Origin of the sequence: Streptomyces laurentii (assembly GCF_040635425.1) — a bacterium.
GTDB lineage: Bacteria > Actinomycetota > Actinomycetes > Streptomycetales > Streptomycetaceae > Streptomyces > Streptomyces laurentii.
The window spans coordinates 1-55,445 of sequence record NZ_JBEYHT010000043.1; the positions used below are offsets into that span (position 1 = coordinate 1).

The window sequence follows — 55,445 nt, forward strand, 5'->3', positions numbered from 1 at the left end:
ATCCCCGTACGCCGCGAGGGCCGCGTCCTCGGCGTCATCGCCCGCGCGCTCGCCCGCGCGCTCGCCCGCGCGCTCGCCCGCGCGCTCGCCCGCGCGCTCGCCCGCGCGCTCGCCCGCGCGCGGACGGATCCGGGCCGTACCACCATCACGTGCACACCCGTGCCGTACAGCGCGTCCCCCAGCCCCTGCGTGAAAGCGTCCAGACCGGCCTTCGAGGAGCCGTAGACGAAGTCGGCCCGCCGGGCCCGCTCGCCGGCCACCGACGACAGCACCACCAGCGAACCGTGCCCCTGCGCCTGCAGCGCCTGCGCGCAGACAAGCCCGGCCGAGACGGCACCCGTGTAGTTGGTCTGCGCGACCCGGACGGCGGCCAGGGGGTCGGACTCGTCGCGCGCCTGGTCGCCGGGGACGCCGAAGGCCAGCAGCACCAGGTCGATGTCGCCCTCGGTGAACACCTTGCCGAGCCGCTCCGCGTGCGACTCGGGGTCCAGGGCGTCGAACGGCACCACGCGCACGTCCGCGCCGAGCGCGCGCAGCGAGTCGGCGGCCTCGGCGAGGGCGGGGGAGGGGCGGCCCGCCAGCCACACCGTACGGGCGCGGCGCGCGATCAGCCGGCGGGCGGTGGCGAGGCCGATCGCGGAGGTGCCGCCGAGGACGAGCAGGGACTGGGGTGCGCCGAAGGCGTCCTTCATGGCGTTCACGCTCCTGGAAGAGAGGGGTACGGGGGCCGGAGCCCGGTCAGAGGCCGAGGCGGCGGGCGAGGTCGGAGACGAAGACCGCGCCCGGGTCGAGCGCGGCGCGCAGCTCCCGGAACTCGCCGAGTCCCGGGTACATCGCCGCCACGAGCCCGGGCCGCAGGCGCGCGTCCTCCGCGAGCCGGACCCGGCCGCCGGCCGCGGCGATCTCCTCGTCCAGCTCGTCGAGGAAGCGGCCGAGGCCGCCGGACGAGGCCGGCAGGTCGACGGCGAACCCCCAGCCGGGACCGGCCGGCGGGAACGACAGCAGACCCGGGCCCGCCTCGCCGAACCGTTTCAGTACGCCGGGACCCGCGGCGCGGCCGCGTGCCGCGATCCGTCCCACCACCCGGCGCAGGGCCTCCTCCTGCCCGTCCCCGACGGCGACCTCGTACCGCACGAAGCCGCCGCGCCGCTTGTGCTCGCGCAGGAGCCCGTCACGCGGGTGGAGGAACGCGGCGAGCGGCAGCGGCCGGCCCGTCCCCGGACGCCCGGCGCGCGAGCGGAGCCCGTCGAGCAGAGCGGCGACGCCGGCGCTGCCCGGCAGCCCGCCGGGCAGCCCGCCCGGCCGGCGGGCGAGCGGCGTGCGGCGGACGCGCGGGGGCAGCGCGTCGTACGGGGCGTGGTCGGCCCGGACGAGGACGGCGCGGCCGGTCGCGGCACCGCGCGCGAGGAGGTCGACCCGGGCGACCGTGTGGCGGTGCCGGTGGCAGGGGGCCATGAACCGGGCCAGCAGGTCGTCGAAGCCGGTGGCGCGCTCGGTGTCCACGCGCATGAGGGCCGTCTCGACGGGCAGCAGCCGCAGCGTGACGGAGAGGATCGCGCCCGTCAGTCCCAGACCGCCGGTGGTCGCGTCGAACAGCGGCATGCCGGGGACGGCCGTGTGCACCTGCCCGTCGGCGGTGAGCAGGTCGAGCGAGACGACGTGCCGGGAGAAGGAGCCGGCGGCGGGGTGGTTCGCGCCGTGGACGTCGGTGGCGACGGCCCCGCCGACCGTGACGTGGCGGGTGGCCGGGGCGACCGGCACGCACCAGCCGAGCGGCAGCAGCGCCTGCGTCAGCCGGTGCAGGCCGACGCCCGCGTCGCAGACGACGAGCCCGGCGACGGCGTCGACGGCCCGGATACGGGTGAGCCCGGTCAGATCGAGGACGGTGCCGCCCGCGTTCTGGGCGGCGTCCCCGTGGGCGCGGCCGAGACCGCGGGCGATCGCCCCGCGCGCGCCGTGGCCGTACGACAGGACCGCGGCGACGGCCTCCTCGGGCGTACGGGGGCGCAGCACGTAGGCGAGGCTGGGGGCGGTGCGGCCCCAGCCGCTGAGGATGTCGAAGCCGGCGCGGATGCCGGTGCCGGTGCCGGTGCCGATGTCACGGCCGGCGTCCGGGACGGGGGCGGGGGAGAGGGCTGCGGCGGTGTCGGCTGCCATGAGGGCGACCGTAAGCCGGGAGTGTCGCATATGCCGTGATTGGCGGGCGGTTCGTCGAAATGGGTGATGAGGCGACGGTCGGACAAGATGGCCGCGAGTTACTTAAGTAACTGCTTGACTTTTCGGGGTGGCGGGTCTTCACTTAAGGACATGCTTAACCATGAAGAGCGACTGGACGCGGTGTTCCGGGCCCTGGGGGACCCGACACGACGCGCGCTGGTCGAGCGACTGGTGCGGGGGCCCGCCTCGGTGAGCGAGCTCGCCGCGCCGCTGCCCATGTCGCTCGCCGCCGTCGTCCAGCACATCCAGGTGCTGGAAGCCGCCGGGATCGTCCGCTCGGAGAAGACCGGCCGGGTCCGCACCTGCCGGATCGAACCGGAGGCCCTCCGGTTCGCGGAGGGCTGGCTCGGGAGTCAGCGCACCGCCTGGGAGACCAGGCTCGACCGCCTCGGCGACCTCCTCGCCGAGCCCGACTCGTCGGAAGGGACCACGTCATGACCGGCACGACCGGCACGACCGTCACGCACACCACGTTCACCCTGGAGCGCACGTACGCCGCGGACCCGGCGCGCGTGTTCGCCGCCTGGGCCGACCCGGCCGCGAAGGCCCGCTGGTTCGGGACCGGGGGCGCCCACGCACTCGACTTCCGGGCCGGCGGGCGGGAGGTCGCCCGCGGCCGGACGCCGGGCGGCGAGGACCTGGCGTTCTCCTCCACCTACCACGACATCGTCTCGGACCGGCGGCTCGTCTACTCCTCGACGCTGACCATCGGCGGCACCCTCGCCACGATCTCGACGACCACGGTCGAGCTGACGGCCGAGGACCAGGGCACCCGGCTCACCCTGACCGAGCAGGCGGCCTTCCTGGACGGCCGCGAAGAACCGAAGTGGCGGGAAGAGGGCACGGGCGACTGGCTGGACCGGCTGGCCGAGGAAGTCGAGGAAGCCGAGGGAGCCGAGGAAGCCGAGGGAGCCGAGGTGTGAGAGGCCGTCATGCGCTCGGCGCCGCCACGGGCCGGGCGCCGGTCGCACTCCGGCCGTAGGCCGTGTCCGGCCCGTGGCGCGGCGGGCGGGATTTCCGGCCCGTGCGCACGCCCGCACCCGCCGCACGGCGGTCGACACGACGACCGACACGGCGGTCGACACGGCGACCGACACGACGTCAGGGCACCCGCCGACGCGGCGTCAGGCACGGTCGCCGCCACGGCACTCGCGCGGCGTCTGCGATTCTGGACCCCCGGACGGCGACGTTCCGGGCTCCGTTTCCCCGAGGAAGAGACACGCGCGCGATGGACTGGCTGACCAAGCTCCCCGTCGTCGGCCCCTGGGTCGTCCGGCTGATGCGGACCCATGCGTGGCGCGCGTACGAACGCCTCGACGCGGCCCACTGGAGCCGGCTCGCCGCCGCGATCACCTTCCTCAGCTTCCTGGCCCTCTTCCCGCTGATCACCGTCGCCGCCGCGATCGGCGCCGCGCTGCTCAGCCCGGACCGGCTGGCCACGATCGAGGACAAGATCGCCGACCAGGTGCCCGGCATCTCCGAACAGCTCGACATCGCCGGCCTCGTCGACAACGCCGGCACGGTCGGCCTCGTCGCCGGCGGCGTGCTGCTCTTCATGGGCATCGGCTGGATCGGGTCCATGCGCGACTGCCTGCGCGCCGTCTGGGGCCTGGACGGGGTCGACGAGGGCAACCCGTTCGTCCGCAAGGGCAAGGACACGATCGTGCTGCTCGGCCTCGGCGGGGTCATGCTCGGTTCGCTCGCCGCGTCCTGGCTCGGCTCCACCGCCGTCGGCTGGAGCGCCGGCCGGCTCGGGATCTCGCACCAGGGCGCGGGTGGCATATTCCTCGAATTCGCCGCGATCCTCGTCGCGGTCGTCGCCGACTTCCTGATCCTCACCTACGTGCTCACGCTGCTGCCCGGCGTCGAGCCGGGGCGCCGCGACCTGATCGTCGCGGCGCTGCTCGGCTCGGTCGGCTTCGAACTGCTCAAGCTGCTGCTCGGCGGCTACATGCGCGAGGTCGCCGCGAAGTCGATGTACGGGGCGTTCGGCGTGCCCGTCGCCCTGCTGCTGTGGATCAACTTCATGGCGAAACTGCTGCTGTTCTGCGCCGCCTGGACAGCCGCCGGCGAGAAGGGGGCCGAAGCCGCCGTCAGGGGTTCACGCTCTCGTCGGCCGGAGGAGCCGTCCGGGACCGACGGCCCTGACTCGCCGCCGGCCAGCGCCGGTTGACCAGGAACGCGCCGCCCGCGAGCAGCACGAGCACTCCGCCGACCACACCCAGCGCGATGCCCACGCCACCGTTGCCCGACTTCTCGGCGGCCGCCGCGTGCTTCGCGTTCCCCGGAGCGGCGCTGTCACCCGCGCCCGCGCCGGCGCCCGTGCTCGCGCCCCCGGTCGGGGTCGCCGACTTCGGCGGCACCAGCTCACCGACCGGCGTCACCTTCCCGTAGGCCGCGAAACCCCAGTCGAGCAGCCGCGCCGCCTCCTTGTAGACGGCGTGCTGCTCCTTCGACGACGGGTTCATGACGGTGACGAGCAGCACCCGGCCGTCGCGCTCCGCGACACCGGTGAACGTCGCCCCCGCGTGCGTGGTGTTGCCGTTCTTCACCCCGGCGATGCCCTGGTACGGCGCCACGCCCAGATCACCGGTGAGCAGCCGGTTGGTGTTCTGGATCTCGAACGTCCCGCGCTTCTTCTCGCCCTTCTTCTGCTCGCCCGGGAACTGCGCGCGGGCGGTGGCCGCGTACTTCCGGAAGTCCGGCTTCTGCATGCCGCTGCGGGCGATGAGGGTCAGGTCGTACGCGGACGACACCTGGCCCGGCTCGTCGTACCCGTCCGGGGACTTGACGTGGGTGTCCAGCGCCTGGAGCTCCTCGGCGTGCGCCTTCATGTCCAGGACGGTCTGCGGCACGCCCTTGTTCATGGCGGACAGCACGTGCACGGCGTCGTTCCCGGACCGCAGGAAGACACCCAGCCACAGGTCCTGGACGCTGTAGGTCTGGTTCTCCTTGATGCCGACCAGACTGGAGCCCGCGCCGACGCCGGCCAGGTCGGAGGGCTCGACGGTGTGGTTCTCCGTCGGGGCGAACTTCGGCAGCAGCGTGTCCGCGAACAGCATCTTCAGGGTCGACGCCGGGGCCAGCGGCCAGTGCGCGTTGTTCGAGGCCAGGACCTGCCCGTTCTCCGCGTCCGCGACGATCCACGACCGTCCGCTGAGCTCCTTCGGCAGCACCGGCGCCCCCGGCATCAGCCGCACCTGGACCCCGGGCCGGGACAGCGTCTCGCCGCCCACCTGCGACATCACCGCCGGCGGTTTGGGCTGCTGGGGCTGCTTGTCCTTGTCGTCCGCGTGCGCGGGCGCGACGGCGAGGAAAGGCAGCAGGGAGGTGGCGAAACCGACCGTCAAAGCGGCCTTCGCGGTCATCTTCGATACGGACACGATCGAGAACGTACATCTCCGGAACCGGGTTCCGAACCCAGCGGCCCGGTTCGTCCGGGCTCGTCCACTCGTATCCCTGGAGACTGTTGTCACGCGGTCATCTCGTTTCCTGCTGTCGCGGCGAAGAAGGCGGAGACCGGGGAAGCCGTCCGCACATACAAGGACGACAATCTGCCCGCCGGGGATCCGGAACGGGATCGATCAACCGGGGGAAAAACGGGCGACCCGCGGGTCAGCGGGGCGGCGGGCCGACGACGGGGCCAAGGAACCTGCCCAAGGGACGCCCCGACGATGCCCTTCGCGCTGTGGTGCGGGGCGAGGGTCTCCGTACGCCACGACAGCGCGGTCAGCGGGCCGGGCAGGATCCCCATGATCCCGCAGTCCTCGAAAACCAGGGGCCGGCGGCGGAATCGGTCACGTCACTTCTTCCTGAGCGCGAGGACGCCCCGGAGGCCGATCACGCCGACCGCCGTGCCCAGGAGGAACGAGGTGATCGCGAGGGCGAGGTGGATCCAGAAGTACGTCGTGGGCTTGTCCGCGGCGTCGAAGGCGAGGCCGCTGGCGTCGTGCCAGAGGTTCTTCACGAAGGTGGTCCAGATCATCCAGGACCAGACTCCGAAGGCGAGCAGGAACCAGGAGACGGGGCGGCTGAGCTTCATCGGGAGTCCTTCGGGGTGCGCGGGACGTTCCCTGCCAGTATCGGACCGGTCGGCCGGAGCCGAGCGGCGGGGTCTCGTGCCCGCCGCGCGCCGCTGCCACGGCGGGGCGCCGGCCGCGGGTCGTGGACGGAAGAAACAGAGGGGCGGAGCGGAACGTGATCGTGTTCCTGCTGGTATTGGTCGTGGTGCTGGGGCTGCTGGGAACAGTCCATTGGTATGTGTGGCGGCGTCTGGTGCGCGACCTGACACGGCCCCGCAGCGCCGCCCGCCGGGTCGGCACCGTCGTCCTGGTCGCGCTGCCGCTGACCTCGGTCGGCGCGCTGGCCTCCGGGCGCGGGGGCGCGCCGTTCGTCATGGAGCAGATCCTCGCCTGGCCCGGGTTCCTGTGGCTCGCGCTGCTGCTGTACGTGACGCTCGCACTGGTGGTGACCGAGCCGCTGCGGCCCCTGCTGCGCCGCGCGCTCGCCCGTAAGGCGGCGGGGACGGCCGAGGGCGCGGAGGCGGCTCAGGCTCCTGTCCCCGTCACCGTCCCGGCGGGCCCGGCCGAGGCCCCGACCCCGGTTTCGGCGCCGGTTTTGGCGCCGGCGGACGCCGAGTCGGTGACCGACGCCACGTCCCCCGCGCCCGTGACGCCCGCGCCCGCGACTCCCGCACCCGACCTCTCCCGCCGTCTCTTCGTCAACCGCGTCGTCTCCACCTCCGCCCTCGCCGTCGCCGCCGGGACCGTCGGCTACGGCACGTACGGCGTGCTGCGCGGCCCGCGCGTGAAGCGGGTGACGGTGCCGCTGGCGAAGCTGCCGCGCGCCGCGCACGGCTACCGCGTCGCCGTCGTCTCGGACATCCACCTCGGGCCGATCCTGGGCCGCGCCCACACCCAGCGGATCGTCGACACGATCAACGCCACCCAGCCCGACCTCGTCGCCGTCGTCGGCGACCTGGTCGACGGCAGCGTGGCGAACCTCGGCCCGGCCGCCGAGCCGCTCGCGCGGCTGACCGCCCGCGACGGCGCGTACTTCGTGACCGGTAACCACGAGTACTTCTCGGGTGCCGACGCGTGGGTCGACCACGTCCGCGAACTGGGCCTGCACCCGCTGCGCAACGACCGCGTCGAGATCGGCGCCGGGTTCGACCTCGCCGGGGTCGACGACGTCGCGGGCGAGAGCCACGGCCAGGGGCCCGACTTCGCGAAGGCACTCGGCGACCGGGACCGGGCCCGTACCGCCGTCCTCCTCGCGCACCAGCCGATCGTCATCGACGACGCCGTCCGGCACGGCGTCGACCTCCAGCTCTCCGGCCACACCCACGGCGGCCAGCTGTGGCCCGGCAACCTGATCGCCGAACTCGCCAACCCGACCGTCGCCGGGCTCGAACGGTACGGCGACACCCAGCTCTACGTGACGCGCGGCGCGGGCGCCTGGGGACCCCCGGTGCGGGTCGGCGCGCCGTCGGACATCACGGTCGTCGAGCTGGCTTCCCGGCAGGCGTGAGGAAACACCCGCACCAGGACCGTCGGGTCGCAACACCCCCGTACCGGGTGGCCCCAAATCAGCCGCCCTGTACGGCTGGAGACGTAATATCCCCCGCCGGAAACGTGACGCTCAGTCCTCAGAAATCCCCTATCCCTGGACATATGCGCGCGCTGTGAAAGTTTACTCTTTTACTTGTGAACACCGTGTGATGAGATGACGCCATCGCGACGGTCAGGACGCTGTCGCGGCAGCGGGGTGGGCACGAAAAAAGGAAGCACGTCTCATGCGGTCGACGGTCCGTCTGCGCGTATTGATCACTTGTGGAGTCCTGGTGGCCGCCGGGGTCGGAGGCTGGCAACTCCTGCCGTCCGAAGAGGTCAGGGCCGATCCGATCATCGTCGGCACGACCGACGAGGTCACCGGGCTGGACCCGGCCGGCGCCTACGACGTCGGCTCGTGGGCGATGTACAGCAACATCTACCAGTCGCTGCTGACCTTCAAGCCGGGCATCCCGACGCCGGTGCCGGACGCCGCCGAGTCCTGCCGGTTCAACGGCACCGGGCTCACCACGTACGAGTGCACACTCCGTGACGATCTCACCTTCTCCAGCGGCCGGAAGATCACCGGCGAGGACGTCCGCTTCTCCTTCGAGCGGATCCTCGCCATCAAGTCGGACGTCGGTCCCTCGTCGCTGTTCCCGACGCTGAAGAGCGTCGTCGCGCAGGGGCAGAAGGTCACGTTCCACCTCCGGAGCCGGGACGCCACCTTCCCGCTGAAGCTCGCCACCGGCGCCGGCTCGATCGTCGACCACAGCGTCTACCCGGCCACGTCCCTGCGCAAGGGCAACGTGGTGGACGGCTCCGGGCCGTACCTGCTCAAAGAGTTCCAGCCGGGCCGGGTGGCCAAGCTCGAACCCAACCCCAACTACCGGGGCGCCGTCACCCGGGCCGGCCACGCGGTCGAGGTGGACTACTTCAAGGCGTCCGACGAACTCGCCGCCGCCTGGAAGGCCGGGCAGGTCGACGTGACGCACCGGCAGATGCCGCCGGACTTCCTCAACAAGCTGGGCGAGGAGAGGGACGACGGCACGCGCATCACCGAGGCCGCCAGCGCCGAGACGCGCAACCTCTACTTCAACGTCCGCTCCGGCTCGGCCATGACGAAGAAGGCCGTCCGCCAGGCCGTCGCCGCGATCGTCGACCGCCCGGCCATCGCGACCGGCCCGTACAAGGGCACGGTCGAGCCGCTGTACTCGGTCATCCCGCAGGGCTTCCTCGGGCACAGCACCGCGTTCTACGACAACAACCCCGAGCCCGACGCCGACAAGGCCGCGCGGCTGCTGAGCAACGCCGGCATCCCCACCCCGGTGAGCTTCACCCTCGGCCACCGCAAGGACGCCACGTCGCTGGCCGAGGCCGCCGAGCTGAAGAAGCAGCTGGAGGACACCGGACTGTTCGAGGTCCGGACGGTGCCGGTGGTGTGGACGGAGTTCCAGAAGGAGTACGCGAAGGGCGCGTTCGACGCGTACACCGTCGGCTGGCTGCCCGACTTCCCCGACTCCGACAACTTCGCGGGCCCGCTCGTCGGCACCGGCAACACCATGCACAACGGCTTCTCCAGCGCGACCATCGACTCGCTCATCGCCGAGACCCAGCAGTACAGCGACCGCCAGAAGGCCGTCGCCGACTTCAAGGCCGTCCAGAGCGAGGTCGCGAAGGACGTGCCGCTGGTGCCGCTGTGGCAGAAGAAGGACTTCGTGCTGTCCACGGAGGAGGTCGCGGGCTCGCAGTACCTGACCGACGGCACCGGCATCTGGCGCCTGTGGGAACTCGGCTGGATCTGACGGTCCCCCGGCCGGAGCCGGCCGGCTCCGGCGGCTCCGGAGCCGTCCCCCGGCGCTTCGAGGCCCCGCCCCGTTCGGCCGCCCTTTCCGGCGGCCAGGCGGGGCTTCTACTTGGCCACGGTGTTCCGCACCTTCGGAACGACGAACTCGCGCATCACGTCGACGGCGTCCCGCACCAGCGGCCGGACGACCTTGAAACGGGACAGGCTGACGGCGCGGGCGACCATGGGCGTGACCTTGCGGGCGAAGGCCCGCGTACGCTCCGCGTCCTCCGACTGGTCGAAGACCCAGTACAGGACCACGCCCATGAGGAACAGCCACAGGAGGTCGGGCAGCAGCTCGCGCAGTTCGCGGTCCAGCTTCGGGCCCACCTGGGACCCTTCGAGCACGTCCCGGAAGATCTGGACGGCCTCCGCGCGCGCGGGGTGCGACTCGTCCGAGAAGGGGTTCAACGGGCTTCCCGGGTCGGCCGCCGTACCGAAGAACTGGCCCGCGAACTCGTGGTACGGACGCGCGCAGTCCACCCAGGTCATGACGGCGATCTCAAGGCGCTGCTCGAAGTCCTTGAGGCCTTCGAGACGCTCCTTCGTCAGGGCGGCGTGCACATGTGACATCCGGTCGTAGAAACCGGTGATCAGGGAAGCCTTCGAGTCGAAGTAGTAGTAGGCGTTGCCCACCGATACCCCGGCCTCCTGGGCGATGGCCCGCATGGTCGTCTTGTCGTAGCCGCGCTCCTGGAACAGGCGCATGGCCGTTTCGAGGATCAGTGCGCGGGTCTGCTCGCTCTTCGGCGCCTTGGCGGGCTTGGGGTCCCGCGCGGCGTCCGGATGCTCTTCCTTCGCTGCCCTCGCGTCGTTCACGGGGCCGAGCCTAGTCGGCCGCGCCCGGTGCCCCGCATCGCGCGTGGGGGCGACCGTCGCCGGCCCGCCGGACGTCAGGCGCCGGCGGGCGGTGCCGTCCACGGGCGGGGGGCCTGCGGCCGGGCGGCGGCCGGCGGGATCGTGCCGGACTCGACCGCGCCCCGGCGGCGGATCTTGTTGAGGACGTAGAAGTTGCCGAGGTGCATGACGCCGAGCACGAGCAGGACGACGCCGAGCTTGACCGAGAGGGCCTCCAGCATCTGCCGGACGTCGAACACGCCGTCGTCCTCGCGCAGGTACAGGGCGACGAAACCGAGGTTGACGAGGTAGAAGCCGACGACGAGCAGATGGTTCACGGCGTCCGCGAGCTTGTCGTTGCCGTGCAGGACGTCGGAGAGGAAGACCCGTCCGTTGCGGCTGAGGGTCCGGGCGACCCAGACGGTGAGCCCGATGCTGATGAGCAGGTAGACGGCATAGGTGATGACGGTGAGGTCCATGCCCTCACGCTCCTTTGAACGCGTTCAAAGCTGACGGGTATGACTGTAGACCCCTCATTGAACGTGTTCAATGCGAGATGGCGGGTGAAGAGGAAAGCGCTGGTGGAAGGAGAGTCGGTTCTTTAGGGTCGCGGGCATGACACTTGCTCACGACGTGGCCGGCGACGGCCCCTCCACCGTTCTGCTGCTCCATTCCGGCGTCTGCGACCGGCGCATGTGGGACGGTCAGTTCCACGCCCTCGCCGAGGCCGGGCACCGGGTGGTGCGGTGCGACCTGCGGGGTTTCGGCGAGACGCCGATCGACGCGGCCCACGTCCACGCCGACGACCTGCGCGACCTGCTCGACCACCTCGGCATCGAGCGCGCCGCCGTCGTCGGCTCCTCCTTCGGCGGGGCCGTGGCGGTGGAGTTCGCCGTCCGCCATCCCGGCCGCGTCAGCGCCCTCGCACTGCTCTGCGCCGCCGCCCACGACCACGAACCCGGCCCCGAACTGCGGGACTTCCTCACCCGCGAGCACGCCCTGCTCGTCGACGGCGACATCGCGGGCGCCACCGCGCTCAACGTCGACCTCTGGCTCGGCCCGGACGCCGACGACGCCGCCTGTGACCTGGTCCGGCGGATGCAGACCCGCGCCTTCGAACTCATGCTGCCCGCGCCCGACGAGTTCGCCCCCGCCGACGTCGAGGTCACCGAGAAGGACCTCGCCGCCCTCGACGTCCCCGTCCTCGTCGTCACCGGCGACCGGGACGTGCCCGACTTCGCCGCGATCGGCGACCGCTTCGCCCGCCTCTTCCCCGACGTCCGCCGCGTCACCCTCGACTGGGCCGGCCACCTGCCCGCGCTGGAGCGACCGGAGGAGACGGCCGGGCTGCTCCGCGACTTCCTCGCCGCCTGATCCCCCCCGTCCCCGCCCCCGCCCCCTCCCCCTCCCATCCTCACCCCCACTCCGATTCTTGGTTCGATCGGGCGGTGCCGGCTAGTCGCTCGTGAAGCGACGGACGCCCGGCATCAGGGCCGCTCCCACGCAGCAGCCCGCCACTGTCACCGCCGCGGCCGTCAGCGGCACTTCCGGTCCCCAGGCGGAGGCGGCCAGCGGCGCCAGCGCGTAGCCCACGGGCATCGCCGCGAACGACAGCAGCCAGTCGTACGAGGTGACCCGCGCCAGGGCGTGTTCCGGCACCGCGCGCTGCACCGCCGTCTCCCAGACCGGGGAGAGGAAGCCGAGCCCGGCCTGCGCCACCGCGTACGCGCCGATGATCACCGGCACGGGCGCTCCGCCCGCCAGGAGCAGCAGCGGCAGCGCGTACGTCGCGAGGCCGAGGTTGGCCGCGAGGACCGGGCGGCGGGGGCGAGCGCGGTCGGCGGCCAGTGAGCCGATCAGCAGTCCGATCGCCCCCGCCTGGAGGAACGCCACCCAGACCGGCTCGCCGCCCAGCCGGTCCATCGCCATGCCCGGACCGAGGGTCATCAGGACGGCGGCTGCGCCGTTCCACGCGCTGTGCCCGATCAGGCTGCTCCAGTACCAGTCACGCGTCCGGACCTCCTGCCACCCCTCCCGCAGATCGTCGAACACCGACGGCCGCTTCGCCGCCGCCGTCTTCTCCACCTCCTTGACGCGCACGGCGCACAGCAGCGCGGCGCTCGCGGCGAAGCTCGCCGCGTCCAGGACGAAGGCCCAGCCCGCTCCCACGGTGAGGATCAGCGTCCCGGCGAGCGCCGGGCCGCCGACCCGGCTCACGCTGAACGCCATCGCCATCGCCGCGTTGGCCCGTTGGAGGGACTGGGCCGGGACCGTGCCCTTGACCAGCGGCGCGGTGGTCGGCGTGGCGAAGGCGCCGGCCGCGCCCCCGGCGACCTCGACGGCCGCTATCACCGCGAGCGAGGGCGTACCGCTCAGCAGCTGGACGCCGACGACGAGCTGGGTGCCGCAGCGCACCAGGTCCATGGCCAGCGCGATGCCGCGGGCGTTGAAACGGTCTCCGGCGACACCTCCCAGGGGCAGCAGAAGCAGTTTGGGCACCATCGAGCAGGCCAGCACCAGCGCGAGCGCGCCGGCGGAGCCGGTCGCCTGCACGACGGCGAGGGCGAGGGCGGCGGGGATGACCGCGTCGCCGAGGAGGGACAGGGAACGCCCGGCGAAGAACAGCCGGAAGGAACGGGTGCGCAGGGGGTGGGGAACCGGTGGGCGACGAGTCGCGGTGACGGACATGGGGCGCAGAGTATTTCGGTGTCGAATAATTCGTCAACGAAATACTTGGCGTGTGAACGGGGGAGCCTTCGCCTCCGCCGACGTACGATCACCCCATGGCACCGACCGAGGAACCGCGCGACGCCGGGCGGGACTGGACCGACGACCACGTCGCCCGCTGGCAGCCCGTGCTGCCCGAACTCGATCCGGTCGTCGAGGGCGCGGTCACCCGGATGAAGAAGCTGTCCGTCCACTTCCGCCGGGTGCGCGAGCAGTCCCTCGTCGACTTCGAGCTGGAACGCCACGAGTTCGACACCCTCCACAAGCTCGCCGGCCGCGGCGGCACCGCCGCCCCCTCCGAACTCGCCCAGGACCTCGACCTCGCCCCCGCCTCGGTCACCGGCCGTCTCGACGCCCTGGAGAAGCGCGGCTTCGTCCGCCGCACCCCGTCCACCGCCGACCGCCGCCGCGTGGTCGTCGAACTCACCGCGACGGGCCGCGCGACCTGGCTCGGCGCGATGGACGTCCTCGGACACGAGGAGGAGCGCCTGCTCGGCGTCCTCAGCCCCAAGGAGCGCGTGAGCCTCAACGACATGCTCCGCCGTGTCATGAGCGCCGCCGAACGGGAGGCCGGCGCCCCCGACCCCTGGCACGGCTGACCCCTGGCACGGCTGACCCCTGGGACGGCTGCTCCCCGACCCGCCCCTGCCCCCGCGCGCCCCGGACCCAGCCCGCCGCGGCGGCGCACCGCCGGCCGGCTCAGGCCCCGCTGAAGGCGGCCTCGGCTATGCCCTTCACCCGTTTGACCTCCTCGTCGACGTCCTTGCCGGTCGGCAGCGTGGAGTACACGACGACCCGGTCCAGGCCGGGCGTCGCGAACACCCCGCTCGTATAGCCGTGGTTGGTGCCCGTCTTGCCCCACACGACCACGCCGTTGTCGAGCCGGACCGTCATCAGCCCGCCGTAACTGAAGCGCGCGTCGGCCAGGGGCGGTGTCGTGAACAGCAGCTTCCGCTCGGCCGGGCGCAGCAGCCCGTCCCGCATCAGCGCGGTCGCGAAGCGCCGCAGATCGCCGGCATTGGACACCAGCCCGCCCTCCGCCCAGGCCCAGTCGTCGGCCGGTAGCCGGGTGTGCCGCAGCCCGAGCGGCCGCACCACGCGGCGGTCCAGCTCCTCCGCGTACGGCCGGCCGGTCACCTCCTCGATGACGAGCCCGGCGATGAAGTAGTTGATGCCGTTGTACTGGACGGTGGCCCCGGGGGTCGTCGGCGTCCCGCAGGAGACCGCCGACTGCACGACCTCCACCGGGGTGCCGGGCCGGACGCAGGAGGGCTGCTGCAGCCCGCTGGTGTGGCTCAGCAACTGGGCCAGGCTGATCGGCTCGTACCCCTCGGGCAGCAGGTCCGGCAGCACCTCCTGGACGGTGTCGTCGAGCGACAGCCGTCCCTCGCCGACGAGCTGGAGCACGACGGCGGAGGTGAACAGCTTGGTGACGCTGCCTATCGCGAAGTCCTCCTCGACCGGCCCGCGCCACTCCCCGGCCGTCCCGCTCCACCGCCCGTCCCGCCCCGTCACCGAGACCATCGCGCCGCGTACGTAGGCGTCGGGCAGCCCGGCCAAGGCCCTGCGTAACGCTTCCGGATCCACCCGCCCGTGCCCAAGCGCCACCACCGTCGAAGAGGCGGGGGAGGGGGAGACGACGGGTGCCGCGGTCGCGGGCACCGCCGCACCCGCCATGGCCAGCGCGGCCAACGCCACCGCCCCCGTCGGCACCGTCCAACGAGCCGTGCGTGAGCGTGACTTCGTCCAGGAATTCGTCATGGTTCAAGGCTCCCGCGCGCCCGCCGGCGGGACCATCCGGGACGACCCTGGCCGACCCCCGGCCCGCCCCTGAGACACCCCCGAGGCCCGACCCCGAGGCCACCGACCTGTCCGTCCACAGCCCGGAACACCTCGCAGCGGTCGCCGCCCAGCTCAACGGCCGACCACGCAAAACGCTCGGCTGGGAAACCCCAGCCGAGCGCCTGCGTAAACTGCTCGCTGCCTGATCAACACGGCCACGTGTCGCGACGACTCCTGGAAACCGCCCCAGGCCGGCCGGCGGGGCCTCCCGCAAGCCGGACCAGGCGAGGCCAGGTCAGAAGCGGCGGGTGATCAGCGCGCGCTTGACTTCCTGGATCGCCTTCGTGACCTCGATGCCACGCGGGCAGGCGTCCGTGCAGTTGAACGTCGTGCGGCAGCGCCACACGCCGTCCTTGTCGTTCAGGATCTCCAGGCGCTGCTCGCCCGCCTCGTCACGCGAGTCGAAGATGAAGCGGTGCGCGTTGACGATCGCGGCCGGACCGAAGTACTGGCCGTCGTTCCAGAAGACCGGGCAGGACGACGTGCACGCGGCGCACAGGATGCACTTGGTGGTGTCGTCGAAGCGCTCGCGGTCCTCGGCGGACTGCAGGCGCTCGCGGGTCGGCTCGTTCCCCTTGGTGATGAGGAACGGCATGACGTCGCGGTACGCCTGGAAGAACGGCTCCATGTCGACCACGAGGTCCTTGAGCACCGTGAGGCCCTTGATGGGCTCGACGGTGATCGGCTTCTCGGGGTTGAGGTCCTTGATCAGCGTCTTGCAGGCGAGCCTGTTCTTGCCGTTGATCCGCATCGCGTCCGAGCCGCAGATGCCGTGCGCGCAGGAGCGGCGGAAGGTGAGCGTGCCGTCCAGGTCCCACTTGATCTTGTGGAGACCGTCGAGCACGCGCTCCTTCGGGTCCAGCTCGATCTGGAAGTCCTCCCAGACCGCCGCGTCCGAGATCTCGGGGTTGAAGCGGCGGACGCGGAAGGTGACCGTGATGTTGTGGGACGCGGCGGCTTCCTTCTCCACCTTGTCCAGTACGGGGGTAGCCATCAGTACTTACGCTCCATCGGCTGGTAGCGGGTCTGGACGACCGGCTTGTAGTCGAGACGAACGGTCTCGGAGCCGTCCTCGCCGACCTCGCGGTACGCCATGGTGTGGCGCATGAAGTTGACGTCGTCGCGCGTCGGGTAGTCCTCGCGGTAGTGACCGCCGCGGGACTCCTTGCGCGCCAGGGCCGAGACGGCCATGACCTCGGCCAGTTCGAGCAGGTTGCCCAGCTCGATGGCCTCCAGGAGGTCGGTGTTGAAGCGCTTGCCCTTGTCCTGGATGGACACGTTCTTGTAGCGCTCGCGCAGCTCCGCGACCTTCTCGACGGCCGCCTTGATGGTCTGCTCCGTACGGAACACCATCACGTTGGCGTCCATCGTCTCCTGCAGCTCGCGGCGCAGCTCGGCGACCCGCTCGGTGCCGGTGGAGTTGCGCAGGTTCTCGATCTGCGCGACGACCTGGGCCTCCGGGTTCTCCGGCAGCTCGACGTAGTCGGCCTTGTGGGAGTACTCGGCGGCGGCGATGCCCGCGCGACGGCCGAAGACGTTGATGTCGAGCAGCGAGTTGGTGCCGAGGCGGTTGGCGCCGTGCACCGACACGCAGGCGACCTCGCCGGCCGCGTACAGACCCGGGACGACGGTGGTGTTGTCCGACAGGACCTCACCCTCGACGTTGGTCGGGATGCCGCCCATGGCGTAGTGCGCGGTGGGCTGGATCGGGATCGGGTCCGTGTACGGCTCGATGCCGAGGTACGTACGGGCGAACTCGGTGATGTCCGGGAGCTTGGCGTCCAGCTGCTCCGGCGGGAGGTGCGTCAGGTCCAGGTAGACGTGGTCGCCCTCGGGACCGCAGCCGCGGCCCTCGCGGATCTCCGTGTAGATGGAGCGGGAGACGACGTCACGGGACGCGAGGTCCTTCATGACCGGCGCGTACTTCTCCATGAAGCGCTCGCCGTCCTTGTTGCGGAGGATGCCGCCCTCACCGCGGGCGCCCTCCGTGAGCAGGATGCCCATGCGCCAGATGCCCGTCGGGTGGAACTGGAAGAACTCCATGTCCTCCAGCGGCAGACCGCGGCGGTAGCAGGCGGCCTGGCCGTCACCGGTGAGGGTGTGCGCGTTGGACGTCACCTTGAAGAACTTGCCGGTGCCGCCGGACGCGTAGACCACGGACTTCGCCTGGAAGACGTGGATCTCGCCGGTGGCCAGCTCGTAGGCGACGACACCCGCGGACTTCTTGACGCCGTCGACCTCGGTGATCAGCTGGTCCAGGACGTAGAACTCGTTGAAGAACTCCACGCCCTCCTTGACGCAGTTCTGGTACAGCGTCTGGAGGATCATGTGACCGGTGCGGTCGGCGGCGTAGCACGCGCGGCGGACCGGGGCCTCGCCGTGGTTGCGGCTGTGGCCGCCGAAGCGACGCTGGTCGATCTCGCCCTTGGGGGTCCGGTTGAACGGCAGACCCATCTTCTCGAGGTCGAGAACGGCGTCGATGGCCTCCTTCGCGAGGATCTCGGCGGCGTCCTGGTCGACCAGGTAGTCACCACCCTTGATCGTGTCGAAGGTGTGCCACTCCCAGTTGTCCTCCTCCACGTTGGCCAGCGCGGCGGCCATGCCGCCCTGCGCGGCGCCCGTGTGGGAGCGGGTGGGGTAGAGCTTCGTCAGCACGGCGGTGCGGCTGCGCTTCGTCGCCTCGATGGCGGCGCGCATGCCGGCGCCGCCGGCGCCGACGATGACGGTGTCGTACTTGTGGAACTTCATGACGTGGATTACCTCAGCCCCGTGCCTAGCGGATGTTCGGGTCGAAGGTGAAGATCACCAGCGTGCCCAGAAGGATGGTGAACACCGTGGCGGTGTACAGCAGGCCCTTGAGCCACAGGCGCGTGTTGGCACGCTCCGCGTAGTCGTTGACGACCGTGCGGAGGCCGTTGGCGCCGTGCAGCATCGCCAGCCACAGCATCAGCAGGTCCCAGACCTGCCAGAACGGGGACGCCCAGCGGCCGGCCACGAAGGCGAAGCCGATCTTGGAGACGCCGCCGTCCAGGAAGAGCTGGATCAGCAGGTGGCCGAGGACGAGGACGACGAGGACCACGCCGGAGAGGCGCATGAAGAGCCACGCGGCCATCTCGAAGTTGCCACGGGTCGCGCGCGGGGTCTTGCCGGTGCGCTTGCGCGGGGGCTCGATGAACGGAGCCGGGTTGTCGACGTCGTAGTGCGCGGCGCCCTCGACGGGGCCGATCGCAGTGGAGGTCTCAGTGGACATGTCTGGCGTCAGCTCCCGAACAGTTCACGTGCGGCGTGGCCGAGGACGGGGTACAGCGAACCCGCCATCAGCACGACCCAGATGCCCACGACGGTCCAGAGCATCTGCTTCTGGTAGCGCGGGCCCTTGGACCAGAAGTCCACGGCGATGACGCGAAGGCCGTTGAGCGCGTGGAAGAGGATGGCGGCGACGAGGCCGTACTCAAGGAGTGCGACGATCGGCGTCTTGTACGTCGCCACGACGTCGTCGTAGGCCTCGGGAGAGACGCGGACGAGAGCGGTGTCCAGTACGTGGACGAACAGGAAGAAGAAGATGAGGACGCCGGTGACTCGGTGAGCCACCCAGGACCACATTCCTTCCCGGCCGCGGTACAGCGTTCCAGCCGGCACGGAAAAACCCTCCGGGAGCGGGGATCGGGGCCGGCCGGCTTTCTGTCGGTCTGGCCCGGCCGGGTACGGTCCACCGGCCCCGGTCATCGTAGCGACGACTCGTCGGTTCGCTCGCGCGGGGTCCATAGGTGTGATCAAACAGGCACGTTCGGCCTATCGTCACACCCCTATTCGTCGCATTCCGGGCGAACAGGGCTGGCATTAATCGAACATCTGATCCGGGCGCGGGTGAGTCGTCGCAGTTCATCGGCGGCGACGACCCGTTCCTCCTCCTTTTCGTTGCCGAGACGTGACCGGATGGCCGCCAGGACCCGGTCGAGTCGTTCGGCCGGGGCCACCCCGTCCAGGCTGATGACGAAGGCGTGGCCGAACCGGCCCTGGTACGCGGCGAGGCCGGCGTCCAGCGCGGTACGGGCCGCGGGCGGCGCGTCCGGCGGCGGGGCGGCCGTCTCGCGGGCGAGGGCCGCGTCGAGCTCGGCGCCCGACAGGTCGTAACCGGCCTCGTCGGCGGCGGCGAGGAGGGAGTCGACCGTGGGGTACGGGCGATGCGCGCTCACTCGTTCGGCCCAGCGGTGACTGCCGCAGCAGCCGAGCAGCAGCGTCGTGGCGGCGGTGGGCGGCGCCGCGTTGAAGCGGGCCAGCCCGCGGAGGTGCCGTCCGGTGCAGGGCTGGGCGGACACCACGGCGGGCGCCAGGATCCGGCAGGGGGCGGTGGGGGCGTGGCTGGTCAGGGGAACTCCGGAGGAGACGGGATCGGGAGTTGCGGCGCGGGTGACCGGGGCGGCCCTGAGAGGAAGACGGGAACGGGGCGCGGGAGGTTCACGCGGGCGCGGCGGTACGCGCGCGAGGCGCGGATGCTCCGGGGCGGCGCGGAAGGCGCGAGATGCGGGAGGTGCGGGGAGAGGGGATGGTGCGAAGGAAGTGCAAAGGGTGGTGGCCGAAGTGTGGGGTGTGAGGTCACGCTATCGGCGGGACGGGGGAGGCGTCCGACGGATGCGCGAATTTCATCAGGACGAGTGGGTTTCGCTGCCCGGGTAGACAGAAGAGCCGAGACGACATGGTTCGCGCCGTGAGGGAGGATTCCGGGTGATGCGGTACTCCATACGAGGGCCCCGCCGGGGCCCCGCACTGATGGCGGCAGCGGTGGCACTGGTCACCATGACCGCCTGTTCGAACAATTCCTCCTCCGGACCGCCGCCCACCGGCACCGGTCCGGCCCCCGCCACCGGGGCGCCCTCGACGGCGGCCCCGCCGAGCCCGACCCCCACGCCCACGCGCACGTATCCGCTGTCCACGACGCCCCGCGTCATCCCGGCCGTCGGCCGGTTCGAGGCAGCCCGCGGCCCCGGCTGGAAGCCCGGCCCCCGTGCCGGTGTGGTCGTCGCCGCCAAGGACGAGGCCGCCCTCGCCGACGAGGCCCGGCTGATCGCGGGCGAGCTGAACGTCCCGTACCGCGGCACCGCCGCCGCCCGCGCCGGCGACGTCAGCCTCGCGCTCGGCGGCTCCGGCTCGGCCGAGTCGTACACCCTGGCCGTCCGGGACGGCGGCGTCCGGATCACCGGGCCCGGCGAGGCCGGCGTCTTCTACGGCACCCGGACGCTCAAGCAGTCCGTCAGGTCCACCGGCGCGATACCCGAGGGCACGGTCACCGACACGCCCGCGAAGCCACAGCGCGGCCTGATGGTGGACATCGCCCGCAAGTACTTCTCCGCGGCCTGGATCGAGGCCCGGCTGCGCGAGATGGCCGACCTCAAGCTCAACCAGCTCGGCCTGCACTTCTCCGACGACCAGGGCTTCCGGATCGCCTCCGACAGCCACCCCGAGATCGTCTCCGCCCGGCATCTGAGCAAGGCGGAGGTGCGGCGGATCGTCGCCCTGGCGAACAGCCTGCACATCCAGGTCGTCCCCGAGATCGACTCGCCCGGACACCTCGGCGCGGTCATCGACGCGCACCCCGACCTCCAGCTGGTCAGCGCGGGCGGCCGGACGCCGCGCGGGGCCGTCGACATATCCAAGCCCGCCTCGGCGAAGATCGTCGATGAGCTGCTGCGCGAGTACATGGCGCTGTTCCCCGGCGCGTACTGGCACCTCGGCGGCGACGAGTACGTGGCCCTGATGTCGAGCAACCCCGAGGCCACCTACCCGCAGCTGGCCCGCGCCGCGGTCGCCCGCTTCGGCTCCGGCGCCCGGGTCAAGGACCTCACCACCGGGTGGCTCAACGACCGCGCGGCCACCGTCCGCCCGTCCGGCCGGGCCCTGCGCGCGTGGAACGACGGGTTCTTCACCGGAGGGATCGTGCCGGCCGCCAAGGACCTGACGGTCGCGTACTGGACCGGCAAGGAGATCGGCGCCCGGACCCCGTCCTCGTACCTGAGCGAGGGCCGCACGATGCTCAACTACAACGACGAGTACCTCTATTACGTACTCGGCCAGCCGAACACCTTCGTGTACCCCACCGGCCGCCGGATCTACGAGGAGTGGACCCCGCTCGTCCTGCGCGGCACCACGCCCGTGGCGGCCCGCTACGACGGGCAGATCCTCGGCGGCAGCTTCGCCGTCTGGTGCGACCTGGCCAACTCGCAGACCGAGGCCCAGGTGGCGGACGGGATCCGGATGCCGCTGGCGGCGACGGCGCAGAAGCTGTGGGACGCGCGGAAGCCGACGGCGAGCTGGGCGGAGTTCCAGGGGCTGGCGGTGCGGGTGCGGTAGCGAGGGGCGCGAGGGGGCGCGAGGGGGATCGCGGCCGGGGGCGGGAGGGCGGCTTCCGGGCGTGTTTTCCCATGGACGGGAGCCGTCCGCTTGGCGTACGTTCCGTCGTCTGCGCGCGCCGACCGGCCGCGCCGGCGCCTCTGGGGAGGGGCGCCCTACATCCCTGGGGGGATCCGCTTTCATGCTCCGTAATCCGAACGGGCTTGCCCGTGCTCTCATGATCCTGCTCGCGGCGAACATCGCCTGCGACATCCCGCTCGGCGTGATCGCGCTCCGCACCCTGGGCACCGACTACCGATACGAGGATGAATCCGGCAATCTGGCAATGATGGGCGCCGACTTGGCGACCTATCTCCTGACCATTCTGGTGTTCCTGGCGACCGTCGTCGTTTTCGTCGTCTGGTTCCATCGGGTGAGGCAGAACGCCGAGGTGTTCGCCCCCGATGGGCACGGCCGGGGCGCCGGCTGGGCGATCGGCGGCTGGTTTGTGCCGATCGCCTGCTTCTGGATTCCGCGGGTGACGGCCGTCGACATCTGGCGGGCCAGCCGCCCCGACCCGTCCGCCGGTGACGGCCCCGGCGAGCTGAGGCTCCTCAACTTCTGGTGGGGGTTCTGGATCGCGAGCAGGCTCACCCTCTGGACCTCCGAACGCCTGGCCATGAGGGCGGACACCCTCGACGACCTCCTGACGGCGACGTGGTGGGAGCTCGCCGGCACCGTGCTCGACGCCACCGCCGCGGTCCTCGCGATCCTCTTCGTGCGCCGGCTGACCTCTATGCAGGACGCGAAGGCCAATGGCATGATTCCGGCCGCGTAGTGACGAAAACGCGCCACCCGGCGCCGTAGGGAAACGCTGCGTCCGCAGGGTGGCGAGGAGCCGTCATGACGTCCGCGACGAGCACGACCACGAGCGCAAGCACGGCCGCAGGTCTGACGGAGCTGATCGACCGCGCCGACGCGCGCGGGCTCGCCGCCGCGGGACTCGCCTGCCTGGACAGGTGTCTGCCGCTGATCGCGTCCGCCGAGCGGGCCACCGAGGCGCTGCGGCCGGTGTGGGCCGCGGTCGCCCGCGGCGACGGCGGGGCCTGGGGTGCGGCGCTGGCCAAGGTACGGGCGGAGTTGAACGCTTCCGGCGACGCCGCCGACGGCGGGGCCGGGGCGGACGGGGCCGGGGCGCTGGTGCGCGCCATGCTGGCCAAGGCGCCCGCCGACTGGGCCGAGGGGCCGCTGCGGGCGTGGGCGGGGGAGTGCTCCGGTGCCGCGCTCGCCGTCCACGAGGGGTACGACGCGGCGGCGGGCGTGGGCCCGCTGCGCGCGGGCGAACTCCGGCGCCAGCAGGTCGTCCTGGAGTCGGCGGCGCACGGACCGACCGGTCTGCGCCGGGCGCGCGAACTGTCCGCCGAGGGCGGCCGGGTGCTGCGCGCCGTGGTCGCGCGCCGGGCGCGCACGGCGTGAACGGCGCGGCGTGAGCCGCACGACGTATGCCGCATGAGGCGGTACGGGTACGGGGCGCCGCCCCCTGCCCGTACCGCCTCGCGCGTTCCCGGCTCACGCGTTTCCGCTCAGGACTCCGCCGGCGGCTCCTCGATGTGCAGCGCGGCGACGGCCTCGCCGATCTGCTCCTCGGCCCGCGCCTTGTCGAGGCCGAGACCCGCGAGCGGGCCCTTGCCGTCCTCGAACTCCAGCAGGGCGAGCAGGATGTGCTCGGTGCCGACGTAGTTGTGGCCGAGGCGCAGGGCCTCGCGGAAGGTGAGTTCCAGGACCTTCTTGGCGTCCGCGTCGTACGGGATGAGCGCGGGCACCTCGGCGGCGGCGGGCGGGAGTGCCGGGGTGAGCGCCGCGCGGATCTGCTCCGGGGTGACGCCCTGGGTGCCGGTCCAGTGGATCGCGAGCCCGTCGGGCTCGGCGAGCAGGCCCAGGGCGAGGTGGGCCGGGACCATCTTGTCGTTGCCGGCGGCGGTGGCCTCGTTCTGGGCGGCCATCACGACGTTGCGGGCGCGGGGCGTGAAGCGGCTGAACCCGGCGTTCGGGTCCATCTTCGCGGCGTTGCCGGCCGTGTCGCCCTTGGGGACGAACCGCTTCTGGACGGCCTGCCGGGTGACGCCCATGCTCTTGCCGATGTCGGTCCAGGAGGCCCCGGCGCGGCGCGCCTGGTCGACGAAGTGGCCGATGAGGTGGTCGGCGATCTCGCCGAGGTGGTCGGCCGCGATGACCGCGTCGGAGAGCTGGTCGAGAGCGTCCCCGGGGTGGCTCTTCTTGATCGCGTCGATCAGGTCGTCCAGTCGCACGGGGTTGGTCATGCCGAGTGGATTCGTCATGGTGCAACCCTAGGTTGACAGCGGAGGGGTGTCAACCGTTGGTTGACACCCCTCCGGCGTGGCGCGCGGGCCCGGAATCCGGGCAGCCCGTTTAGTGACAAAGTGTCGGAATCCGCAGGGGCCCCGCGCCCGTACCATGAAGGCCCAACAGGCCATCCATGCCGAGGAGTTGATCCGAATGGGCGACGGCGACGTGGTACGGATCGGATCGAGGGCCAGCAAGCTGGCGCGGGCCCAGGTCGCGGAGTGGCTCGCGCCGATCGCCGCGCGGTTCCCCGAGGTGACGTTCAAGCGGCAGGTCATCCTCGAAGGCGGGGACAAGGACCGGGTCACCCCGACGCTGGCCGAGGTCGCCCGGACGGCCGGCGGCTCCGCCTTCTCCACCAACCAGGAGGCGGCCCTGGTCGCGGGCGAGGTCGACGTGATCGTCCACTCGCTCAAGGACCTCCCCACCTCCGTGTGCGAGGGCACGCTCCTGCTGACGACCCCCGGCCCGCGCGAGGACGTACGGGACGTGCTGTGCGGCGCGACGCTCGCCGGCCTCCCGCAGGGCGCGCGCGTCGGCACGGGCGCCCCGCGCCGGGTGGCCCAGCTCCTCGCGCTGCGGCCCGACCTGCGGGTGGTGCCGATCCGCGGCAACGTCCCCGGACGGCTGGCCCGGACCACCAAGGGCGAGCTGGACGCGGTGCTGCTGGCGGCGGCGGGCCTGAACCGGCTCGGCCTGCTGCCGGAGAAGCACGAGGTGCTCGACCCCGCCGTCTTCCTGCCGTCCCCCGGCCAGGGCGCGCTGGGGATCCAGGTCCGCGCCGGGTCCCCGGCCGCCGACCTCCTGGCCGCGACCGGCGACCCCGAGACCGACGCGTGCGTGCGCGCCGAACGTGCCCTGCTCGCCGAACTCCACGGCGGCTGCTCGGTGCCCGTCGGCGCCTGGGGCCGGATCGGCCCCGGCGGTCTGCTCCACCTGTCCGCGACGGTGACCTCCCTGGACGGCGCCCAGCAGGTCACGGCGGCCGGCGAGGGCCCGGCCGACGACCCGGCGAAGGTGGGCGCCATGGTCGCGGCCGAGCTCCTCGCCCACGGCGCGTCCGGCATCCTCCGCTCGATCCGGCACTCCTGATTTCCAGGCGTTCCGTCCCGAGACGATGCCGGGCCTTCTTGCGTCGTGCCCCCTTCCAGCCCGAGGCTGTCCGTGTCCATCACCGCGAGCGAAGCCCGCAAGGCCCTCTTCCCGCTGATCAAGAAGGTCAACGACGATCACGAGGCCATCGAGATCGTCTCCAAGCACGGCAACGCCGTGCTTGTCTCGGCCGAGGACTACGCGGCACTGCGTGAAGGCTCGTACCTGCTGCGCTCGCCCGCCAACGCGCGGCGGCTGCTCAAGGCCTACGAGAACGCTCTGGGGCACGTCAACGTGTCCGAGCGCACGCTGATCGATCCGGACGCGGTGGACCCTGCCGCGGGTGCCGCGTGAGGCTTGTCTTCGAGGATCAGGGCTGGGAGGACTACACCTCCTGGCTCAAGAACGACCGCAAGACACTCGCTCGGATCAACAAGCTCACCGAGGACGTCAAGCGCGACCCGTTCACAGGGATCGGCAAGCCTGAGCCTCTCAAGTACCACTTGCCCGGGGCGTGGTCGAGGCGGATCGACGATGAGCATCGCCTCGTCTACCTGGTCACGGGCCAGGAGATCGTGATCCTCGCCGCCCGCTACCGCTACTGATCGCCGAGTCGGCTCCGCCGGGACGGGATCACGTCCGCAGGGCCGGGCGACGCGGCCGGGCGAGGCGGCCGGGCGAGGCGGGAAAGGAAGACGACCGGGGCCGCCACCCCCCACAGGAGAGGCCCCGGTCGTCGACCGCGGAGCCGCAGGGCGGCTCCGTATTCCTTACAGCGCCGCCGGTGCGCTTTCTGTCACACCCCGCCCCGACCCGGTCGGGCGGAGGGAAAGTTGCGCGTTGTACAAAGATCCGTACCGCGTGGACGCGGTGCCCGGGAAAGACGTAGCGTGCTGCTGCGCCCGGGGGCGGCGTGGCGGTGACCACCAGCCGCGATGAGCGCGACGATGGACAGGTGTGGGGAGTGCTGGGGGACGAGGCGGAGCTGACGGCCGCAGTGCTCGCCGCGCAGAACGGCGACGAGCAAGCCTTCCGCGCCGTGTACCGCGCGGTCCATCCCCGGCTCCTCGGGTACGTGCGCACGCTCGTCGGCGAGGCCGACGCCGAGGACGTCACCTCCGAGAGCTGGCTGCAGATCGCCCGCGACCTCGACCGTTTCGCCGGCGACGCCGACCGGTTCCGCGGCTGGGCCGCCCGGATCGCCCGCAACCGGGCCCTGGACCACATCCGGATGCGCGGCCGGCGCCCCGCCATCGGCGGCGACGAGACCGAACTCACCGACACGCCCGCCGAGTCCGACACCGCGGACGAGGCACTGGAGGCCCTGGCCACCGGCCGCACCATGCATCTCATCGCCCAACTGCCCCAGGACCAGGCCGAGGCCGTGGTGCTGCGCGTCGTCGTCGGCCTGGACGCCAAGAGCGCCGCCGACACCCTCGGCAAACGCCCCGGCGCCGTCCGCACCGCCGCCCACCGCGGCCTGAAGAAACTCACCGAACTCCTCGGCGCGTCCGGCCCCGACGGCGACGCCGGCCCGCTCGACGGGGTGCCCGCGCAGCGCGCCGTGCGGGCCGGAGCTCCGACCCCCGGACGTGTGACGCAAACGCGCGCGCGGACGCAGAAGGACATGTGATGGCCGACGAGCGGTATGCATGGCTCGACCAGGAGGCCGCGGAGCGGCTGCTGCGCGGTGAGCCCGTCGACCCGGTCGACCGTCTCGACGACACCGCCCGCGACGAGGCCCGGCTGCTCGCGCGCGCCCTCGAATCGGCCCGTACGCCCCTCCCGCCCCTGACCGCCGTCGGCCCCGACGGCGAACTCCCCGGCGAGGCCGCCGCCCTGGCCGCCTTCCGCGCGTCCGCCGCCGGCCGGGCCGCCGGAACCGCCCGCGTCCCGGCCGCGTCCGCCGGGGCGGGCACGCAGGCCGACCTCGGCGCCGTCCGGCTCGCGCCCGTCGCCGGGAGCCGTCGCTGGGGACGGTCGCTGCGGTACGGGCTCGCCGCCGCGTTCGCCGCCGTCACGGTCGGCGGGGTCGCCGTCGCCGCCGGTACGGGCGTGCTGCCGCTGACCTCGCACCCGGCGGCCCGCGAGGTCACCGCCGTCGACACCCCCGGCCCGGGCAATTCCACGACGGCCGGCGGCATCGGCTCCGAACTGCCCGCGCTCCCCTCCGGCGGCCCCGGGCGGCCGTCCGGCACGCCCGGCGGCACCTCCGCCCCGGGCATCACCCCGGGTGCGTCCGACGGCGCTTCGGCCGGTGCCACCACCGGGCCCGGCAGGGGCACCGGGCCGGACCAGGACGAGGACGGGGAGGGCGCGGCCGGCCGTGCCCGGTCGTTCCGGGCCTGCCAGGACTACCGCGCGGGCACGCTCGCGCCGGCCGGCCGGCAGCGGCTCGCGAACCTGCTCCGGAACGGCGAGACCGTCAAGCGCTACTGCGACCGGCTGCTGTCCGGCGGCCCCGACCGCCCGTCGACGACGCCCTCCGCGGGACGTACGCCGTCCGGCGGCCGTACGTCCTCCGGGAACAACGGCGGCTCCGGCAACGGCAACGGGAACGACAACGACAACGGCACTGGGTCCGGGTCCGGTTCGGGCTCCGGCAACAACTCCGGGAACGGCGGCGGCTCCGGCTCCGGTTCGGGCGCCGACGGGGGCGACTCCGAGGGTGACGGGAACCAGGGCCGCGGCGACAAGAACCACGGCCGGTCCGCCGGGAACGGCCGGCCCGGTCAGCCCGGTCAGTCGGGCCAATCCATCCAGAGCGACAAGGGCGGCAAGGCCGGCAAGGGCAAGCAGGGAGCCCAGGGCGTCCCGGCGAACCAGGGCCGTCAGAACGCGTCGCGCGGCTCCGGTCACCCCCGCGCGTAGTGCGCCCGTAACCCGCCCGCCGCATGGCATATGCCGAGTGGTGTGACACTTTCCGGCCCCGTGGCGCAGTAGAGAGTGAGCCGACTGGTCATCGGCGAGCGCACAGAGCCGGGGTTCCCCCCGTACCTTCCGGCTCGGCGCACCTGGCGCGGGCGGGACACGTTCCCCCGGTCCCGCCCGCGCCCCTTCTCCTTCAGGTCCCTCGCGTCACCAGTGGACGACGACCTTGTCGCCGACCTTCACCTGGTCGAAGACGGAGGCGAGCTTCGACCGGTCGCGGACGTTGACGCAGCCGTGCGACGCCCCGTTGTAGCCGCGGGCCGCGAAGTCCGCCGAGTAGTGCACCGCCTGGCCGCCGCTGAAGAACATCGAGTACGGCATCGGCGAGTGGTAGATCGTCGACGTCCAGTCCCGGGCCTTCCACTCCACCTTGAAGATGCCCTCGCGGGTCGGGGTGTTCTCCGAACCGAAGCGCACGTCCATCGCCGACACGACCTTGCCGTCGATCATCCAGGCGAGCGTCCGGCTCTCCTTGCTGATGCACAGCACCCGCCCGGTCATACAGCGCGGATCGGGCTTGTCGAGGACGTTGGTGGTCGGCGGGCGCAGCTCGGCGGCGGTCGGCCGGTGCGTCGCCGCGACCAGCTTGTCCCAGGTCTTCTGGTCGACCGAGCCGGTCACGGACAGCCCGTGCCCGCGCTGGTACGAGCGGACCGCGGCCGTGGTGATCGACCCGTAGAAGCCGGTGGGCGCCCGGTCGAAGACGCCGGCCTGCCGCAGCCGCGCCTGGAGTTCGCGGACCCGCGCGTTCTCGGCGCCCTCGGCCATGAGGATCTTCACCGTGGGGGTGGGCCGGGGCGTGGGGGTGGCCGTGGGTGCCGGCGGCTTGCCGTCCGCCGTCGGCTTCGCGGACGGCGTGGCGGGCCCGGACGGCTGGGGAGGCTTGGCCGGCTTGTGTGACGGCGTGCCGGTGGACGGCGTCGACGGGGGCGTCGACGGGGCGGGTGCCGTGACCCGGTCGGCCGGGGTCGGCGCCGTACCCGTACCCGATCCGGCGCCCGGACCGTCGGCCGTGGGCGTGCAGCCCACCGCCAGGACGGCGGCCGCGGCGGCCAGGACCGCCGCGCGTATGACGGACGACGAACGCTTCATCGATGCCCCCCGGGGAAAACCGCGTGTACCTACGTGTGTACCCCAGGGATGCGTCCCCGCCGCGCGGCGGTTGCGCACGTGACCGAATCGAGACGGGCATGCTGTGAGGAAGGTCCCAGCGGGCTGCTCTCCTCCGTGCCGCACGCCCGGCACTACAGTCCGCAGCGAGGGGTCGGTACCCACGAGTAGCGGTTGAGTAGCCGCTGAGCAGCAGCGGTTGATCGGGAGGCACATCACATGGCGCGCGAGTCGGAGTCGGGACTGCCCATCGAGCCGGTCTACGGACCGGACGCCCTGGAGGGCTGGGATCCGGCCGAGAAGCTGGGCGAGCCGGGCGCGTACCCGTTCACCCGGGGTGTGTACCCGACGATGTACACCGGCCGGCCGTGGACCATGCGCCAGTACGCGGGCTTCGGCACCGCCGTGGAGTCCAACGCCCGCTACAAGCAGCTCATCGACAACGGCACCATGGGCCTGTCGGTCGCCTTCGACCTGCCGACCCAGATGGGCCACGACTCCGACGCGCCCCTCTCGCACGGCGAGGTCGGCAAGGTCGGCGTGGCGATCGACTCGGTCGACGACATGCGGGTGCTGTTCGACGGCATCCCGCTCGACAAGGTCTCGACGTCGATGACCATCAACGCCCCCGCCGCGCTGCTGCTCCTGATGTACCAGCTGGTCGCCGAGGAGCAGGGCGTCGAGGCCGGGAAGCTGACCGGCACGATCCAGAACGACGTGCTGAAGGAGTACATCGCCCGCGGCACGTACATCTTCCCGCCCAAGCCGTCGCTGCGGCTGATCGCGGACATCTTCAAGTACTGCAAGGCCGAGATCCCGAAGTGGAACACCATCTCGATCTCCGGCTACCACATGGCCGAGGCCGGCGCCTCGCCCGCGCAGGAGATCGCGTTCACGCTCGCCGACGGCATCGAGTACGTCCGGACGGCCGTCGCCGCCGGCATGGACGTGGACGACTTCGCGCCGCGCCTGTCGTTCTTCTTCGTGGCGCGGACGACGATCCTGGAGGAGGTCGCCAAGTTCCGCGCGGCGCGCCGGATCTGGGCGCGGGTGATGAAGGAGGAGTTCGGCGCGAAGAACCCCAAGTCGCTGATGCTGCGCTTCCACACCCAGACCGCCGGCGTGCAGCTCACCGCGCAGCAGCCCGAGGTCAACCTGGTGCGCGTCGCGGTGCAGGGCCTCGCGGCCGTCCTCGGCGGCACGCAGTCGCTGCACACCAACTCCTTCGACGAGGCCATCGCGCTGCCGACGGACAAGTCGGCGCGGCTCGCGCTGCGGACGCAGCAGGTCCTCGCGTACGAGACCGACGTCACCGCCACCGTCGACCCGTTCGCGGGCAGCTACGTGGTGGAGCGGATGACCGACGAGGTCGAGGCCGCGGCCGTCGCACTCATGGGCAAGGTCGAGGAGCTGGGCGGCGCGGTCGACGCGATCGAGCGCGGCTTCCAGAAGAGCGAGATCGAGCGCTCGGCGTACCGCGTCGCGCAGGAGACCGACTCCGGCGAGCGGGTCGTCGTCGGCGTCAACCGCTACACCATCGACGTCGAGGAGCCGTACGAGCCGCTGCGCGTCGACCCGGCGATCGAGGCGCAGCAGGCCGAGCGGCTCGCCACGCTGCGCGCCGGGCGCGACCAGGCGGCGGTGGACGCGGCGCTCGTCGAGCTGAAGAAGGCGGCGGAGGGCACGGACAACGTCCTGTACCCGATGAAGACGGCGCTGAAGGCGCGGGCCACGGTCGGCGAGGTGTGCGACGCGCTGCGCCAGGTGTGGGGCACGTACGTGCCGACGGACGCGTTCTGACGCCTTCCCGGCGTCGTCGGGCAGCCCCGTTCCAGGGGTCTCCGGAGCCGGGTTCCGGCCGGATTCCGGAGGCCCTCGGAGGGGCTGATTCCGGCTGGTGAAACCCGAGAGCGGAGCGTCGTACTGGTGTGCGACACTCCGCTCCATGCTGGGTGTCACCGATCTGCCGACCTATCTCGCGGGCCTCGCCGTCATCATTCTCCTGCCGGGCCCGAACTCGCTCTACGTGCTGTCCGTCGCCGCCCGAAAAGGCACCCGGACCGGCTACAAGGCCGCCGCCGGCGTCTTCACCGGCGACACGGTCCTGATGACCCTCGCCGCCCTCGGCGCGGCCTCGCTGCTCCAGACCACGCCCCTGCTCTTCCTCGTCGTGAAGTACGCGGGCGCGGGCTATCTGACGTGGATGGCGTACGGGATGCTGCGCTCCGCCCTCGCCATGTGGCGCTCGCGCGGTCAGGAGCTCGTACCGGACGAGCCCGGCGCGGCCCAGGCCGTCCAGGCGGCGCAGGCGACCGAGGCCGCGGAGCATCCGTACCGCCGGGCCCTGGTCATCAGCCTCTTCAACCCGAAGGCGATCCTCTTCCTGATCTCCTTCTTCGTGCAGTTCGTGGACTCCTCCTACGCCTATCCGGCGCTGTCCTTCCTGCTCCTGGGCAGCCTGCTGCAGCTCGGCAGCTTCCTCTACCTCACCACCCTCATCTTCAGCGGCACGCGGCTCGCCGCCGCCTTCCGCCGCCGCAAGCGGCTGTCCGCCGGGGCGACCTCGGCCGCCGGCGCGCTCTTCCTCGGCTTCGCCGTGAAGCTCTCGCTGAGCAGCGCGGCCTGAGGCCTTTCTTCCGGCCTGTTTGACCCTGACACCGTGTGAGGCGGTCCCGTAGGAGGCGTCATGTTCACCATCGGAGACTTCGCCCGGTACGGGCGGGTGTCGGTCCGCATGCTGCGTCACTACGACGCCATCGGACTGCTGCGCCCGGCCCGTGTCGACCCGTACAGCGGCTACCGCCACTACACGGCGGACCAGCTCGCCCGGCTCAACCGCGTCATCGCGCTCAAGGATCTCGGCTTCACCCTGGAACAGGTGGGGGCCATCCTCGACGACGAGATCGGCGCGGACGAGCTGCGCGGGATGCTGCGGCTGCGCCAGGCCGAACTGGAATCGGCCCTGGACGCGGCGCGGGCGCGGCTCGCCCAGGTCGGCGCGCGGCTCCGAGCCATCGAAAGCGAGGGACACATGTCCACGCAGGACGTCGTCGTCAAGCGGATCCCGGCCGTCCGGATCGCCGAGCTGAGCGGCACCGCCGCGAGCTTCGGCCCGAAGGACATCACGCCGGTCATCGGCCCGCTGTACGAGGAGCTGTGCGCCCGCCTGGAGCGCGCGGGCGTCACCGGGTTCGGCCCGGGCATCGCGTACTACGAGGACGCGGGCCAGGGTGACGGCTCGATCGTCGTGCACGCCGGGACGAGCGTCCCGGAGGGCACGGCCGCGGAGGGCGTGCGGGTGCACGTCCTGCCGGGCGTCGAGGAGGCCGCCACCATCGTCCACCGGGGCTCCATGGACGCCATCCTGCCGACCGAGCAGGCCCTGGCCGCCTGGATCGGCACCAACGGCTACCAGTCGGCCGGATACGCCCGCGAGCTCTACCTGGAGTGCCCCGAGGACCCGGCCGGCTGGGTCACCGAGATCCAGGAGCCGGTCACCCGCGCCTGACCGACGAGGCCGCCCGCAGCGCCCGCCGCCGCAGCTTCAGGGCGCGGCGGGCCAGCCGGCGCAGCCCCGGGTGGCGGGGGACGGGCAGCCCGCCGGGCAGGCCCAGCGAGGTCAGCCGGCGCAGCGTGACGTGGTGCCGGGCGGCGGCCGCGTGCGGGCCGGACAGATGCCGTACGGCCGCGTCCCGCAGGTCGGGCCGCAGCCGCGGCTGCATCACGAACCCGACCGTCGCCACCAGGTCCGCCAGCGCGTCCCCCGCCAGGGGGGCCGCTCCGGCGGGCTCCTCCAGGTCCGGGACGAGCGCGTCCGCGAGGACGAGCGGGATCCGGTTGCTGTTCTGGTACGGCGTGAGCCGGGCGAGCAGCGGCCGGGTGCCGACCCGGGCCGTGGCGAGCCCGTAGAAGGCGCTCGCCGTGAACAGCGCCGTCGAGAAGCAGCCCACCACGAGCGCGGGCCGCAGCTCCCGGTACAGCACCTCGGCGAGCACCGGCCGGTCCAGGACGGTCAGTTCGGCGCCCAGTGCCGCCGCCTCCCGGACGAGGGCCGCCGACCAGGCGTCGGGGGCGCTCGGGTGCGGCTTGAAGACGAGCCGGCGGTGGCCGCGGGCGACCGCGCCCCGCACCATCCGCAGATGCAGTTCGCCCTCCTCCTCGGGGGTGAGGAGGGAGAGCGCGGCCAGGTACTGGCCGAGCAGCAGCACCGGCCCGGCCTCCGCTTCCGCCTCCGCTTCGGCTGCCGATTCCGGGGCCGGTCCGGCCAGCTCCTCCACGACCTTCGTGAACGCCTCGGCCGGTACGGCCTCGGCGACCGCCCCGAACTCCGCGAGCAGCAGCGGCGTGAGCCCCGGCACCAGGTCGAGGTGCAGCAGCCGCCGCACCCGCTCGCCGACCAGCGGGTCGATCCGGTTGCGGGTGGGCCCGTAGCTCATCAGCCCGTCCGCGTACACGTCGATGGACGCCTCCGGCAGCAGCCGCGCGATCGTCAGCGCGGGCGCGACCTGGAGGGACTCCACGACGAGTTCGAGCTTCCTGCCCGGGCCGCCGTCCAGCTTCCACAGCTGCCGCAGATACCGCTGGAGCATCGGCAGGTCGTCCGCGCGGGGCGTCCAGCCGCCCGGGTGCAGCGGCTCGATCGCCTCGTTCCAGTCCAGGACCTCGTCGAAGCGGTCGCGCAGCCGCTCGAAGCCGGGCATCCGGTGCACCGGGGTGGTGGTCTCCGGCACGGCCGCGTTGGTGGAGACGAGGAGCAGCCGCCGCCCGGCCGGCGCGAAGCGGCCGCTGTCGAGGGCGGCGGCCAGCGTCGCGGCGCCGTACAGCGTGGACGCGTAGAAGATCTGGGTGGTGCTGCTGCTCATACGGCGTTCGTCTCCTGGTGGGCCGCGGTGTCGGAGGTGGCCGGGGCCGCGGCCCGCGTCCCGTCGGCGGTGGCGGTCTGCGGGCCCGGGGCCGTCCGGCGGCGCCGGAGGCGGCGCAGCGGGCCCGCGCGGTCCTCGCCCATCGCCGTCAGGGCGTCGGCGAGCACGTCCCGCGGCAGCCGGCGCAGGGCCGCCGCGCTCCGTATCCGCAATTCGCGGCCCACTCCCGGCTCGAATCGGTCGATGTTCCCGAGGTGATGGGAAATCACCGCGCAATAGGTGCGGACGGCTTTCGGGAGCAGCAGATCCGCTTCCGGATCGGCACTCGTCTCCTCGACGACCTGGTCGAAAGCGCGCAGGAAATCGAGTTGCCGGACATCCCCGATCTGGGTGAGCGACGTGGCGACTCCGCGCCGGTAGAAGATTCCGGGTTCACCGGTGACGGCGAAGGATTCCGCTTCCCGGTGCAGCCGCCAGATCCACGGCCGGTCCTCGGCCGTGCGCAGCCCGTCGGTGAAGCGCAGGAGCCCCCGGTCGAGCAGCCGCCGCCGGTAGATCCCGGCCCAGGCGTACGGATAGTCGACGGCGGTCGACCGGTCGGCCGGCAGGATCACGCCGCGCGGCGACAGCACCACGCCGCGCCGTCCCACCGGGACCCGGCGCAGCGACCGCTTGCGGCCGGTGACCTGGACGTGGTCGACCCGCAGGAAGTCGCAGTCCAGCGCGTCGAGATCGGCGACGAGCCGCGCGTAGTAGCCGGGGGACAGCCAGTCGTCCCCGTCGAGGAAGGTCAGATACGCGCCGCGGGCGGCGTCGAGTCCGGTGTTGCGCGCGGTGGCGAGGCCCTGGTTGCGGGCGTGCCGGAGCAGCCGCGCGCCGGGGATCTCGTGCTCGGCCCGGGCCAGGAGTTCGGTGGTCCCGTCCGTCGAACAGTCGTCGACGAGCAGGAACTCGAAGTCCTCGCGGGCGTTCGCGCGCAGGCTTCGCAGGGTGTCGGAGGCGTATGTCTGCACGTTGTGGAACGGCACGACGACGGAGAGCTTGACCACGCGGCCGACGCTAGGCGCCGACCCGGCATTCGCCCTGACCGGAAAGGGGACAAGCGGTGAACACGAAGCGGCGGGCCCCTTAACCGCCCTGGTTCACGGCCCCTTTCTGTCCGTTTCCCGCCCGGCGGCTGAGTGCTGTTCACCCTTTGTTGCAGCCGTGTTGGGCCGCGAATCCCGTATCCCTCCTAGCGTCCTCGACGTGTCCTCACGTACCGAACGAGCGGTGCGCGTCGCCGTTCTCGCCGATTCCGACACCCGGTGGAAATGGGGCGTGCTCACCGCACGCAGAATCACCCCGGAAATGCCGGGAAGCGGCGCCGACGCCGAAGCCCCCGGGACGACGGAAGCCGCCGAGCCCACCGGATTCGTCCTGCGCGGCCGTGCCACCCCCACCCCCCGCCAGCTCGCCGAGACCGCCGTGTCCCCGGTGACACCGCGCGAGGTGACCGGTGCGGAGTTCCTGCGCGAGGTACGCGACGCCGCCGCCCGCGGCGAGGGATACGACGTGATCGTGCTCGCCCTCGTCGGCGGCACCGTCCGCGCCCTGCTCCAGGGCATCGCCGAACTCGGCCTGGAGCGCCGGCCGGTGCTCGTCGCCGGCTATGTCGGCGTGGTCTACGAGAAGCTCGCCGACGGACTGCTGCTGCGCCACGGCGCGGACGTCGTGCTCGCCAACTCCCGTCACGACGCGGACCGTTTCCGCGCCGTGTACGAGGGAGTGGGCGCCGACCCGTCGAGCGTGGTCGAAGCCGCGCTGCCGTTCCTCGGCGGAGCCCCGTACACCCCCGAACCCGGCCGCGACACCCTGGTGTTCGCCGCCCAGCCGTCGGTGCCCGTCACCCGGGCCGAGCGCGCCTACGTGCTGCGCCGCCTGATCGAGCACGCGCAACGGCACCCGGACCGGGAGGTGTTGCTGAAGCTGCGCTCCAAGCCCGGCGAACACACCACGCACCTGGAGGAGTTCCCGTACCAGAAGCTGGTGCGCGACCTCGACACCCCGCCCAACTTCCGTCTCGTGTACGGGCACATGGGCGAGGTCCTGGACCGCACCGACCTGCTGGTCACCGTCTCCTCCACGGCCGCGCTCGAATCCCTGCACCGGCGTATCCCCACCGCGATCCTCACCGACCTCGGGGTGCGCGAGGCGCTCGGCAACCACCACTTCCTCGGCTCCGGGCTGCTCACCTCCTTCGACCGCCTCGACGGCAAGGAGGCGCCGGAGCCCGACGAGGACTGGCTGGCCCGGCAGGGCGTCGCCGCCGACGGCGGGTACGACCGCGCCTTCGACGCCGCCCGCGAGCGGGTCGCCGCGCTCCTCGCCGGACCCGCGCTGCCGCCCGTCGCCCCGTACTACACGGAGTCGAGCGCCGGCGGCTATCTGCCCGGCATCCTCGCCCGCCACCGCCTCGACGTCACCGCGTCCGCGCCCCGCGCGAGCGGTGTGCGCCGGGTCGTGCGCGAGGTCGCGCGCGGCGCCTACCGCCACGGCGTGCAGCGCGTGGCACCCGTCATCCGACGCCTGGGAGACCTGTGATGCCCGTACCGACCACGCCTGCCCAGGCGACGCCCGCGCCGGCCACGACGCCCACGCCGGCCACGACGCCCACGCCGGCCGCGACGCCCACGCCGGCCGCGACGCCCGCGGACGCACCGACGGCCCCGACCGTGCTCGCGGTCATCCCCGCCCGGGGCGGCTCCAAGGGCGTCCCCGGCAAGAACCTCGCCCGGGTGGCCGGGATCCCGCTGGTCGGCCGGGCCGTCCAGGCCTGCCTCGGCGCGCCCGCCGTCACCCATGTCGTCGTCTCCACCGACGACGCGGCCCTCGCCGACGCGGCCCGCGCCCACGGCGCCGAGGCCGTCCGGCGGCCCGACGCGCTCGCCGGCGACACCGCCACCAGCGAGTCCGCCGTGCTGCACGCCCTCGACACCTTCGAGGCCCTGCACGGCCGTACCGCCGACGTCGTCCTGCTCGTCCAGTGCACCAGCCCCTTCCTCATGGCGGAGGAAGTCGACGCGACGGCGGCGAAGGTGGCCTCCGGCGCCGCCGACACCGCCTTCACCGCCGCCCCGAGCCACGGCTTCCTCTGGAAGCAGGGACCCGAGGACCACGGGGCCGACGGGGCCGACGCGACCGGTGCCACCGGCGTCAACCACGACAAGGCCCACCGTCCGCGCCGCCAGGACCGCGAGCCCGAGTACCTGGAGACCGGCGCCGTCTACGCGATGGCCGCCGAGGGCTTCCGTACCCACCGGCACCGCTTCTTCGGCCGCACCGCGCTCGTCGTCACCGACCCCGCCCGGGTCCTGGAGATCGACGACCCGCACGACCTGGCCCGCGCCCGCGCCCTCGCGCCGCTCCTCGACACCCCGGCCACCCCGGCCCTCGCGGACGTCGACGCCGTCGTCCTCGACTTCGACGGCACCCAGACCGACGACCGCGTCCATATCGACGCCGACGGACGGGAGTTCGTCTCCGTGCACCGTGGCGACGGCCTCGGCATCGCCGCCCTGCGCCGCGCCGGGACACGGCTGCTGATCCTGTCCACCGAGCAGAACCCCGTCGTCGCCGCCCGCGCCCGCAAGCTCAGGATCCCCGTCCTGCACGGCGTGGACCGCAAGGACCTCGCCCTCAAGGCATGGTGCGACGAGCAGGGCGTCGACCCCGCGCGCGTGCTCTACGCCGGCAACGACGTCAACGACCTCCCCTGCTTCCACCTCGTCGGCTGGCCCGTCGCGGTGGGCAGCGCCCACGACTCCGTACGGGCCGCGGCCCGCGCGGTCACCGACACTCCCGGCGGCTTCGGCGCGATCCGCGAGATCGCCGCCTGGCTCCTCGGACCCGAGCTCAACACCCCCGCTTCGTCGGACGATTCGTAAGGAACCACGATCATGAGCAACACCCGCCTGCGCACCCTCGGCGCCAAGACCGCCGGCCCCGGCCACCCCGTCTACGTCACGGGCGAGATCGGCATCAACCACAACGGCGACCTGGACAACGCCCTCGCGCTCATCGACGTGGCCGCCGAAGCCGGCTGCGACGCCGTGAAGTTCCAGAAGCGCACCCCGGAGATCTGCACCCCGCGCGACCAGTGGGACATCGAGCGCGACACCCCCTGGGGCCGGATGACGTACATCGACTACCGCCACCGCGTCGAGTTCGGCGAGGACGAGTACCGCGCCATCGACGAGCACTGCGCGAAGCGCGGCATCGACTGGTTCGCCTCCCCGTGGGACACCGAGGCCGTCGCCTTCCTGGAGAAGTTCGACGTGCCCGCCCACAAGGTGGCCTCCGCCTCCCTCACCGACGACGAGCTGCTGCGCGAACTGCGCGCCACCGGCCGCACGGTGATCCTCTCCACCGGCATGTCCACCCCGAAGCAGATCCGGCACGCCGTCGAGGTCCTCGGCAGCGACAACATCCTGCTCTGCCACGCCACCTCGACCTACCCGGCCAAGGCCGAGGAGCTGAACCTGCGCGTCATCCAGACGCTCCAGGAGGCGTACCCGAACGTCCCGATCGGCTACTCCGGCCACGAGACCGGCCTGTCGACCACGCTCGCCGCCGTCGCCCTCGGCGCCACCTTCGTCGAGCGCCACATCACCCTCGACCGCGCCATGTGGGGCTCCGACCAGGCCGCCTCCGTCGAGCCGCAGGGCCTCGCGCGCCTCGTCCGCGACATCCGCGCCATCGAGACCGCGCTCGGCGACGGCGTGAAGAAGGTCTACGAGTCGGAGCTCGGCCCGATGAAGAAGCTCCGCCGGGTCCAGGGCGCCGTCGCCGCATGACCGGCCGGCTGGCGTTCGTCGAGAGCCCGGTCCAGCTCCTGAACGTCCTGGAGTGGGCCTACGCAGACGCCCTCGGGCGTCCCCGCCCCCTCGCCGTCGTCCCGCCGCAGCCCGCCCGCGGCGGGACCCCGGGTGCCGCGCCGGACGCGGCCCCGGGGGAGGCCCCCGGCGCGGCTCCGGGGGAGGCCTCGCGCGACAGCGAGACCCGCGGCACCGAGACCCGCGGCACCGAGACCCACGGCACCGAGACCCCGGAAGGGGCCCCGGACGGCGAGGCCCCCGCGCCCCGCGCGCCCTCGCTCGCGCACGCCGGCCTCCACGTCGTCGTCCTCGCGCCCACCGACCCCATGTCCCGCGGCCAGCTGCGCCGGATGGCCCAGCTGGCCCGGGACGAGGGCGTCACCGTGACCTGGCAGGACGCCCGCCAGGGCAAGGGCGCGGTGGTACGGACCCTGGGGGAGCTGGCCGGGCCGCTGCGCGCCGCGGACCGGGTCATCGTCGGAGACCCGTTCTCGCGCTACGTCCAGCTGCTGCTCACCCTCTACGGCCCCCGCCGGGTCACCGTCGTCGACGACGGCACCGCCACCATGGAGTACGCCGCGCAGCTCGCGCGCGGCGAGCGCCTGGTGCGCTGGCACCGGCGGGGCAACCTGGGGCCGCGCGAACTCGCGCTCGCCCCGGTGACCTCGCTCGCCCGCCGCAAGCTCGCGCCGAGCCGGCACCGCACGATAGAGATCTTCACCTCGCTGCCGGTCGAACCGCCGCCCGGCACCACCGTCACCGTCAACGACTTCGCCTGGACCCGGGCCGCGTTCGGGCCGCCCCGGCTCACCCGCGGCGCCGACCTGGTCGGCACCTCGCTGGTGGAGACGGGTGTGGTGGACCCCGACGAGTACCTGCGGGCCGTCACCGTCCTGGCCCGCACCCACGGCGCCACCCGCTACTTCGCGCACCGCCGCGAGGCCGCCGACAAGCTGCACCGCGTCGCGGCCGAGACCGGCCTCGAAGTGGTCCGCCCCGAGCTGCCGCTCGAACTCACGGCCCGCCGGGGGCCGGTCGGCCGCACCATCGTGAGCTTCCCGTCCACGGTCGTGCACACTCTGCCGCTCGCGCTCGCCGGTACGGGGGTGAAGGTCGCCGTCTGCGAGATAGCGCCGGAGTGGATCAGGGAGACCGCCTCGCCGCGGGCCCGGGGCTTCCTGGCCGGAGTGGTGGGCAGTGCCACCCGTACGGAGAGGCTCGAATTCGGGTAGGCATACCCAGGGAAGACGGTCTCCAAGCCCGGGAAGGCAAAATTCTTTCCCCTAAGGGGGCGAACTTTTCGCGATCAAGGGGTAGTTGATCTTCTTCGGGCATACCCTTTTCAAGGTGAACCAGTTGACGTCCCCTGAGCCCGACCCCGGTCCGGCGCCCGCGGCGCTGCCCGGGAAGCTGTCCGAACCCCTGCGTGCCGAACTGATCGAGTTTCGCCGGGACTTGCACATGCACCCCGAACTCGGCAAGCAGGAGTTCCGCACCACCGCCGTGCTCAAGGCCCGACTGGAGGCCGCCGGGCTGCGTCCGCGCGTACTCCCCGGCGGCACGGGGCTGGTGTGCGACATCGGCACGCGCGACGGGGACGCCGACGGGGGCGGGGACATCAGAGGGGACCTCGACGAGAAGGACGCCACGGACGGAGGGGCGGACGGCGACGCGACGCGGCGCCCCGTGCTGGCGATCCGCGCCGACATCGACGCGCTGCCCATCCCGGACACCAAGACCGTCCCGTACCGCTCCACCGAGCCCGGCCGCGCGCACGCCTGCGGCCACGACGTCCACACCACCGCCGCGCTGGGCGCCGGCCTGGTCCTCGCCGCACTCGACCGCCAGGGCCGGCTGCCCGCGCCGGTCCGGCTGATCTTCCAGCCCGCCGAGGAGGTGCTGCCCGGCGGCGCCACCGACGTCGTCGAGGCCGGCGTGCTCGACGGGGTCGGCCGGATCATCGCCGTGCACTGCGACCCGAAGGTCGACGCCGGCCGGATCGGGCTGCGGCACGGCCCCATCACCTCCGCGTGCGACCGTCTGGAGGTCACCCTGTCCGGTGCCGGCGGGCACACCGCCCGCCCGCACCTGACCACCGACCTGGTCACCGCCGCCGCCCGGATCGCGGTCGACGTGCCGGCCGTCCTCTCCCGGCGGATCGACGCGCGCTCCGGACTCTCGGTCACCTGGGGCCGGATCGAGTCCGGCCACGCGCCGAACGTCATCCCGCAGCACGCCGAACTGTCCGGCACCGTGCGCTGCCTCGACCTGCCGGCCTGGCGCGAGGCCCCCGACCTGGTCCACGCCGCCATCGACGAGGTCGCCGCACTGCACCGGGCCAAGTCGACCGTCGACTACGTGCGCGGCGTCCCCCCGGTCGTCAACGACCCGGCCGTCGCCGATCTGCTCCGCGAGGCGATGACGGCCCGGCTCGGCGCCGACGCGGTCGAGGACACCGAGCAGTCGCTCGGCGGCGAGGACTTCTCCTGGTACCTGGAGCACGTCCCCGGCGCCATGGCCCGGCTCGGCGTCCGCGCCCCCGACGAGACCCGGGTGCGCGATCTGCACGCCGGCGACTTCGACGTCGACGAGTACGCCATCACGGTGGGTGTGGAATTGTTCACGGCCGCCGCCCTTCTGGACGCGCGCGCATAGCCCCCGTTCACCGATGTGTATACGGATATTTCCGGCCATGACCGCCACCGGACGGATACCGTCCGGGGGTGGGGCGGGCCCTTCGCGGGCCCGCGGCACCGCCTCGTACCAGCGATGATGTCGGACCGTACCGGAATGGGTGCCCTGCGTGGCGTTCTGGCTGGTTCGCGTCGATCCGATAACGACTCATGAACGGGTCTTTAACTGACATCTACGCGCGTTACGATCGCGGCGAAACCAGCGCCGGAAGAGGCGCTTTCGGTCAGTCTTGAAGGGACCCTCCTCTTGCGCCGGATCACCAGGATCACCACCGTGGGCATCGCCTCCGCGGCGCTCGCGCTGTCCGCCACCGCGTGTGGCAAGTCGTCGTCGGAGGCGGGCTCCTCGTCGACCTCCGACTCCAAGGCCGTCAAGGCCGCCATCGCGTACGACATCGGCGGCCGCGGCGACCAGTCCTTCAACGACGCCGCCTACGCGGGTCTGCAGAAGGCCGAGAAGGAGCTCGGCGTCAAGGGCGCCGAGGCCGAGCCGTCCGAGGGCGAGAGCGACGCCGACAAGGTGCAGCGCCTCACCGCGCTGGCCCGCTCCGGCAACAACCCGGTCATCGGTGTCGGCTTCGCCTACGCCCCGGCCATCGAGAAGGTCGCCAAGGCGTACCCGAAGACCACCTTCGGCATCATCGACGACACCTCGAAGACCGGCCCGAACATCGCCAACCTGGTCTTCAACGAGGAGCAGGGCTCCTACCTGGCCGGCGTCGCCGCCGCCAAGACGTCGAAGTCCCACACGGTCGGCTTCATCGGCGGTGTCGAGGTTCCGCTGATCAAGAAGTTCGAGGCCGGCTTCGTCCAGGGCGTCAAGGACACCGACCCCAAGGCGAAGGTACTGACCCAGTACCTGACCCAGCCGCCGGACTTCAACGGCTTCTCGAAGCCCGACCTCGGCAAGGCCGCCGCGCAGGGCCAGCTCGACAAGGGCGCCGACGTGATCTACTCGGCCGCCGGTCTCGCCGGTTCGGGTGCGATCGAGGCCACCGCCAAGGCCGGCAAGTGGGCCATCGGCGTGGACTCCGACCAGTACATGCAGAAGGGTCTGGCCGCCTACAAGGACCACATCCTGACCTCGGTCACCAAGGACGTCCAGGGCTCGGTCTTCAACCTGATCAAGTCGGTCAAGGACGGCAAGCCGCAGTCCGGCGAGGTCCGCATGGGCCTCGCGTCCAACGGTGTCGGCCTGGCCGCCTCCAACCCGGCGTACACGAAGATGACCGACGTCATCGCCGCGGTCGAGAAGGCCAAGAAGGACATCGTCGACGGCAAGATCACCGTCAAGACCACGCCGTGACCCTGATCCGGGCGTGATCCCACCGAGGGCCCGGTGACGCGGGGGAGTACCCCACCGTCGCCGGGCCCTCGGGTCCGCCCGCGACAGGTTCGCCCCGGGTCCGCCGGGCCCCGTCCAGCCGCTTCGTACGGCCGGTGAGGCCCCGGCGGGCAGCCCCGGTCTCATTCCCGTACGGGTTTTCCATTCTCGGCAGTGCTACGCGTGTAGATGTCCCAGCGGCACGATAACTTCGCCCCGCCCTGCCCGTCCGCTCCCACTCCTTCCGGCCAAGGAGAGTGCGCCATCAACGCGTCCAGCCCCCCTGCCGTCGAACTCCACGGCATCACCAAGCGCTTCCCCGGCGTCGTCGCCAACAAGGACATCGCGATCACCGTTCGCAAGGGCACCGTCCATGCCCTCATCGGTGAGAACGGTGCCGGCAAGTCGACCCTGATGAAGATCCTCTACGGCATGCAGAAGCCGGACGAGGGCACCATCGCCGTCGACGGCGAGCAGGTCGCCTTCGCCAGCCCCGGCGACGCCATCGCGCGCGGCATCGGCATGGTGCACCAGCACTTCATGCTCGCCGACAACCTCACCGTCCTGGAGAACGTCGTCCTCGGCGGCGAGAAGCTCCACGGCATCGGCGGCAAGGCCCGCCGGAAGATCCAGGAGATCTCCGACGCGTACGGCCTCGGGGTCCGCCCCGACGCCCTCGTCGAGGACCTCGGTGTCGCCGACCGCCAGCGCGTGGAGATCCTCAAGGTCCTCTACCGCGGCGCCCGCATCCTCATCCTCGACGAGCCGACCGCCGTCCTGGTCCCGCAGGAGGTCGACGCGCTCTTCGACAACCTGCGCGAGCTGAAGTCCGAGGGCCTGACGGTCATCTTCATCTCCCACAAGCTGGGCGAGGTCCTGAAGGTCGCCGACGACATCACCGTCATCCGGCGCGGCACCACCGTCGGCACCGCCGACCCGAAGACCGCCACCACCAAGCAGCTCGCCGAGCTGATGGTCGGCACCGAGCTGCCCTCCCCGGAGACCCGCGAGTCGACGGTCACGGACATCCCGATGCTCCAGGTGACCGGGCTGACCCTGACCGAGTCCGGCGCCGCCCCCGCGGCCCCGCTGACGACCGCCGCCCCGGAGGACCCGGCCGAGGCGCTCGACGTCGTCGAGGTCGTCGAGGGCCCGCACCCGGCAGTCGCGCTCGCCTTTGGGGGCCGCAAGCTGCTCGACGACATCTCGCTCACCATCCACAAGGGCGAGATCCTCGGCATCGCCGGAGTCGAGGGCAACGGCCAGACCGAGCTGATCGAGGCCCTGATGGGCATGAACAGCCCGGACGCCGGCGTCATCACGCTCGACGGCACGGACATCTCCGCGACCTCGGTGCGCAAGCGCCGCGAGGGCGGCATCGGCTACATCCCCGAGGACCGCCACCGCCACGGCCTGCTCCTGGAGGCCCCGCTCTGGGAGAACCGGATCCTCGGTCACGTCACTGAGGTCCCGAACTCCAAGCGCGGCATCCTCGACCCCAAGGCCGCCCGCCTGGACACCGAGCGGATCGTGCGCGAGTACGACGTCCGTACCCCCGGCATCGACGTGACCGCGGCCTCGCTGTCCGGCGGCAACCAGCAGAAGCTGATCGTCGGCCGCGAGATGAGCCACCACCCGAAGTTCCTGATCGCCGCCCACCCCACCCGCGGTGTGGACGTCGGCGCGCAGGCGCAGATCTGGGACGCCATCCGCGACGCCCGCAGCGAGGGCCTGGCGGTGCTGCTGATCTCCGCCGACCTGGACGAGCTGATCGGCCTGTCCGACACCCTCCGGGTCATGTACCGCGGCCGGCTCGTCGCCGACGCGGACCCCGCCACCATCACGCCCGAGGAGCTGGGCTCCGCCATGACCGGTGCCGCCACCGGCCACCTGGAGGGCAACGACCAGCACCCCGAAGACGGTGACGCCCGATGACGAAAATCGACAAGGACAAGCTGATCATCGGGGCCGCCGGCCCCGTGCTCGCGCTCGTCTCCTCGTTCGTGCTCACCGTGCTGGTGCTGCTCGCGACGGGCCTCGACCCGATCGAGCCGATCCGGCTGATGATCGACAACGCGGCCTACTCCGACATCCAGGTGCTGATCGTCAACCAGACCGGCATCTACTACCTGGCGTCGCTGGCCGTGGCCGTCGGCTTCCAGATGAACCTCTTCAACATCGGCGTCGACGGCCAGTACCGCCTCGCCGCCATGCTGTCGGCGCTCGTCGGTGCCGCCGTGGACCTGCCCGGCCCGCTGCACATCCTGCTGATCGTGCTGGTCGCCACGGCCACGGGTGCCTTCTGGGCCGGTATCGCGGGTGTCCTCAAGACCACCCGGGGCGTCTCCGAGGTCGTCTCCACGATCATGCTGAACTCGATCACCACGGCCCTGGTCGCCTGGCTGATCCTGCCGAAGAACTTCGGCGTCCAGCCCGCCGGCTCCAACAACCTGACGACGGGCGACATCCCCGAGTCCGGCTGGTTCCCCGGCATCGACATGGGCGAGGGCAACGGCGTCATCTACGGCTTCACCTTCGTCGCGCTCGCGCTCGGCGTCGTCTACTGGTTCGTCCTCAACCGCACCCGCTTCGGCTTCGACCTGCGCGCCACCGGCGCCAGCGAGTCCGCGGCCCAGGCCAGCGGCGTCGACGCCAAGAAGATGATCCTCACCTCGATGCTGATCTCGGGTGGTCTGGCCGGTCTGTCCGGCATGCCGACGCTGCTCGGCGAGACCCACACGTACAGCCTCGACTTCCCGGTCGGCGTCGGCTTCACCGCCATCGCGATCGCCCTGCTGGGCCGTAACCACCCGGTCGGCATCCTCTTCGCGTCGCTCCTCTTCGCGTTCCTGGAGAAGGCGTCCTCGACGCTGGACACCGAGGGCTACCCGAAGGAGATCACCGAGATCATGAAGGGCATCATCGTGATCGCCGTGGTCGTCTCCTACGAACTCGTCCGCCGTTACGGCCTCCGCCGCCAGCAGCAGAAGGTCGGCGAGCAGCTGGCCGCCGGCGGCGCCCTCACGACCGACAAGGAGGTGGCGGCATGAGCACCGGCACCGTCGCCAAGCCCAGCGCCGCCCCCAGCAAGGGCGCGCGCCGCAAGCTCACCTGGCCCTGGATCCTGCTGATCGTCGCGGCCGGAATCGTGCTCTTCTCGCTCGTCCGCGCCGTCTCCGGTGCCGACGACCTCACCTCGGTCGGCCAGGTCTCCGGCGCGCTGCAGCTCGCCGTGCCGATCGGCCTCGCCGGTCTCGGCGGTCTGTGGTCCGAGCGCGCGGGCGTCGTCAACATCGGCCTCGAAGGCATGATGATCCTCGGCACCTGGTTCGGTGCCTGGGCCGGCTACCAGTGGGGCCCGTGGACGGGTGTCGTCGTCGGCATCCTCGGCGGCGCGCTCGGCGGTCTGCTGCACGCGATCATCACGGTCACCTTCAACGTGAACCACATCGTGTCCGGTGTGGCGATCAACATCCTGGCGCTCGGCTTCACCAAGTACCTGTCGAACTTCACGTTCGCCGAGGTGGGCGACCTGGGCGGCTCCTCCAAGCAGTCCCCGCACATCGACCAGATCACCCAGATCACCATCCCGGGGCTCTCCGACAAACTGGCCGAGCTCCAGGACAAGCACTGGTTCCTGGTCTCCGACCTGGCCGGCATCCTCGGCGGCCTCGTCACCAACCTGTCGCTGCTGACCATCGTCGCGATCCTGCTGATCCCGGCGACCTGGTGGGTGCTGTGGCGCACGGCCTTCGGCCTGCGGCTGCGCTCCTGCGGCGAGAACCCGGTCGCGGCCGAGTCGCTGGGCGTCAACGTCTACAAGTACAAGTACATCGCGGTGGCGATCTCCGGCGGCCTCGCGGGCCTCGGCGGCGCGTTCCTCGCGATCGTCTCCACGGGCATCTACCAGGAGGGGCAGACCGGCGGCCGCGGTTACATCGGTCTCGCCGCGATGATCTTCGGCAACTGGATGCCGGGCGGCATGGCCCTCGGCGCCGGCCTGTTCGGCTTCACCGACAGCCTCAAGCTGCGCGGCGGTGCCGAGAACGTCCACGCGCTGCTGCTGCTCGTCGCCGTCCTGCTGGTCATCGCCATGCTGTGGCAGCTGTACAAGAAGAAGTACGCCGCGGCCGTCGTCGCCGCCGTCTTCGCGGCCGTCTTCTTCCTCTGGTACGCGTTCACCGACCAGGTCCCGAGCCAGTTCGTGGACGCCGCCCCGTACATCACCACGCTGCTCGTGCTGTCCCTGTCGGCGCAGCGGCTGCGGATGCCGAAGGCGGACGGACTGCCGTACCGGAAGGGCCAGGGCAAGTGACCGGCCTCCTGGAGCAGGCCGACACCGGTCTGTCCGAGGCCGGCTGGGAGGCCCTGCGGGCGGCCGCCCGCGAGGCGATGGCCCACGCCTACGCCCCGTACTCCGGCTACCCGGTCGGCGCGGCGGCCCTGGTCGAGGACGGCCGGACGGTCTCCGGCTGCAACGTCGAGAACGCGTCCTTCGGCCTCGGCCTGTGCGCCGAGTGCGGTCTGGTCTCGCGGCTCCAGGCGACCGGCGGCGGCCGGCTCACGCACTTCGCGTGCGTGGACGGCCGGGGCGAGCCCCTGGTGCCGTGCGGCCGGTGCCGGCAGCTCCTGTACGAGTTCGGGGGCCCCGACCTCGTCCTGGAGACGCCCGCCGGGTTCATGACCCTGGCCGGGATGCTGCCGCAGGCGTTCGGGCCGGAGCACCTGACCACGGGCCGTACGGCCGCGGACGGCAAGGCTTCGGATGGCCAGGTCGCGGACGACCCGGCCTCGGACGACCAGGCTTCGTAGTCCCTCAAGGCGGCCCTTCCGGCAGGATGGAGGGGCCGCCTTCTCCTTTTGCTCCTCTATGCGCGTAGAAAGAGGCATCACCACATGGACGTCATCTCCGTCATCCGCACCAAGCGGGACAAGGGCGAGCTGAGCCCCGAGCAGATCGACTGGGTCATCGACGCCTACACCCGCGGGGAGGTCGCCGACGAGCAGATGTCCGCCCTGGCCATGGCGATCCTGCTGAACGGCATGAACCGCGACGAGATCGCCCGCTGGACCGCCGCCATGATCGCCTCCGGTGAGCGGATGGACTTCTCGTCCTCCCTGTCCCGCCCCACCGCCGACAAGCACTCCACCGGCGGCGTCGGCGACAAGATCACCCTGCCGCTCGCCCCGCTCGTCGCCGCCTGCGGCGCGGCCGTCCCGCAGCTCTCCGGCCGCGGCCTCGGCCACACCGGCGGCACCCTCGACAAGCTGGAGTCCATCCCCGGCTGGCGGGCACTGCTCTCCAACGAGGAGATGCTGTCCGTCCTCGACGGCACCGGCGCGGTCATCTGCGCGGCCGGCGACGGCCTCGCCCCGGCCGACAAGAAGCTCTACGCGCTCCGCGACGTCACCGGCACCGTCGAGGCCATCCCGCTGATCGCCTCCTCGATCATGTCGAAGAAGATCGCCGAGGGCACCGGCTCGCTGGTCCTGGACGTCAAGGTCGGCAGCGGCGCCTTCATGAAGACCATCGAGGACGCCCGCGAGCTGGCCTCCACCATGGTCGCGCTCGGCAAGGACAGCGGCGTCCGCACGGCCGCGCTGCTCACCGACATGTCCACCCCGCTCGGCCTGACCGCCGGCAACGCCCTCGAAGTCCGCGAGTCCGTCGAGGTCCTCGCGGGCGGCGGCCCGGCCGACGTCGTCGAGCTGACGCTCGCGCTCGCCCGCGAGATGCTCGACGCGGCCGGCCTGAAGGACGCCGATCCGGCGAAGGCGCTGGCCGACGGCTCCGCGATGGACGTCTGGCGCCGCATGATCGCCGCGCAGGGCGGCGACCCGGACGCGGCCCTCCCGGTCGCCCGCGAGCAGCACGTCGTCATGGCCCCGGCCACCGGTGTGCTCACCCGCCTGGACGCGTACGACATCGGCGTCGCCGCCTGGCGCCTGGGCGCCGGCCGCGCCCGCAAGGAGGACCCGGTGCAGGCCGGCGCGGGCGTCGAGATGCACGCCAAGCCGGGCGACACGGTGACCGCGGGCCGGCCGCTGCTGACGCTGCACACGGACACCCCGGAGAAGTTCGACTACGCCCTGAAGTCGCTGGAGTCGTCCTTCGACATCGCCCCGGAGGGCACCTCCTTCACGCGTAAGCCGATCGTCCTCGACCGCATCGCGTAAGGACCGGAAGGCCCCCGGCATGTGCCGGTGACACGTATGGGTGAACGGGATCGGTGGACCCCCACCGGTCCCGTTCGGCATGCTGGGATCGGTGACGACCGATCGAGGAGCACACCATGAGCGCACTCGCCGCCGAGGCCGGACCCGAGCAGGGCAACGGCTGGGACGACCTGGTCCGTCGCTGGGAAACGATGGACTGGCCTGAGGGCTGCAAGGTGGAGATCATCGAGGGGATCATCACCGCGGCACCAGCACCCGCAGTCCGGCACGGCAGCATCACAGCCAAGGTCCACCGATGGCTGGTCCGGGGCATTTCCGACGAGCTGAACGTGTACCAGTCACTCGCCCTGGCGATTCCCGAGCATTCGAGTCTGTACATCCCCGACCTGGCGGTCGTTCCCGAAGCCATCGTGGACCAGGGGACGGGAAACTCCATCCCGGCCGCGACAGCCGAACTCGTCGTCGAGGTCACCTCGAAGGGCAACGCGAACCACGATCGGGTTCACAAGCTGCGTGGCTACGCCATGGGTGGCGTGCCCCTCTACCTGCTCATCGACCGCTGGCACGCGGGCCGTCCCACCGCCACGCTCTACGGCGAGCCGAAGAACGGCCTCTACCGTGTCCTGGAGGTCGTCGAGTTCGGCGAGAAACTGTCTCTCCCCGCCCCCTTCGGCCTCACCCTCGACACCGCCGAGTTCCCCGTCGACTGAGCGCCCGTCACGCTCGCCGGCCGTCCGGCGGCCACCCGGGCGCGGGGACTGCCGCGCCCGGGTGGGCGAGAAGTCCGGTGACCGTGGCCCGCGCGGCCGAGCGGACCTCCGCGTCCGGGTCGTCCAGGAACGCCGCCACCGGTTCGACCAGCTCCGGCAGCAGGTCCCAGCAGGCCAGGGCCGCCTCGACGAGGACCAGGTCACCGGCCTCGCCGTCGTCCCACATGCCGACCTGGTCGTCCTCGTCGGCCGCGACGTACGCGGCCGTCCACGCCGCCGTGTCGGCCCCGGCGATTCGCGCTCGCAGTTCGTCGGCCTCGTCCCCGAGCCGTACGGCCTCGGCCACGTCCCGGATGAACGCGAGCCCGAGTACCGGCGCCTCCGCGAGGCGGCCCGCCACCGCCGCGAGGACGGGCGGGGTGGCCGGCCAGACCGTGCCCTGGTGGAGGATCGCCGACCACAGGTGGTCCTCGGCCGCCGCCAGCGGGCCGGCCAGGATCTCGCGGGTGTCGGTCGCCGCCCCGTACGCGTGGAACAGCCGCTCCCACACCACCGTGTCCGCGCTCACGCGCCCGCTCCCGGTGCCAGGGCCAGCAGCGCGGGCAGCTCCCTCATGTGGGTGAAGAGGTGGGTGCCGGGGCCGGCCAGGCGTTCCGCGCGGGTGAGGCCGCCGGCGTAGCCGAAGACGCGCATGCCCGCCGCGCGGGCCGCCTGGACGCCGTACGCGCTGTCCTCGACGACCGCGCAGCGCTCCGGCGGGACGCCCATCGCGCGGGCCGCGTGCAGGAAGAGATCGGGGGCGGGCTTGCCGTGGGCGACGTCGTGGGCGCTGAAGACGCGGCCCTCGAAGCGGTCGAGGAGGCCGGCGCGGGTGAGGTTGCGGCGTATGGAGGTGTGGCCGCCGTTGGAGGCGAGGCAGAACGGCACGTCCAGGGCGTCCAGGACCTCGGTGACGCCGTCGACCGCGGTCAGTTCCGCGTCCAGCGCCTCGTCGTACAGGTGCTGGAAGGGCAGTTCCCAGCCGTCCTGAAGGCGGCGGCCGGCGCGTTCCTCGACCAGGGCGGTGAGTTGTCTCTTGGAGGAGCCGACGAACAGGTCGGCCATCTCCTCCTCGCTGAACTCGGCACCGAGGCGGGCGAACACGGCCCGGTCCACTCGGCAGTAGATCCGCTCGCTGTCCACGAGGACACCGTCGCAGTCGAAGATCACCAGCTCGGCGCGATCAAGAGTCATGGCGCCGAGCCTAGAGCTACCGGGAAACGTTTCGGCAGCCCTCCGACAGCCCGGCCACGGGCAGCCCGAAAGCCGCCCGGAGACGGCCTCGGGACGGTCCGCGATGAATTCCGGGCGCTCCGGCGGTCTGCCCTGGTGTGGACGACTCCCGAAGACTCGAACTACGCCTCGGCGGCCCGCCCGCGCCCGACGACGTCGGACGGCTCTGCGAGCTGCTCGCCGCCGCCCCGCCCACCGTCGTCGTCTGTGACGTCGGCGGGCTCGACCGCGCCGGTCTCGCCGCCGTGGACGCCGTCGCCCGGCTCCGCCTCGCCGCCCGGCGGGGCGGCCACCGGCTGCTGTTCCGCGGCGCCGGGCCCGAGCTGCGCGGCGTACTCGGCCTCGTCGGGCTCGGCGATCTGCTGTGACCGGTGGTACTGCCGCCCTCAGACGGCGTCGAGCCGGTCCGGCAGGTCGAACAGCGGGAACCAGCGCTTGGTGTCGAGGAAGAAGTCCATTCCGCCGATCTTGCCGTCGTGCAGTTTGAGCACGATCAGCGCCCACGGGGCGTAACCGCCCTCCGGGTCCGGGTGGTAGTGCGCGAACGCCGGCTGGCCGTTCGCCACGGTCGCGACCAGCTTCGAGCCGCGGCACACCTCGCCGACGCCCAGCATCCAGCCCACGATGTCCTCGTGGCCGCGCAGCCACAGGTCGTACGGCGGCATGGACATGGTGGCGTCCTCGTGCAGGAGCGTGGTGAGCGCCTGCATGTCGTACCCCTCGAAGGCCGCCACATAGCGGTCGAGGAGCGCCTTCTGCTCCTCGTCCAGCGGGTTCGCCTCGTCGGACACGGCCGGCGCCTGCTCCTGGATCGTCGCCCGGGCCCGCTGGAGCGCGCTGTTGACGGAGGCGACGGTCAGGCCGAGGAGTTCGGCGACCTCGCTCGCCTTCCAGGCCAGCACCTCGCGCAGGATCAGTACCGCGCGCTGCTTCGGCGGGAGGTGCTGGAGGGCGGCCACGAACGCCAGCCGCACCGTCTCGCGCGAGACCGCGGTCTCCGCCGGGTCGGCCACCGACGGCAGCACGCGGCCGTCCGGCACCGGCTCCAGCCAGGTGATCTCGGGGCGTTCGTTGAGCCGGGCCTGCGCCACCGGCGTCGGCTCGCTCAGGTCCATGGGACGGGCCCGCCGGTTGCCCGCGTTCAGCGAGTCCAGGCAGACGTTGGTGGCGATCCGGTAGAGCCAGGACCGCAGGGAGGAACGTCCCTCGAAGGAGTCGAGCGAGCGCCAGGCCCGCACCATGGTGTCCTGCACCGCGTCCTCCGCCTCGAAGGCGGAGCCGAGCATCCGGTAGCAGTAACCGGTCAGCTCCCTGCGGTACTTCTCCAGGTCTTCCGTCATCAGGTCCATCGAGTCCACCCCGCGGCTTGCCCTTCACCGGCGCCCGTCCGGCACCGATGAAGGGAAGCTACCGCAGGGCACCGACAGCCTGCGGCGATTCGGTCAGGTTCCGGGCTTGCGCCCGTACACGTACACGTCGTCGCCGTTCTTCAGCAGATTCCAGTACGCCTTCGCGTCGTTCGGCCGCATGTTGACGCAGCCGGCCGAACCCGGCGGATTCCACATGGACTTGGTGACCGAGTGGAACGCCTGCCCGCCGTCGAAGAACTGCGCGTACGGCATCCAGACGTCGTAAAGCGTCGACCAGTGCTTGATGTTGCGCCAGTAGACCTTGCTGGAGCCGGTACGGGTCTCCGCGCCGTCGCGGCCGGTGCGCACCGGCACCGGGCCGTACTTCAGCTTCTTGCCGTCCTGGATCCAGCTGAGCTGCCGGGTCAGGTCGACACAGGCGATCCGGCCCTTGTTCGTCGGGCACTTGCCGGCCTGGTTCGGGTTCTTGCCCGCCGCCCGCTGCGCGAGCATCGTCGACATGGTGCGCCAGGTCAGCGGCCCGGCGTAGCCCATCGTCGGGGTGATGCCGTGCGTCCGCTGGAAGCTCTGGATCGCCCGGCAGTCGGCGGCCGACTGGCGGCCGTCGGCGGTCCGGCCGAGGAACTTCTCCACCTGCTTCTGGTACGGACCGGTCGTCACGTTGCAGGACGACGCCGCCTGCGCCGTGCCGCTGCCGACGGCCACGGTCAGCGGCACCACCAGGGACGTGACCGCGAGGCCGAGTCCGGCTCTTCTCCGTATCGTCGCGCGCGTGTTGTTCATGGTGACTCGCAACTCCCCCTTCGCTCTTCTGAGTTACGACGCTCTGAAGGATTGGACAGTTGCATCGGGGGCAGATCGGGTCAAGGGGCACGGTATGCCGCGGCGCCCGGAACCGGGTGGTTCCGGGCGCCGTTCACGCCTTCGCGGGACTACGGGAGGGGCGACGCGGGCCGTGCGTCAGACGGCCGCCAGCCGGTGCCGCCGCTCCGCGACGCGCGCGCTGTGCGACCCGTACAGCGTGACCGACACGACGCCGACCACCGCGACCAGGCCGATCGCGACCGTCCCGCCCCAGCCGCCCGCGTGGAAGGCGACCGCGCCGAGCGTGCCGCCCACGCTGCTGCCCAGGTAGTACGCCGACTGGTAGAGCGCCGAGGCCTGCGCGCGGCCCGTCTTCGCCGTGCGGCTCACCGAGGACGAGGCGACCGCGTGCCCGGCGAAGAAGCCGGCCGTGATCAGGACCAGGCCCGCGAGGACGAGGGGCAGCGTGTCGGCGAGCGACAGCAGCAGACCGGCCGCCGTCGTGGAGACGGCGAGGTAGAGCGCGCCGCGCCGGCCCATGCGGCCGACCAGCCGGCCGGCCGCCGCCGACGAGACCGTACCGACCAGGTAGACCAGGAAGATCGAGCCGACCACGCCCTGCGGCAGCGAGAACGGGGCCTCGGTCAGGCGGTAGCCGATCACCGTGTACACGGCGCCGAAGACCGTCATGAACAGCGCGCCGATCGCGTACAGCCGGACGAGCAGCGGGTCCGCCAGATGACCGCGCACGGTGCGCGCCAGCGTCCTCGGGCTCTGCGCGACGGACGTGAAGTGCCGCGCCGGCGGGATGAGGAAGCGGAACGCGACCGCGCAGACCACGGCCAGCAGACCGACCGCCGCCAGACCCGCGCGCCAGCCCCACAGCTGGGCCACCCAGCCGGTGAGGAGACGGCCGCTCATGCCGCCGATCGAGTTGCCCGCCACGAACAGGCCGATCGCCGCGATCAGCGCCCGCGGCCGCACCTCCTCGGCCAGGAACGCCATCGCCGAGGCCGGCACACCCGCCAGCGCCGCGCCCTGCAGCGCGCGCAGCAGGATCAGGGTCTCCAGGTTCGGGGCGAGCGGGACGAGGAGGGCGACGGCGACGGCCACCGCCAGCGAGGCCGTCATCATCGAGCGGCGGCCGAAGCGCTCGGACAGCGCGCTCAGCGGCAGGACGCACAGGGCCAGGGCGCCGGTCGCGCCGGAGACCGTCCAGGACGCGGCCGAGGCGGTGGCGCCGAACGCGTCGGAGACGGCCGGGAGCAGGGCCTGGGTGGAGTAGAGGAGGGCGAAGGTGGCCACTCCGGCGGCGAACAGCGCGAGGCTGAGGCGGCGGAAACCGGGGGCGCCGGGGGCGAGGCGGGTGTCGCGGGGCTCGGCGGCCTTGGCGGCCTCGGCGATGGCGCGGGCCTCGGAGGTCGCGCGGGCGTCGCTCGCGTCCTGCGCGGCAGGAGAGTCGGGGGTCTTGCGGGAGTCGGCGACCGCGTGGGTGGCGGCCGCCTTGGTACTGGCGGAAGGCATGTACCGAACGTAGGCCGCCCCATTTCATGCGTCCAATGCATGAACCTGCTGTAATCGTTCCTATGGTGCATGAGTACAGGTCACAGCCTCGCCTGTCACCGAACAGTAACGAAGAAGACATGGGACTGCTGCTCGCGCCGCGCCTCGCGTACTTCGCCGCCGTCGCCCGCCACGAGCACGTCACGCGGGCCGCCGCCGAGATGGGCGTCCCCCAGTCGACGCTCTCGCGCGCCATGGTCCGGCTGGAGGAGGACCTCGGCGTCGCGCTGTTCGCCCGGCGCGGCCGTACGGTCGCGCTCACCCCGGCCGGCCGGCGCTTCCTCGGCTCCGCCGAACGCGCCCTCGCCGAGGTCGAGCGGGCCGCCGGCACCGTACGGGACGACGCCGACCCCACCGCCGGCCGGGTCGCCTTCGGCTTCCTGCACACCATGGGCTCCGAGACCGTGCCCGCCCTCATCCGCGCCTTCCGCGTCGATCACCCCGGCATCCGCTTCACCCTCGTCCAGAACTACGGCGAGGCCATGCTCGAACGGCTCCGGGCGGGCGAACTCGACCTCTGCCTCACCTCGCCCGTCCCCGACGCCCCCGACCTCGTCGGCCGCCGCCTCGACGAACAGCGGCTGCGGCTCGTCGTCCCCGACGACCACCGGCTCGCCGGCCGCAAACGCATCCGGCTCGCCGAGGCCGCGGACGAGTTCTTCGTGACCCTCGAACCCGGCTACGGGCTGCGCCGCATCACCGACGACCTGTGCGCCCAGGCCGGCTTCACCCCGCGCGTCGCCTTCGAGGGCGAGGAGGCCGAGACGCTGCGCGGGCTCGTCGCCGCGGGCCTCGGCGTCGCGCTGCTGCCGCCGCCGGCCGTGCCGCGGCCCGGCGTCGTCGAACTCGGGGTCACCTCGCCGCGCGCGGCCCGCGAGATCGGGGTGGCCTGGCTCGACGGGCACCCGGACACCCCGCCGGTCGCCGCCTTCAAGAAGTTCCTGCTGAACAAGCGGGGGAGTCTGCTGCCGG

Annotated in this window: 53 protein-coding genes and 2 pseudogenes (1 of these 55 running past the window's edge); 33 read left to right on the forward strand and 22 right to left on the reverse strand. The window is 72.2% G+C overall.

Features of this window, described 5'->3' with window-relative positions; genetic code table 11:
* Both dprE2 and ABZ693_RS24135 read right to left on the reverse strand, forming a co-directional pair.
* Window positions 1-692: decaprenylphospho-beta-D-erythro-pentofuranosid-2-ulose 2-reductase (gene dprE2 / locus ABZ693_RS24130; protein ID WP_359880847.1), on the reverse strand; the 692-nt coding region annotated here is incomplete at its 3' end.
* Window positions 693-738: 46 nt separating this feature from the next.
* On the reverse strand, window positions 739-2,157 hold the full coding sequence (locus ABZ693_RS24135) for an FAD-binding oxidoreductase (protein WP_359880850.1): 1,419 nt from the start codon (window positions 2,155-2,157) through the stop codon (window positions 739-741).
* 150 nt (window positions 2,158-2,307) lie between these two features.
* On the opposite strand from ABZ693_RS24135, the gene ABZ693_RS24140 reads away from it, so the two are divergent.
* The 3 genes from ABZ693_RS24140 (at window position 2,308) to ABZ693_RS24150 (ending at window position 4,390) form a co-directional block, all read left to right on the forward strand.
* The gene (locus ABZ693_RS24140) at window positions 2,308-2,655 is read left to right on the forward strand and encodes an ArsR/SmtB family transcription factor (RefSeq protein ID WP_359880852.1); all 348 of its coding nucleotides are present in this window, start codon (window positions 2,308-2,310) and stop codon (window positions 2,653-2,655) included.
* Window positions 2,652-3,140 carry an SRPBCC domain-containing protein gene (locus ABZ693_RS24145; protein WP_359880855.1) on the forward strand — a complete coding sequence of 163 codons (489 nt, stop codon included), beginning with the start codon at window positions 2,652-2,654 and terminating at the stop codon, window positions 3,138-3,140. The genes ABZ693_RS24140 and ABZ693_RS24145 overlap by 4 nt, the downstream gene beginning before the upstream one ends.
* Window positions 3,141-3,445: 305 nt before the next feature.
* Window positions 3,446-4,390, forward strand: a complete 945-nt coding sequence (locus tag ABZ693_RS24150) for a YihY/virulence factor BrkB family protein (RefSeq protein WP_359880858.1) — start codon at window positions 3,446-3,448, stop codon at window positions 4,388-4,390.
* On the opposite strand, the gene ABZ693_RS24155 is transcribed toward ABZ693_RS24150, so the two are convergent.
* Both ABZ693_RS24155 and ABZ693_RS24160 read right to left on the reverse strand, forming a co-directional pair.
* A complete protein-coding gene (locus ABZ693_RS24155) occupies window positions 4,311-5,600 on the reverse strand; it encodes a D-alanyl-D-alanine carboxypeptidase family protein (RefSeq protein ID WP_435842520.1) in 1,290 nt (429 codons plus the stop codon). The genes ABZ693_RS24150 and ABZ693_RS24155 overlap by 80 nt on opposite strands.
* 419 nt (window positions 5,601-6,019) lie before the next feature.
* A complete protein-coding gene (locus ABZ693_RS24160; protein ID WP_359880861.1) occupies window positions 6,020-6,259 on the reverse strand; it encodes an SCO4848 family membrane protein in 240 nt (79 codons plus the stop codon).
* Between the two features lie 155 nt (window positions 6,260-6,414).
* Between ABZ693_RS24160 and ABZ693_RS24165 the strand changes: the two genes are divergently transcribed.
* Window positions 6,415-7,746 (forward strand): metallophosphoesterase, encoded by a 1,332-nt coding sequence (locus ABZ693_RS24165; RefSeq protein WP_359880863.1) that lies wholly within the window; start codon window positions 6,415-6,417, stop codon window positions 7,744-7,746.
* Window positions 7,747-8,011: 265 nt separating this feature from the next.
* On the forward strand, window positions 8,012-9,571 hold the full coding sequence (locus ABZ693_RS24170) for an ABC transporter substrate-binding protein (RefSeq protein WP_359880864.1): 1,560 nt from the start codon (window positions 8,012-8,014) through the stop codon (window positions 9,569-9,571).
* A gap of 107 nt (window positions 9,572-9,678) precedes the next feature.
* On the opposite strand, the gene ABZ693_RS24175 is transcribed toward ABZ693_RS24170, so the two are convergent.
* Window positions 9,679-10,431 (reverse strand): TetR/AcrR family transcriptional regulator, encoded by a 753-nt coding sequence (locus tag ABZ693_RS24175; RefSeq protein ID WP_359880866.1) that lies wholly within the window; start codon window positions 10,429-10,431, stop codon window positions 9,679-9,681.
* 74 nt (window positions 10,432-10,505) lie between these two features.
* Window positions 10,506-10,928, reverse strand: coding sequence for a hypothetical protein (locus ABZ693_RS24180; protein WP_359880869.1), 423 nt, complete (start codon window positions 10,926-10,928; stop codon window positions 10,506-10,508).
* 136 nt (window positions 10,929-11,064) lie between these two features.
* On the opposite strand from ABZ693_RS24180, the gene ABZ693_RS24185 reads away from it, so the two are divergent.
* Complete coding sequence (locus ABZ693_RS24185) at window positions 11,065-11,823, forward strand: alpha/beta fold hydrolase (RefSeq protein WP_359880870.1); 759 nt, start codon at window positions 11,065-11,067, stop codon at window positions 11,821-11,823.
* Between the two features lie 81 nt (window positions 11,824-11,904).
* Here the strand turns inward: ABZ693_RS24185 and ABZ693_RS24190 are convergent, their stop codons facing one another.
* Window positions 11,905-13,137, reverse strand: coding sequence for an MFS transporter (locus ABZ693_RS24190; protein WP_359880872.1), 1,233 nt, complete (start codon window positions 13,135-13,137; stop codon window positions 11,905-11,907).
* A gap of 95 nt (window positions 13,138-13,232) precedes the next feature.
* Between ABZ693_RS24190 and ABZ693_RS24195 the strand changes: the two genes are divergently transcribed.
* Complete coding sequence (locus ABZ693_RS24195; protein ID WP_359880873.1) at window positions 13,233-13,775, forward strand: MarR family winged helix-turn-helix transcriptional regulator; 543 nt, start codon at window positions 13,233-13,235, stop codon at window positions 13,773-13,775.
* Between the two features lie 100 nt (window positions 13,776-13,875).
* Here ABZ693_RS24195 and ABZ693_RS24200 read toward each other — a convergent pair whose 3' ends face one another.
* Entirely contained in the window at window positions 13,876-14,937 is a 1,062-nt protein-coding gene (locus ABZ693_RS24200; RefSeq protein ID WP_359880876.1) for a serine hydrolase domain-containing protein, read from the reverse strand.
* A gap of 92 nt (window positions 14,938-15,029) precedes the next feature.
* Here ABZ693_RS24200 and ABZ693_RS24205 point away from each other — a divergent pair.
* Window positions 15,030-15,164: pseudogene (locus ABZ693_RS24205) on the forward strand (IS30 family transposase); the annotation flags it as partial.
* Window positions 15,165-15,253: 89 nt separating this feature from the next.
* On the opposite strand, the gene ABZ693_RS24210 reads toward ABZ693_RS24205, so the two are convergent.
* The 5 genes from ABZ693_RS24210 to ABZ693_RS24230 form a co-directional block, all read right to left on the reverse strand.
* Window positions 15,254-16,012 carry a succinate dehydrogenase iron-sulfur subunit gene (locus ABZ693_RS24210; RefSeq protein WP_359880878.1) on the reverse strand — a complete coding sequence of 253 codons (759 nt, stop codon included), beginning with the start codon at window positions 16,010-16,012 and terminating at the stop codon, window positions 15,254-15,256.
* Window positions 16,012-17,766: a succinate dehydrogenase flavoprotein subunit gene (gene sdhA / locus ABZ693_RS24215; RefSeq protein WP_359880881.1), complete on the reverse strand. Its 1,755-nt coding sequence runs from the start codon at window positions 17,764-17,766 to the stop codon at window positions 16,012-16,014. Before sdhA ends, ABZ693_RS24210 begins: the two co-directional genes overlap by 1 nt.
* A gap of 25 nt (window positions 17,767-17,791) precedes the next feature.
* Window positions 17,792-18,268 (reverse strand): succinate dehydrogenase hydrophobic membrane anchor subunit, encoded by a 477-nt coding sequence (locus ABZ693_RS24220; RefSeq protein ID WP_359880883.1) that lies wholly within the window; start codon window positions 18,266-18,268, stop codon window positions 17,792-17,794.
* Between the two features lie 8 nt (window positions 18,269-18,276).
* A complete protein-coding gene (sdhC, locus tag ABZ693_RS24225; protein WP_123954581.1) occupies window positions 18,277-18,657 on the reverse strand; it encodes a succinate dehydrogenase, cytochrome b556 subunit in 381 nt (126 codons plus the stop codon).
* Window positions 18,658-18,824: 167 nt separating this feature from the next.
* Window positions 18,825-19,337 (reverse strand): 2-oxo-4-hydroxy-4-carboxy-5-ureidoimidazoline decarboxylase, encoded by a 513-nt coding sequence (locus tag ABZ693_RS24230; RefSeq protein ID WP_359880886.1) that lies wholly within the window; start codon window positions 19,335-19,337, stop codon window positions 18,825-18,827.
* A gap of 409 nt (window positions 19,338-19,746) precedes the next feature.
* Between ABZ693_RS24230 and ABZ693_RS24235 the strand changes: the two genes are divergently transcribed.
* The 3 genes from ABZ693_RS24235 to ABZ693_RS24245 all read left to right on the forward strand — a co-directional run bounded on the left by ABZ693_RS24235 (window position 19,747) and on the right by ABZ693_RS24245 (window position 22,821).
* Entirely contained in the window at window positions 19,747-21,366 is a 1,620-nt protein-coding gene (locus tag ABZ693_RS24235; protein ID WP_435842521.1) for a beta-N-acetylhexosaminidase, read from the forward strand.
* Between the two features lie 217 nt (window positions 21,367-21,583).
* Window positions 21,584-22,183, forward strand: coding sequence for a DUF4328 domain-containing protein (locus ABZ693_RS24240; protein ID WP_359880889.1), 600 nt, complete (start codon window positions 21,584-21,586; stop codon window positions 22,181-22,183).
* Between the two features lie 65 nt (window positions 22,184-22,248).
* Window positions 22,249-22,821, forward strand: coding sequence for a hypothetical protein (locus ABZ693_RS24245; protein ID WP_359880891.1), 573 nt, complete (start codon window positions 22,249-22,251; stop codon window positions 22,819-22,821).
* Window positions 22,822-22,928: 107 nt separating this feature from the next.
* Here the strand turns inward: ABZ693_RS24245 and ABZ693_RS24250 are convergent, their stop codons facing one another.
* Window positions 22,929-23,684, reverse strand: coding sequence for a Clp protease N-terminal domain-containing protein (locus tag ABZ693_RS24250; RefSeq protein ID WP_359880894.1), 756 nt, complete (start codon window positions 23,682-23,684; stop codon window positions 22,929-22,931).
* Between the two features lie 178 nt (window positions 23,685-23,862).
* Here ABZ693_RS24250 and hemC point away from each other — a divergent pair, with 178 nt between their 5' ends.
* From hemC to ABZ693_RS24275, 5 genes are all read left to right on the forward strand, one after another.
* A complete protein-coding gene (hemC, locus tag ABZ693_RS24255) occupies window positions 23,863-24,801 on the forward strand; it encodes a hydroxymethylbilane synthase (RefSeq protein ID WP_359880896.1) in 939 nt (312 codons plus the stop codon).
* A 72-nt stretch (window positions 24,802-24,873) separates the two neighbouring features.
* Window positions 24,874-25,155: a type II toxin-antitoxin system Phd/YefM family antitoxin gene (locus ABZ693_RS24260; protein ID WP_359880898.1), complete on the forward strand. Its 282-nt coding sequence runs from the start codon at window positions 24,874-24,876 to the stop codon at window positions 25,153-25,155.
* Window positions 25,152-25,406 (forward strand): Txe/YoeB family addiction module toxin, encoded by a 255-nt coding sequence (locus ABZ693_RS24265; RefSeq protein ID WP_359880901.1) that lies wholly within the window; start codon window positions 25,152-25,154, stop codon window positions 25,404-25,406. The genes ABZ693_RS24260 and ABZ693_RS24265 overlap by 4 nt, the downstream gene beginning before the upstream one ends.
* Before the next feature lie 359 nt (window positions 25,407-25,765).
* The gene (locus ABZ693_RS24270; RefSeq protein ID WP_359881006.1) at window positions 25,766-26,434 is read left to right on the forward strand and encodes an RNA polymerase sigma factor; all 669 of its coding nucleotides are present in this window, start codon (window positions 25,766-25,768) and stop codon (window positions 26,432-26,434) included.
* Window positions 26,434-27,672 carry a serine/threonine-protein kinase gene (locus tag ABZ693_RS24275; protein WP_359880904.1) on the forward strand — a complete coding sequence of 413 codons (1,239 nt, stop codon included), beginning with the start codon at window positions 26,434-26,436 and terminating at the stop codon, window positions 27,670-27,672. The genes ABZ693_RS24270 and ABZ693_RS24275 overlap by 1 nt, the downstream gene beginning before the upstream one ends.
* Window positions 27,673-27,879: 207 nt before the next feature.
* Here the strand turns inward: ABZ693_RS24275 and ABZ693_RS24280 are convergent, their stop codons facing one another.
* Window positions 27,880-28,824, reverse strand: coding sequence for a L,D-transpeptidase family protein (locus ABZ693_RS24280; RefSeq protein WP_359880906.1), 945 nt, complete (start codon window positions 28,822-28,824; stop codon window positions 27,880-27,882).
* A gap of 237 nt (window positions 28,825-29,061) precedes the next feature.
* On the opposite strand from ABZ693_RS24280, the gene ABZ693_RS24285 reads away from it, so the two are divergent.
* The 3 genes from ABZ693_RS24285 to ABZ693_RS24295 all read left to right on the forward strand — a co-directional run bounded on the left by ABZ693_RS24285 (window position 29,062) and on the right by ABZ693_RS24295 (window position 32,350).
* Window positions 29,062-30,642, forward strand: a complete 1,581-nt coding sequence (locus ABZ693_RS24285) for an acyl-CoA mutase large subunit family protein (RefSeq protein ID WP_359880908.1) — start codon at window positions 29,062-29,064, stop codon at window positions 30,640-30,642.
* 145 nt (window positions 30,643-30,787) lie between these two features.
* The gene (gene leuE, locus ABZ693_RS24290; RefSeq protein ID WP_359880910.1) at window positions 30,788-31,468 is read left to right on the forward strand and encodes a leucine efflux protein LeuE; all 681 of its coding nucleotides are present in this window, start codon (window positions 30,788-30,790) and stop codon (window positions 31,466-31,468) included.
* Between the two features lie 60 nt (window positions 31,469-31,528).
* Window positions 31,529-32,350, forward strand: coding sequence for a MerR family transcriptional regulator (locus tag ABZ693_RS24295; RefSeq protein ID WP_359880912.1), 822 nt, complete (start codon window positions 31,529-31,531; stop codon window positions 32,348-32,350).
* On the opposite strand, the gene ABZ693_RS24300 is transcribed toward ABZ693_RS24295, so the two are convergent.
* On the reverse strand, window positions 32,337-33,704 hold the full coding sequence (locus ABZ693_RS24300; RefSeq protein ID WP_359880915.1) for a polysialyltransferase family glycosyltransferase: 1,368 nt from the start codon (window positions 33,702-33,704) through the stop codon (window positions 32,337-32,339). The genes ABZ693_RS24295 and ABZ693_RS24300 overlap by 14 nt on opposite strands.
* Window positions 33,701-34,753, reverse strand: coding sequence for a glycosyltransferase family 2 protein (locus ABZ693_RS24305; RefSeq protein WP_359880917.1), 1,053 nt, complete (start codon window positions 34,751-34,753; stop codon window positions 33,701-33,703). The genes ABZ693_RS24300 and ABZ693_RS24305 overlap by 4 nt, the downstream gene beginning before the upstream one ends.
* Window positions 34,754-34,952: 199 nt before the next feature.
* Here ABZ693_RS24305 and ABZ693_RS24310 point away from each other — a divergent pair, with 199 nt between their 5' ends.
* The 12 genes and pseudogenes from ABZ693_RS24310 (at window position 34,953) to ABZ693_RS24365 (ending at window position 49,464) form a co-directional block, all read left to right on the forward strand.
* Window positions 34,953-36,287, forward strand: coding sequence for a DUF6716 putative glycosyltransferase (locus tag ABZ693_RS24310; protein WP_359880919.1), 1,335 nt, complete (start codon window positions 34,953-34,955; stop codon window positions 36,285-36,287).
* Complete coding sequence (locus ABZ693_RS24315) at window positions 36,287-37,630, forward strand: cytidylyltransferase domain-containing protein (protein ID WP_359880921.1); 1,344 nt, start codon at window positions 36,287-36,289, stop codon at window positions 37,628-37,630. The genes ABZ693_RS24310 and ABZ693_RS24315 overlap by 1 nt, the downstream gene beginning before the upstream one ends.
* A 12-nt stretch (window positions 37,631-37,642) precedes the next feature.
* Entirely contained in the window at window positions 37,643-38,539 is an 897-nt protein-coding gene (locus ABZ693_RS24320) for an N-acetylneuraminate synthase family protein (protein ID WP_359880923.1), read from the forward strand.
* A complete protein-coding gene (locus tag ABZ693_RS24325) occupies window positions 38,536-39,792 on the forward strand; it encodes a hypothetical protein (RefSeq protein WP_359880925.1) in 1,257 nt (418 codons plus the stop codon). Before ABZ693_RS24320 ends, ABZ693_RS24325 begins: the two co-directional genes overlap by 4 nt.
* Before the next feature lie 115 nt (window positions 39,793-39,907).
* A complete protein-coding gene (locus ABZ693_RS24330) occupies window positions 39,908-41,215 on the forward strand; it encodes an amidohydrolase (protein WP_359880927.1) in 1,308 nt (435 codons plus the stop codon).
* Between the two features lie 285 nt (window positions 41,216-41,500).
* The gene (locus tag ABZ693_RS24335) at window positions 41,501-42,559 is read left to right on the forward strand and encodes a BMP family lipoprotein (protein WP_359880929.1); all 1,059 of its coding nucleotides are present in this window, start codon (window positions 41,501-41,503) and stop codon (window positions 42,557-42,559) included.
* Window positions 42,560-42,766: 207 nt separating this feature from the next.
* On the forward strand, window positions 42,767-44,512 hold the full coding sequence (locus ABZ693_RS24340) for an ABC transporter ATP-binding protein (protein WP_359880931.1): 1,746 nt from the start codon (window positions 42,767-42,769) through the stop codon (window positions 44,510-44,512).
* Window positions 44,509-45,627 carry an ABC transporter permease gene (locus tag ABZ693_RS24345; RefSeq protein WP_359880935.1) on the forward strand — a complete coding sequence of 373 codons (1,119 nt, stop codon included), beginning with the start codon at window positions 44,509-44,511 and terminating at the stop codon, window positions 45,625-45,627. Before ABZ693_RS24340 ends, ABZ693_RS24345 begins: the two co-directional genes overlap by 4 nt.
* Complete coding sequence (locus ABZ693_RS24350) at window positions 45,624-46,892, forward strand: ABC transporter permease (RefSeq protein WP_359880938.1); 1,269 nt, start codon at window positions 45,624-45,626, stop codon at window positions 46,890-46,892. The genes ABZ693_RS24345 and ABZ693_RS24350 overlap by 4 nt, the downstream gene beginning before the upstream one ends.
* Before the next feature lie 29 nt (window positions 46,893-46,921).
* Window positions 46,922-47,305, forward strand: a pseudogene (locus ABZ693_RS24355) (cytidine deaminase); the annotation flags it as partial.
* Between the two features lie 168 nt (window positions 47,306-47,473).
* Window positions 47,474-48,754 (forward strand): thymidine phosphorylase, encoded by a 1,281-nt coding sequence (locus ABZ693_RS24360; protein WP_359880940.1) that lies wholly within the window; start codon window positions 47,474-47,476, stop codon window positions 48,752-48,754.
* Between the two features lie 116 nt (window positions 48,755-48,870).
* Entirely contained in the window at window positions 48,871-49,464 is a 594-nt protein-coding gene (locus ABZ693_RS24365; protein ID WP_359880942.1) for a Uma2 family endonuclease, read from the forward strand.
* 7 nt (window positions 49,465-49,471) lie between these two features.
* On the opposite strand, the gene ABZ693_RS24370 is transcribed toward ABZ693_RS24365, so the two are convergent.
* Both ABZ693_RS24370 and ABZ693_RS24375 read right to left on the reverse strand, forming a co-directional pair.
* Window positions 49,472-50,032, reverse strand: coding sequence for a hypothetical protein (locus ABZ693_RS24370; protein WP_359880944.1), 561 nt, complete (start codon window positions 50,030-50,032; stop codon window positions 49,472-49,474).
* The gene (locus ABZ693_RS24375; RefSeq protein ID WP_359880946.1) at window positions 50,029-50,697 is read right to left on the reverse strand and encodes an HAD family hydrolase; all 669 of its coding nucleotides are present in this window, start codon (window positions 50,695-50,697) and stop codon (window positions 50,029-50,031) included. The genes ABZ693_RS24370 and ABZ693_RS24375 overlap by 4 nt, the downstream gene beginning before the upstream one ends.
* 137 nt (window positions 50,698-50,834) lie before the next feature.
* On the opposite strand from ABZ693_RS24375, the gene ABZ693_RS24380 reads away from it, so the two are divergent.
* Complete coding sequence (locus ABZ693_RS24380; protein WP_359880948.1) at window positions 50,835-51,104, forward strand: STAS domain-containing protein; 270 nt, start codon at window positions 50,835-50,837, stop codon at window positions 51,102-51,104.
* Window positions 51,105-51,122: 18 nt separating this feature from the next.
* On the opposite strand, the gene ABZ693_RS24385 is transcribed toward ABZ693_RS24380, so the two are convergent.
* The 3 genes from ABZ693_RS24385 to ABZ693_RS24395 all read right to left on the reverse strand — a co-directional run bounded on the left by ABZ693_RS24385 (window position 51,123) and on the right by ABZ693_RS24395 (window position 54,434).
* On the reverse strand, window positions 51,123-52,085 hold the full coding sequence (locus ABZ693_RS24385; protein WP_359880950.1) for a sigma-70 family RNA polymerase sigma factor: 963 nt from the start codon (window positions 52,083-52,085) through the stop codon (window positions 51,123-51,125).
* 93 nt (window positions 52,086-52,178) lie between these two features.
* Window positions 52,179-52,889: a L,D-transpeptidase family protein gene (locus ABZ693_RS24390; protein WP_359880952.1), complete on the reverse strand. Its 711-nt coding sequence runs from the start codon at window positions 52,887-52,889 to the stop codon at window positions 52,179-52,181.
* A gap of 177 nt (window positions 52,890-53,066) precedes the next feature.
* Window positions 53,067-54,434: an MFS transporter gene (locus ABZ693_RS24395; protein WP_359880955.1), complete on the reverse strand. Its 1,368-nt coding sequence runs from the start codon at window positions 54,432-54,434 to the stop codon at window positions 53,067-53,069.
* Window positions 54,435-54,496: 62 nt separating this feature from the next.
* Here ABZ693_RS24395 and ABZ693_RS24400 point away from each other — a divergent pair, with 62 nt between their 5' ends.
* Window positions 54,497-55,445, forward strand: partial view of a LysR family transcriptional regulator gene (locus ABZ693_RS24400; protein ID WP_359880957.1) — the 5' portion only. Its footprint extends 5 nt past the window's final position; the window shows 949 of its 954 coding nt (coding positions 1-949); its start codon is at window positions 54,497-54,499; its stop codon lies off the right edge, out of view.

Bases quoted from the DNA above. Each gene is read 5' to 3' on its own strand.
- ABZ693_RS24295 (WP_359880912.1), top strand. From the start codon at position 31,529: ATGTTCACCATCGGAGACTTCGCCCGGTACGGGCGGGTGTCGGTCCGC.
- ABZ693_RS24350 (WP_359880938.1), top strand. From the start codon at position 45,624: ATGAGCACCGGCACCGTCGCCAAGCCCAGCGCCGCCCCCAGCAAGGGC.
- ABZ693_RS24300 (WP_359880915.1), bottom strand. From the start codon at position 33,704: ATGAGCAGCAGCACCACCCAGATCTTCTACGCGTCCACGCTGTACGGC.
- ABZ693_RS24235 (WP_435842521.1), top strand. From the start codon at position 19,747: ATGCGGTACTCCATACGAGGGCCCCGCCGGGGCCCCGCACTGATGGCG.
- ABZ693_RS24325 (WP_359880925.1), top strand. From the start codon at position 38,536: ATGACCGGCCGGCTGGCGTTCGTCGAGAGCCCGGTCCAGCTCCTGAAC.
- ABZ693_RS24240 (WP_359880889.1), top strand. From the start codon at position 21,584: ATGATCCTGCTCGCGGCGAACATCGCCTGCGACATCCCGCTCGGCGTG.
- ABZ693_RS24245 (WP_359880891.1), top strand. From the start codon at position 22,249: ATGACGTCCGCGACGAGCACGACCACGAGCGCAAGCACGGCCGCAGGT.
- ABZ693_RS24135 (WP_359880850.1), bottom strand. From the start codon at position 2,157: ATGGCAGCCGACACCGCCGCAGCCCTCTCCCCCGCCCCCGTCCCGGAC.
- ABZ693_RS24360 (WP_359880940.1), top strand. From the start codon at position 47,474: ATGGACGTCATCTCCGTCATCCGCACCAAGCGGGACAAGGGCGAGCTG.
- ABZ693_RS24210 (WP_359880878.1), bottom strand. From the start codon at position 16,012: ATGGCTACCCCCGTACTGGACAAGGTGGAGAAGGAAGCCGCCGCGTCC.
- ABZ693_RS24220 (WP_359880883.1), bottom strand. From the start codon at position 18,268: ATGTCCACTGAGACCTCCACTGCGATCGGCCCCGTCGAGGGCGCCGCG.
- ABZ693_RS24345 (WP_359880935.1), top strand. From the start codon at position 44,509: ATGACGAAAATCGACAAGGACAAGCTGATCATCGGGGCCGCCGGCCCC.
- ABZ693_RS24185 (WP_359880870.1), top strand. From the start codon at position 11,065: ATGACACTTGCTCACGACGTGGCCGGCGACGGCCCCTCCACCGTTCTG.
- hemC (WP_359880896.1), top strand. From the start codon at position 23,863: ATGGGCGACGGCGACGTGGTACGGATCGGATCGAGGGCCAGCAAGCTG.
- ABZ693_RS24315 (WP_359880921.1), top strand. From the start codon at position 36,287: ATGCCCGTACCGACCACGCCTGCCCAGGCGACGCCCGCGCCGGCCACG.
- ABZ693_RS24375 (WP_359880946.1), bottom strand. From the start codon at position 50,697: ATGACTCTTGATCGCGCCGAGCTGGTGATCTTCGACTGCGACGGTGTC.
- ABZ693_RS24365 (WP_359880942.1), top strand. From the start codon at position 48,871: ATGAGCGCACTCGCCGCCGAGGCCGGACCCGAGCAGGGCAACGGCTGG.
- ABZ693_RS24275 (WP_359880904.1), top strand. From the start codon at position 26,434: ATGGCCGACGAGCGGTATGCATGGCTCGACCAGGAGGCCGCGGAGCGG.
- ABZ693_RS24180 (WP_359880869.1), bottom strand. From the start codon at position 10,928: ATGGACCTCACCGTCATCACCTATGCCGTCTACCTGCTCATCAGCATC.
- ABZ693_RS24250 (WP_359880894.1), bottom strand. From the start codon at position 23,684: ATGACGAATCCACTCGGCATGACCAACCCCGTGCGACTGGACGACCTG.
- ABZ693_RS24395 (WP_359880955.1), bottom strand. From the start codon at position 54,434: ATGCCTTCCGCCAGTACCAAGGCGGCCGCCACCCACGCGGTCGCCGAC.
- leuE (WP_359880910.1), top strand. From the start codon at position 30,788: ATGCTGGGTGTCACCGATCTGCCGACCTATCTCGCGGGCCTCGCCGTC.
- ABZ693_RS24340 (WP_359880931.1), top strand. From the start codon at position 42,767: ATGTCCCAGCGGCACGATAACTTCGCCCCGCCCTGCCCGTCCGCTCCC.
- ABZ693_RS24160 (WP_359880861.1), bottom strand. From the start codon at position 6,259: ATGAAGCTCAGCCGCCCCGTCTCCTGGTTCCTGCTCGCCTTCGGAGTC.
- ABZ693_RS24140 (WP_359880852.1), top strand. From the start codon at position 2,308: ATGCTTAACCATGAAGAGCGACTGGACGCGGTGTTCCGGGCCCTGGGG.
- ABZ693_RS24195 (WP_359880873.1), top strand. From the start codon at position 13,233: ATGGCACCGACCGAGGAACCGCGCGACGCCGGGCGGGACTGGACCGAC.
- ABZ693_RS24170 (WP_359880864.1), top strand. From the start codon at position 8,012: ATGCGGTCGACGGTCCGTCTGCGCGTATTGATCACTTGTGGAGTCCTG.
- ABZ693_RS24150 (WP_359880858.1), top strand. From the start codon at position 3,446: ATGGACTGGCTGACCAAGCTCCCCGTCGTCGGCCCCTGGGTCGTCCGG.
- ABZ693_RS24285 (WP_359880908.1), top strand. From the start codon at position 29,062: ATGGCGCGCGAGTCGGAGTCGGGACTGCCCATCGAGCCGGTCTACGGA.
- ABZ693_RS24390 (WP_359880952.1), bottom strand. From the start codon at position 52,889: ATGAACAACACGCGCGCGACGATACGGAGAAGAGCCGGACTCGGCCTC.
- ABZ693_RS24190 (WP_359880872.1), bottom strand. From the start codon at position 13,137: ATGTCCGTCACCGCGACTCGTCGCCCACCGGTTCCCCACCCCCTGCGC.
- ABZ693_RS24280 (WP_359880906.1), bottom strand. From the start codon at position 28,824: ATGAAGCGTTCGTCGTCCGTCATACGCGCGGCGGTCCTGGCCGCCGCG.
- sdhA (WP_359880881.1), bottom strand. From the start codon at position 17,766: ATGAAGTTCCACAAGTACGACACCGTCATCGTCGGCGCCGGCGGCGCC.
- ABZ693_RS24145 (WP_359880855.1), top strand. From the start codon at position 2,652: ATGACCGGCACGACCGGCACGACCGTCACGCACACCACGTTCACCCTG.
- ABZ693_RS24385 (WP_359880950.1), bottom strand. From the start codon at position 52,085: ATGGACCTGATGACGGAAGACCTGGAGAAGTACCGCAGGGAGCTGACC.
- ABZ693_RS24320 (WP_359880923.1), top strand. From the start codon at position 37,643: ATGAGCAACACCCGCCTGCGCACCCTCGGCGCCAAGACCGCCGGCCCC.
- ABZ693_RS24200 (WP_359880876.1), bottom strand. From the start codon at position 14,937: ATGACGAATTCCTGGACGAAGTCACGCTCACGCACGGCTCGTTGGACG.